Source organism: Pseudomonas sp. SJZ103, from assembly GCF_007828335.1.
Taxonomy (GTDB): Bacteria; Pseudomonadota; Gammaproteobacteria; order Pseudomonadales; family Pseudomonadaceae; genus Aquipseudomonas.
On the sequence record NZ_VIUN01000010.1, the window covers coordinates 168143 to 225813 of the forward strand.

Annotated in this window: 46 protein-coding genes and 4 tRNA genes (1 of these 50 cut by a window edge); 24 read left to right on the forward strand and 26 right to left on the reverse strand. The window is 61.0% G+C overall.

What is annotated here, in order from left to right:
- Positions 1 to 16 precede the first annotated feature (16 nt).
- Positions 17 to 916 carry a hydroxymethylglutaryl-CoA lyase gene (locus tag FBY10_RS21230; RefSeq protein ID WP_145337629.1) on the forward strand — a complete coding sequence of 300 codons (900 nt, stop codon included), beginning with the start codon at positions 17 to 19 and terminating at the stop codon, positions 914 to 916.
- Between the two features lie 549 nt (positions 917 to 1465).
- On the opposite strand, the gene FBY10_RS21235 is transcribed toward FBY10_RS21230, so the two are convergent.
- Positions 1466 to 6637: an NEL-type E3 ubiquitin ligase domain-containing protein gene (locus FBY10_RS21235; protein ID WP_145337628.1), complete on the reverse strand. Its 5172-nt coding sequence runs from the start codon at positions 6635 to 6637 to the stop codon at positions 1466 to 1468.
- A gap of 81 nt (positions 6638 to 6718) precedes the next feature.
- A complete protein-coding gene (locus FBY10_RS21240; protein WP_145337627.1) occupies positions 6719 to 8353 on the reverse strand; it encodes an AMP-binding protein in 1635 nt (544 codons plus the stop codon).
- 150 nt (positions 8354 to 8503) lie between these two features.
- On the opposite strand from FBY10_RS21240, the gene FBY10_RS21245 reads away from it, so the two are divergent.
- The 4 genes from FBY10_RS21245 to FBY10_RS21260 are packed head-to-tail and all read left to right on the forward strand — an operon-like array spanning position 8504 to position 14030.
- On the forward strand, positions 8504 to 9667 hold the full coding sequence (locus FBY10_RS21245; protein ID WP_145337626.1) for an isovaleryl-CoA dehydrogenase: 1164 nt from the start codon (positions 8504 to 8506) through the stop codon (positions 9665 to 9667).
- An 11-nt stretch (positions 9668 to 9678) separates the two neighbouring features.
- Entirely contained in the window at positions 9679 to 11286 is a 1608-nt protein-coding gene (locus FBY10_RS21250) for a carboxyl transferase domain-containing protein (RefSeq protein WP_053138385.1), read from the forward strand.
- A gap of 15 nt (positions 11287 to 11301) precedes the next feature.
- Positions 11302 to 12108, forward strand: a complete 807-nt coding sequence (locus tag FBY10_RS21255) for a gamma-carboxygeranoyl-CoA hydratase (RefSeq protein WP_145337625.1) — start codon at positions 11302 to 11304, stop codon at positions 12106 to 12108.
- The gene (locus FBY10_RS21260) at positions 12105 to 14030 is read left to right on the forward strand and encodes an acetyl/propionyl/methylcrotonyl-CoA carboxylase subunit alpha (RefSeq protein ID WP_145337624.1); all 1926 of its coding nucleotides are present in this window, start codon (positions 12105 to 12107) and stop codon (positions 14028 to 14030) included. Before FBY10_RS21255 ends, FBY10_RS21260 begins: the two co-directional genes overlap by 4 nt.
- Here the strand turns inward: FBY10_RS21260 and FBY10_RS21265 are convergent.
- Entirely contained in the window at positions 14027 to 14662 is a 636-nt protein-coding gene (locus tag FBY10_RS21265) for a LexA family transcriptional regulator (RefSeq protein WP_145337623.1), read from the reverse strand. The genes FBY10_RS21260 and FBY10_RS21265 overlap by 4 nt on opposite strands.
- Before the next feature lie 131 nt (positions 14663 to 14793).
- Here FBY10_RS21265 and FBY10_RS21270 point away from each other — a divergent pair, with 131 nt between their 5' ends.
- Positions 14794 to 15144 carry a DUF6124 family protein gene (locus tag FBY10_RS21270; protein ID WP_145337622.1) on the forward strand — a complete coding sequence of 117 codons (351 nt, stop codon included), beginning with the start codon at positions 14794 to 14796 and terminating at the stop codon, positions 15142 to 15144.
- Positions 15145 to 15608: 464 nt separating this feature from the next.
- Entirely contained in the window at positions 15609 to 16760 is a 1152-nt protein-coding gene (locus tag FBY10_RS21280; RefSeq protein WP_131698117.1) for a M14-type cytosolic carboxypeptidase, read from the forward strand.
- Positions 16761 to 16778: 18 nt separating this feature from the next.
- On the opposite strand, the gene FBY10_RS21285 is transcribed toward FBY10_RS21280, so the two are convergent.
- Both FBY10_RS21285 and FBY10_RS21290 read right to left on the reverse strand, forming a co-directional pair.
- On the reverse strand, positions 16779 to 17318 hold the full coding sequence (locus tag FBY10_RS21285; protein ID WP_065940125.1) for a cytochrome b: 540 nt from the start codon (positions 17316 to 17318) through the stop codon (positions 16779 to 16781).
- The gene (locus FBY10_RS21290) at positions 17315 to 18397 is read right to left on the reverse strand and encodes a catalase family peroxidase (RefSeq protein ID WP_145337620.1); all 1083 of its coding nucleotides are present in this window, start codon (positions 18395 to 18397) and stop codon (positions 17315 to 17317) included. Before FBY10_RS21290 ends, FBY10_RS21285 begins: the two co-directional genes overlap by 4 nt.
- 169 nt (positions 18398 to 18566) lie before the next feature.
- On the opposite strand from FBY10_RS21290, the gene FBY10_RS21295 reads away from it, so the two are divergent.
- The 4 genes from FBY10_RS21295 (at position 18567) to FBY10_RS21310 (ending at position 22309) form a co-directional block, all read left to right on the forward strand.
- Entirely contained in the window at positions 18567 to 19073 is a 507-nt protein-coding gene (locus tag FBY10_RS21295; RefSeq protein WP_027606262.1) for an RNA polymerase sigma factor, read from the forward strand.
- A complete protein-coding gene (locus tag FBY10_RS21300; RefSeq protein WP_131698119.1) occupies positions 19070 to 19807 on the forward strand; it encodes an anti-sigma factor in 738 nt (245 codons plus the stop codon). The genes FBY10_RS21295 and FBY10_RS21300 overlap by 4 nt, the downstream gene beginning before the upstream one ends.
- A gap of 62 nt (positions 19808 to 19869) precedes the next feature.
- Positions 19870 to 20964 (forward strand): cell division protein ZapE, encoded by a 1095-nt coding sequence (gene zapE / locus FBY10_RS21305; protein ID WP_145337619.1) that lies wholly within the window; start codon positions 19870 to 19872, stop codon positions 20962 to 20964.
- Between the two features lie 40 nt (positions 20965 to 21004).
- Entirely contained in the window at positions 21005 to 22309 is a 1305-nt protein-coding gene (locus tag FBY10_RS21310) for a protein kinase (RefSeq protein WP_145337618.1), read from the forward strand.
- Positions 22310 to 22385: 76 nt separating this feature from the next.
- On the opposite strand, the gene FBY10_RS21315 is transcribed toward FBY10_RS21310, so the two are convergent.
- Entirely contained in the window at positions 22386 to 23093 is a 708-nt protein-coding gene (locus tag FBY10_RS21315; RefSeq protein ID WP_131698122.1) for a YebC/PmpR family DNA-binding transcriptional regulator, read from the reverse strand.
- A gap of 99 nt (positions 23094 to 23192) precedes the next feature.
- Positions 23193 to 24050, reverse strand: coding sequence for a LysR substrate-binding domain-containing protein (locus FBY10_RS21320; RefSeq protein ID WP_145337617.1), 858 nt, complete (start codon positions 24048 to 24050; stop codon positions 23193 to 23195).
- A 113-nt stretch (positions 24051 to 24163) separates the two neighbouring features.
- Here FBY10_RS21320 and FBY10_RS21325 point away from each other — a divergent pair, with 113 nt between their 5' ends.
- The 3 genes from FBY10_RS21325 to FBY10_RS21335 all read left to right on the forward strand — a co-directional run bounded on the left by FBY10_RS21325 (position 24164) and on the right by FBY10_RS21335 (position 26799).
- Positions 24164 to 25273, forward strand: a complete 1110-nt coding sequence (locus FBY10_RS21325; protein WP_145337616.1) for a 2-aminoethylphosphonate--pyruvate transaminase — start codon at positions 24164 to 24166, stop codon at positions 25271 to 25273.
- 27 nt (positions 25274 to 25300) lie between these two features.
- Positions 25301 to 26128 (forward strand): phosphonoacetaldehyde hydrolase, encoded by an 828-nt coding sequence (phnX, locus tag FBY10_RS21330; protein ID WP_145337615.1) that lies wholly within the window; start codon positions 25301 to 25303, stop codon positions 26126 to 26128.
- A gap of 113 nt (positions 26129 to 26241) precedes the next feature.
- Positions 26242 to 26799 carry a cytochrome b gene (locus FBY10_RS21335; protein WP_131698126.1) on the forward strand — a complete coding sequence of 186 codons (558 nt, stop codon included), beginning with the start codon at positions 26242 to 26244 and terminating at the stop codon, positions 26797 to 26799.
- Here FBY10_RS21335 and FBY10_RS21340 read toward each other — a convergent pair.
- Positions 26789 to 27679 carry a 1-aminocyclopropane-1-carboxylate deaminase/D-cysteine desulfhydrase gene (locus FBY10_RS21340; RefSeq protein WP_145337614.1) on the reverse strand — a complete coding sequence of 297 codons (891 nt, stop codon included), beginning with the start codon at positions 27677 to 27679 and terminating at the stop codon, positions 26789 to 26791. The genes FBY10_RS21335 and FBY10_RS21340 overlap by 11 nt on opposite strands.
- A gap of 57 nt (positions 27680 to 27736) precedes the next feature.
- The gene (locus FBY10_RS21345) at positions 27737 to 29776 is read right to left on the reverse strand and encodes an NADPH-dependent 2,4-dienoyl-CoA reductase (RefSeq protein ID WP_131698128.1); all 2040 of its coding nucleotides are present in this window, start codon (positions 29774 to 29776) and stop codon (positions 27737 to 27739) included.
- Positions 29777 to 29987: 211 nt separating this feature from the next.
- On the opposite strand from FBY10_RS21345, the gene FBY10_RS21350 reads away from it, so the two are divergent.
- Both FBY10_RS21350 and FBY10_RS21355 read left to right on the forward strand, forming a co-directional pair.
- Positions 29988 to 31118 carry a carbon-nitrogen hydrolase family protein gene (locus tag FBY10_RS21350; protein WP_145337613.1) on the forward strand — a complete coding sequence of 377 codons (1131 nt, stop codon included), beginning with the start codon at positions 29988 to 29990 and terminating at the stop codon, positions 31116 to 31118.
- A 4-nt stretch (positions 31119 to 31122) separates the two neighbouring features.
- Positions 31123 to 32157, forward strand: coding sequence for an AraC family transcriptional regulator (locus FBY10_RS21355; protein ID WP_145337612.1), 1035 nt, complete (start codon positions 31123 to 31125; stop codon positions 32155 to 32157).
- Positions 32158 to 32165: 8 nt separating this feature from the next.
- On the opposite strand, the gene FBY10_RS21360 is transcribed toward FBY10_RS21355, so the two are convergent.
- Both FBY10_RS21360 and FBY10_RS21365 read right to left on the reverse strand, forming a co-directional pair.
- Positions 32166 to 32423 (reverse strand): hypothetical protein, encoded by a 258-nt coding sequence (locus FBY10_RS21360; protein WP_145337611.1) that lies wholly within the window; start codon positions 32421 to 32423, stop codon positions 32166 to 32168.
- Positions 32424 to 32499: 76 nt separating this feature from the next.
- Positions 32500 to 32976, reverse strand: coding sequence for a MarR family winged helix-turn-helix transcriptional regulator (locus tag FBY10_RS21365; RefSeq protein WP_131698132.1), 477 nt, complete (start codon positions 32974 to 32976; stop codon positions 32500 to 32502).
- 145 nt (positions 32977 to 33121) lie between these two features.
- Here FBY10_RS21365 and aceE point away from each other — a divergent pair, with 145 nt between their 5' ends.
- Positions 33122 to 35782: a pyruvate dehydrogenase (acetyl-transferring), homodimeric type gene (gene aceE, locus FBY10_RS21370; RefSeq protein ID WP_145337610.1), complete on the forward strand. Its 2661-nt coding sequence runs from the start codon at positions 33122 to 33124 to the stop codon at positions 35780 to 35782.
- A 1-nt stretch (position 35783) separates the two neighbouring features.
- Here aceE and FBY10_RS21375 read toward each other — a convergent pair whose 3' ends face one another.
- Together FBY10_RS21375 and FBY10_RS21380 are read right to left on the reverse strand one after the other, a co-directional pair.
- Positions 35784 to 36572 carry a DUF2242 domain-containing protein gene (locus FBY10_RS21375; protein ID WP_145337609.1) on the reverse strand — a complete coding sequence of 263 codons (789 nt, stop codon included), beginning with the start codon at positions 36570 to 36572 and terminating at the stop codon, positions 35784 to 35786.
- 89 nt (positions 36573 to 36661) lie between these two features.
- Positions 36662 to 37558, reverse strand: coding sequence for a LysR family transcriptional regulator (locus FBY10_RS21380; protein WP_145337608.1), 897 nt, complete (start codon positions 37556 to 37558; stop codon positions 36662 to 36664).
- A gap of 119 nt (positions 37559 to 37677) precedes the next feature.
- Between FBY10_RS21380 and FBY10_RS21385 the strand changes: the two genes are divergently transcribed.
- Entirely contained in the window at positions 37678 to 38883 is a 1206-nt protein-coding gene (locus FBY10_RS21385) for an MFS transporter (protein WP_145337607.1), read from the forward strand.
- Here the strand turns inward: FBY10_RS21385 and FBY10_RS21390 are convergent.
- From FBY10_RS21390 to FBY10_RS21440, 11 genes are all read right to left on the reverse strand, one after another.
- A complete protein-coding gene (locus FBY10_RS21390; protein ID WP_145337606.1) occupies positions 38830 to 39354 on the reverse strand; it encodes a GNAT family N-acetyltransferase in 525 nt (174 codons plus the stop codon). The two genes, FBY10_RS21385 and FBY10_RS21390, sit on opposite strands and share 54 nt — an antisense overlap.
- 99 nt (positions 39355 to 39453) lie before the next feature.
- The gene (locus FBY10_RS21395) at positions 39454 to 41328 is read right to left on the reverse strand and encodes a SurA N-terminal domain-containing protein (protein ID WP_131698138.1); all 1875 of its coding nucleotides are present in this window, start codon (positions 41326 to 41328) and stop codon (positions 39454 to 39456) included.
- A 230-nt stretch (positions 41329 to 41558) separates the two neighbouring features.
- On the reverse strand, positions 41559 to 41831 hold the full coding sequence (locus tag FBY10_RS21400) for an HU family DNA-binding protein (RefSeq protein ID WP_003174819.1): 273 nt from the start codon (positions 41829 to 41831) through the stop codon (positions 41559 to 41561).
- Positions 41832 to 41980: 149 nt separating this feature from the next.
- Entirely contained in the window at positions 41981 to 44377 is a 2397-nt protein-coding gene (lon, locus tag FBY10_RS21405) for an endopeptidase La (protein WP_053138469.1), read from the reverse strand.
- Between the two features lie 162 nt (positions 44378 to 44539).
- Positions 44540 to 45823, reverse strand: coding sequence for an ATP-dependent Clp protease ATP-binding subunit ClpX (gene clpX / locus FBY10_RS21410; protein WP_003238279.1), 1284 nt, complete (start codon positions 45821 to 45823; stop codon positions 44540 to 44542).
- 112 nt (positions 45824 to 45935) lie between these two features.
- The gene (gene clpP / locus FBY10_RS21415) at positions 45936 to 46571 is read right to left on the reverse strand and encodes an ATP-dependent Clp endopeptidase proteolytic subunit ClpP (RefSeq protein ID WP_003174822.1); all 636 of its coding nucleotides are present in this window, start codon (positions 46569 to 46571) and stop codon (positions 45936 to 45938) included.
- A 91-nt stretch (positions 46572 to 46662) separates the two neighbouring features.
- Positions 46663 to 47973 (reverse strand): trigger factor, encoded by a 1311-nt coding sequence (tig, locus tag FBY10_RS21420; RefSeq protein ID WP_131698139.1) that lies wholly within the window; start codon positions 47971 to 47973, stop codon positions 46663 to 46665.
- Positions 47974 to 48370: 397 nt separating this feature from the next.
- Positions 48371 to 48446 (reverse strand) — tRNA-His (locus tag FBY10_RS21425).
- A 77-nt stretch (positions 48447 to 48523) separates the two neighbouring features.
- Positions 48524 to 48608 (reverse strand) — tRNA-Leu (locus tag FBY10_RS21430).
- A 56-nt stretch (positions 48609 to 48664) separates the two neighbouring features.
- A tRNA-His gene (locus tag FBY10_RS21435) sits at positions 48665 to 48740 on the reverse strand.
- A gap of 32 nt (positions 48741 to 48772) precedes the next feature.
- Positions 48773 to 48849: transfer RNA gene (locus FBY10_RS21440), tRNA-Arg, on the reverse strand.
- A 275-nt stretch (positions 48850 to 49124) separates the two neighbouring features.
- Between FBY10_RS21440 and folD the strand changes: the two genes are divergently transcribed.
- Both folD and pbpG read left to right on the forward strand, forming a co-directional pair.
- Positions 49125 to 49979 (forward strand): bifunctional methylenetetrahydrofolate dehydrogenase/methenyltetrahydrofolate cyclohydrolase FolD, encoded by an 855-nt coding sequence (folD, locus tag FBY10_RS21445; protein ID WP_090402619.1) that lies wholly within the window; start codon positions 49125 to 49127, stop codon positions 49977 to 49979.
- A gap of 207 nt (positions 49980 to 50186) precedes the next feature.
- Positions 50187 to 51110 (forward strand): D-alanyl-D-alanine endopeptidase, encoded by a 924-nt coding sequence (gene pbpG, locus FBY10_RS21450; protein ID WP_145337605.1) that lies wholly within the window; start codon positions 50187 to 50189, stop codon positions 51108 to 51110.
- A 49-nt stretch (positions 51111 to 51159) separates the two neighbouring features.
- Here the strand turns inward: pbpG and FBY10_RS21455 are convergent, their stop codons facing one another.
- Positions 51160 to 51822 (reverse strand): C39 family peptidase, encoded by a 663-nt coding sequence (locus FBY10_RS21455; RefSeq protein WP_131698141.1) that lies wholly within the window; start codon positions 51820 to 51822, stop codon positions 51160 to 51162.
- A 211-nt stretch (positions 51823 to 52033) separates the two neighbouring features.
- Here FBY10_RS21455 and FBY10_RS31540 point away from each other — a divergent pair, with 211 nt between their 5' ends.
- Positions 52034 to 52195 carry a hypothetical protein gene (locus FBY10_RS31540; RefSeq protein ID WP_167655709.1) on the forward strand — a complete coding sequence of 54 codons (162 nt, stop codon included), beginning with the start codon at positions 52034 to 52036 and terminating at the stop codon, positions 52193 to 52195.
- On the opposite strand, the gene FBY10_RS21460 is transcribed toward FBY10_RS31540, so the two are convergent.
- Positions 52192 to 52602: a hypothetical protein gene (locus FBY10_RS21460; protein ID WP_131698142.1), complete on the reverse strand. Its 411-nt coding sequence runs from the start codon at positions 52600 to 52602 to the stop codon at positions 52192 to 52194. The genes FBY10_RS31540 and FBY10_RS21460 overlap by 4 nt on opposite strands.
- Positions 52603 to 52809: 207 nt before the next feature.
- Between FBY10_RS21460 and FBY10_RS21465 the strand changes: the two genes are divergently transcribed.
- The 3 genes in view from FBY10_RS21465 to FBY10_RS21475 are tightly spaced (at most 7 nt apart) and all read left to right on the forward strand, a layout consistent with a single transcriptional unit that may run on beyond the window.
- A complete protein-coding gene (locus FBY10_RS21465; protein ID WP_145337604.1) occupies positions 52810 to 56031 on the forward strand; it encodes an efflux RND transporter permease subunit in 3222 nt (1073 codons plus the stop codon).
- Positions 56021 to 57187, forward strand: a complete 1167-nt coding sequence (locus FBY10_RS21470) for an efflux RND transporter periplasmic adaptor subunit (protein WP_145337603.1) — start codon at positions 56021 to 56023, stop codon at positions 57185 to 57187. Before FBY10_RS21465 ends, FBY10_RS21470 begins: the two co-directional genes overlap by 11 nt.
- A gap of 7 nt (positions 57188 to 57194) precedes the next feature.
- Positions 57195 to 57671 carry the 5' portion of an efflux transporter outer membrane subunit gene (locus FBY10_RS21475; RefSeq protein WP_145337712.1) on the forward strand. The gene runs 942 nt beyond the window's last position, so 477 of the gene's 1419 nt are visible here — the first part of the coding sequence; the start codon lies at positions 57195 to 57197; the stop codon falls past the right edge of the window.

The following is a 57671-nucleotide window of genomic DNA, read 5'->3' on the forward strand; positions in this document are numbered from 1 at the left end:
TCAGAAGGTAGCTGCCATGTCCCTCCCCTCCCATGTACGCCTGGTGGAAGTCGGCCCGCGCGACGGTTTGCAGAACGAAGCCCAACCCATCAGCGTGGCCGACAAGGTCCAATTGGTGGACGCCCTCAGCGCGGCGGGCTTGAGCTATATCGAAGTCGGCAGTTTTGTCTCGCCCAAATGGGTGCCGCAAATGGCCGGCTCTGCCGAAGTGTTCGCGCAGATCCAGCGCAAGCCCGGCGTCACCTACGGTGCGCTGGCGCCAAACCTGCGTGGTTTTGAGGACGCGTTGGCGGCGGGCGTAAAGGAGGTGGCGGTGTTTGCCGCGGCCTCCGAGGCGTTTTCCCAGCGCAATATCAACTGCTCCATCAGCGAAAGCCTGGAACGTTTTGCGCCGATCATGGCCGCAGCCAGGCAGCACGGCATCAGCGTGCGCGGCTATGTGTCCTGTGTGTTGGGTTGCCCTTACGAAGGTGAAATCGCGCCCGAGCAAGTGGCGGCGGTCGCGCGGGAGTTGTATGCCATGGGCTGCTACGAGGTCTCCCTGGGGGACACCATCGGCACCGGCACGGCGGGCACCACGCGGCGGCTGTTCGAGGTGGTCGGTGCGCAGGTGCCACGGGACAAACTGGCGGGCCACTTCCATGACACCTATGGCCAGGCCATCGCCAATATCTATGCCAGCCTGCTGGAAGGCATTACGGTATTCGACAGCTCTATTGCGGGCCTCGGCGGCTGCCCTTACGCCAAGGGCGCCAGCGGTAACGTCGCCACCGAAGATGTGCTGTACCTGCTCAATGGCCTGGGGATCGACACCGGTATCGACCTGGACGCATTGATTTGCGCAGGCCTGCAAATCAGTCACGTGCTGGGCCGCCCTACGGGTTCGCGCGTGGCCAAGGCACGTAACGCCGTTTGAGTAGCGCGGCCGTGACAATGTGTTACCGCACGGCTACACGTCGAGTAACACGGGAACATATTTAGTCGCATTTGCCGCAGCAAAAATCTTACTAAAAAATTAACTTATTGATTTCAAAGAGTTTTTAAAAGTTGGCACGCCTTCTGCTATCTCTATGGCATAACAAGAATAAAAAGCACCAAACCTAATAAAAATAAGACGAAACGACTCTGACATAACAAAAACAACACGGCAGAGACGCAGCTAACAGATTTTTTTGGAGAAGATGTGCTTCGCAGGGTCCGGCATGCCGAAACCCGCAACCGGTTAGAGAAAAATAAAACTACCTCAGGTAGCTACCCACTGGTTGGATCGTTAACGAAGAAGCAGATCAGCGCTCAAAAAAATACGTTTGCTCTTGACCCCGGATGGGGGTCGCCAAAAACAGCGGTAAAGGGTAACGGTTGCCAAAAACAACAATAGACCGCCCCTCAATAATAAAAAAAGAGCACGCAACGACAAATTAAAGGGGACCTCCGGGTCCCCTTTGTGCTGTCTGCACCCTGGTATTTAAAGCGGTGTTCCTTGGGTGGCGGCGAAGTTGTTGAGCACCCTGCGGGTCAAGATTCGCAGTGATCGTTGTTCCAGCGCCTGCCGCTCCACTCCCAACTGCTTGAGTTCGCTCTCAAAAAACGCACTCTGCATCGCGCCGTTCACGAGTATTTCATCCCGGCGCCTGCCCAAGAGGCCGGCCAGCCGGTCAGTCACCTGGTCATGCATCGCCTGCCACTGGTCTTTTGTGGCCTGGTCTGCGGCGCTAACCTGCTCGCCTTGCAGATCCGAAAGCTCAAATAACGCGGTGCTTTTCTCGTCGATCAGATCAAGCTCCGGTGTCATCAATGCCTTGAGCTCCTGGGGGTATCGACTGCGAAGATGTGTTTCCCAGAACAGTCGCCCGGTCAAAAAAGTCTCTTCGGCAGCGGTATTGCGCTCGTCCCTCAGCACCTGCGCATAGGCTCCGTCGATCGCTGCCTGACTCACATTGGCCTGCTGGGGAAACAGCATCTCGCGGGACTTGACCGGCAACTCAAGCCGGTCTGCAAGCAGGGTACGGTATGCCAGGATGACTTCGACCTGTTCAGTAAACCCAGGCCCCCTGGCCTCGACATCCCGCTGAGCAATGGCGTCCACCAGGGTTAAACGAAACAGCTTCCTGCCCGTAGCGATCAGCGAGCCTTCAACGTGCTCCGTTCCCACCATTTCCAGTGCCCTGGCCCCCATCAGCTCGCTTTCAAGGTTCATGAATTCAACCGAACTGCCGTCGCCACAGGTGACTCGATCATCGGCGGTGGTAAACAGCGATTCGCGAATAGCCTGGCTTTCACTTGCGGCCTCAAGCATGTCCCACACTCGCTGCGCCAGTGAGGGGCGGGTCACTGCACTGGCGTACTCGGCACTGCGGGTGGTATCGGCCAATACGGTAAAAAAAGCCGCCGACTCAGGAATGCTCCGCAGTTCGTCCCAGATCCCACCACGCCGTGTCAGCTCTGCGGCCGATGGCTCGCCCAGCCAGAGATCACGCGCCTCATCCACGGTGACGTGCTCGCCCCATTGCATCAAGGGCTCGCCCATTTGAAGGCGCGCAAGGGTGGCCGCCGACAAGGGATTTTCGTGCACGTTGATGCGCTCCCGGTGCTGATAAGCGTATTCAGGCAACGTGGTGATCTGGTTTGCATGCAGGTCGATACGGGCGAGAGCAGGCAAACGTTCGACGCCGACGGGAAATCGGGTGGTGCCGGTGTTCGGCAGATACAACTGGTTCAACTCGCGTAAGCGGCTTACATCGGCCGACCATCCCAAACGTCGATTGTGTCCCAGATTCAAAATCTTCAACTGCTGCATGCTCTCCAGGCGCGTTCGGCTCTGCTCGGTCAGTTGGATGTCATTGCTCTTCAAGTTGAGTTTGGTCAGCCCTGCCCCGCCGTTTCGAAGCGCCGGCAGTTGGGTGAAATTGTTTTCGCTCAGGTTCAACCAGCGCAAGCCGCCAAATGCCTGCAGAAAAGGCAAAGAACGGTCTGAAAGCCCCATTCGACGTAACTTCAGATGGCCCACATGATCCATATTGGCGGTAATCGCAGGCAGCTCACCGACCGCTTCTTCGGATAGATCCAGCACATGGCCGATGGGTGTGCCATCCCCCGCGAATGCCTGCGCGCCACCTCGCTGCCAGACTTCGTTGATCGTCGCCGACACTCTGCGCCTGGCACTCGCATAGCCCGACTCCTCCTCCTGCCAGTTCACCAGCGCTTTATTCAGATCGAAAAACTCCGTTTCCAGGTGCGCCAGCCTCGCCAATAGCACAGCATCCGCCGCACCTTGAAGCCCTAGCAGGGTCTCGACTTCAGCCAGGGACTTCGAGGGGTAAAGCACCATCGCTTTCATTGTGCAAACAAACGGACGCTGTGCCGCGCCCCCCACCGGACTCAGCGGATAACCGATGCGCCCATCCGCCAGGCGCATCGGTGATTTGAATCCAGGCCTGATCGTTTGCAGGCCCAGCGCACGCCGGCTTGCCTGCTCGCTCAGTGGCAGGCGCCCCAGTTGCCCTTTCAAGGCCTGGGTGGAGGACAGTAACGCTGTCCGGTGGGTGAACTGCCCGCCGCTGGCGAACCACAGCGCGCTGAAAAATGCGTCTTTGTCACTGCGACAATAGAGTCTTTGCTGCGGCACGCTGTATAACATCCACTCCTTCATGTCGCTGCGGATCAGACGAAGCTGCCTGGGGGCGGTCGCATCGCCGACCCGGTCCAGCACAGCCCCCTCATACGTATCGGCCCGCAGCTCAATACACACCCCTTCCAGTTGCCCCGGAATGGCGGCCAGCTTGTGCAGCGCCAGGTGTACACCGTCCATTGTCAACGGGTTGTCGAACAGCAGGTCGGCATGCGCCCGCATGACACGCGCCTTTTGCGCGTAACGGCGTGCCTCTTCGGCCAACCGCAACGGCAAGCGTGATGTGGGTTCAATGCAACGTGCCAACTCTTCGGGCCTGGCGTGGGCGACTATTTCTTCGGCGGCCAATTTAGGCAGGCTGGGAAAGCTGCGCTGGAGCCACTGGACATGGACATCACTGGAGATATCACCGGCCGACATTTCCAGATTGAACAGCTCATTCCGGGTGTTTTTAGCCGCTGTCAGCAATCGATCCCGGTACCTTGCGGCCCTGGCTGCAGGTGTACGCTGCGCACGCATCAGTTGCGCCATACGTTCTTCGGCGAATGTCGGTTTACCGTCAACCGAACGCTCACCGCGCGTAATGATGCCCAGCATCACCTGTTCCGCGTGTATCTCCTGCTCGACCTCGTCTTCATCCAGCAACTGGCGTATTTCACCTTCAGTCAGTTGATTAAGCATGGCGGGGAACAGGACCCCACTGCCGAGCTGTTCAGGCTGCAACTTGACCACGTCACGTGGTCTTCTCACTTTGCCTGAAAGCCACGTCAGATTGCCCTCGGAATCAAAGGCTATCAGCACCCGCGATTCAGGCCACATACCATTGTCGATCAACAACTTGACTTGCATGAACCAGTTGACGCGACTGAACACATTGGGGTCGGGGCTGCTCAGCCGATCGATAAAAGCCTGATGCTTGGCGTCGCACTCAAATCGCCGGAGCATGTCTCTGAAGAGTGGCGGCGGCGCCCGATGCTCGATAAACACCTGACGCAACTCGTCATCCGACACTCCGCTGAATAGCCTCGCCTGCTCAAGCTGGCTATCGCTCAGGTGATCGACCGTATGGCCAATACGCCGGAGCAGTGTCTTGCGGTCCCACGTCAGGGGTTGTTCGAACTCATGGACCCAGGCGCCCATACCGTTATGGTGAATGCGTGGCGCATAACGTGAATCGCCGTCGGGGTGCAAGAGCCTGGATTCACCCTCGGCGCCGGTGACGACCTTGTAGTGACCACCGTCAGTTGCCGGCAGATAGAGGCCTCCCTCATGGGCATACAGCCCCTGCGCGTTCGGCCGCAGCCCTTCGGGCAAGGCGATCCGGTGCAGGTATTGGCCCGGATTGACACTGTGCAAACGCGTGCGCCCACCGAACTCCACATGCACCAGACGCTTGATAAATGCCGTGTCTTTGGCTGCCATCAGCACTTTGGGCACCGCCAGCCCCGCCAGATCCAGACCCACCGCCGAAAAGTGCGCCCAGGCCGTGCGAGTGTCGCCTTCGGACCACGCTTCAATACCTTCGCCTATCTCATAGACCATCTGCACGGCCGCAACGACCAGCATGGCCTCCCCCAGGAAGGGCACCACGAAAGAAGCCAGATTGAGAATATCCAGTGCCGTGCTTCCCCACGACCAGAGCCAGGCGTTATACGCCTGATCATTCTTCGATTGAGTGGAGACCACGGCGGTACTGGCGTTGTTCATGATCAGCCGGATACGCTGCGTCGCGCAGTCCATCCAGACATCAGACCATGAAACACCGTACGTCCCCTGGTCGGTGATTCGAGCTTTATTTGCCGGAACAAAATCCTGATCCTCGGCATGCGCCGCGCCTGGATCAAGCAAGACCTTGAGCCGGGTAAAAAAACTGTCCTGATGGGCGAGCGGCACGAACTGGCTGAAGAATTTGCGGTATTCATCACGGCACAGGCGGGTGGTCAAATGGTCGGTAAAGGCGGCTATGTGGTCATAGCTCTTGAGGGGATGGAGGGGGTCGCCAGGGATATACACCATGCAGGGCATCGGCAGGAGCTGGGCATTCCTTATGTTTACCCGCCACTCCACCGGACCGATGATCAGGATGTTCTCGATGTAGAGGTTACACAGCCGCAACGGCGAAAACTTCACTGTGTGTCCTGACCACTTGCCGCTCGACTGACTCACCAAAACGTCGTTGATCAACTGGTGTTGCGCAGGCTGGATATCGCCCTTCATCAAGGCGATGTCTGCCGCCAGTTCCAACTGGTTTTGATGGCTGATGATCAGGCTGCTAAACAACTTGCCCGCCGGCTGGTTCTGGGTTCCTGGCGCAAGGTGGTGGTTGATGGCGGCTCGCAGATATTCGTAGTAGGAACGCCCCAGATCCAGCTCCCTGCACAGTTGGGCAAACGCGTGGGCCTGGATGTCGAGTTTGAGCGACTGGACGTTGGCTGAGGGATGCACCTGCGCGCTTGAATGCCGGTAAAAGTCGTACCGGGTGATCAAGTGACAGTCCTTACACACCGGCTCGCTCGCCTGTTCCGGAGCAAAGTTGTTCAGCGCCGCCTCCAACAGGCTGACACCTTTATAAGAATAAAACTGCGGGCCCAATTCGCTGACGCGCGTGGTCGAAACCTCAGTGAGCTGCGCGTCGCAGGTGGTCTGTTCCAGCTTGCGGGCATAGAACACCTTTCTGGTATCCAGCCGTTGCCCGAACTTTTTTTCGATCGCGTCCGCCAACAATGGCTCGGCATACTCTGCCGGCGGTTTCAGTTCACCGAGCATCTGATCCAATTGGTTCAACGACGCCCTGCTGCGCTTGTGGACCTTACCCAGCCGGTCCCTGTCAGCCTGCGAGGCCTTTTTGTACCAATCAGGAATACGCAAATCCAATGACGCCAGTTCAGCTTTGCGGCTGCCCTGCGCCTCGGTATACCAGTCGGGGATATTGTCCCTGATGACGCTCAGGTGCGGACTTTGCGCGTCCGAAACCCTGTCTGCAGGAGGGGCCGTGATGTTGTCTGTCATGCGTATAGCCTTCGAGTGGCGAAATAATGCGCCACTCTAGGCAACACCTCCGCGCGGGGCGCGGTAGGAATGCACCCCGTTTCAGCGGTTGATGCTCAGCTCCTCAAGGCTGATCTCACGCATGCGGAATTTCTGGATCTTGCCCGTCACCGTCATCGGAAACTCCTCCACGAACTTGAAATACCGGGGCGTCTTGAAGTGTGCAATGCGGCCCTTGCACCAGGCCTGCAGTTCCAGGTCGTCGGCCACATGGCCCGGATGCAACTTGACCCAGGCCACGATCTCCTCGCCGTAGCGCTCATCCGGAATGCCGATGACCTGCACATCGGCCACCGCCGGGTGGGTGAAGAAAAACTCTTCCACCTCGCGCGGGTACACGTTCTCGCCACCGCGAATGATCATGTCCTTGTTGCGCCCGGCGATGCACACATAGCCGTGGGCATCCATGGTTGCCAGGTCGCCGGTGTGCATCCAACCCTCAGCGTCGATGGCGTCGCGGGTGCCGTCAGGGTTGTTCCAGTAGCCGAGCATCACGCTGTAGCCACGGGTGCACAGTTCGCCGACCTGGCCACGGGGCAGCGTGTTACCGGCTTCATCGATGATCTTGCTTTCCAGTTGCGGCTGGGTGCGGCCGACGGTGGTCACGCGGCGTTCCAAGTCATCATCCGCACCGGTTTGCAGGGACACAGGGCTGGTCTCGGTCATGCCGTAGGCAATCTGCACCTCACCCATGTGCAATTCGCCGATGACCCGGCGCATCACCTCGATGGGGCACGTGGCGCCGGCCATGATGCCGGTGCGCAGGGTGGACAGCTCGAACTCGCCCCGGCGCGGGTGATCGAGCAGGGCGATGAACATGGTGGGCACGCCGTACAGGCCGGTGGCGCGCTCTTCGGCCACGGCGGTGAGGGTCAGCAGCGGGTCGAAGCCATCATTCGGGTAGATCATGGTGGTGCCGTGGGTGATGCAGCCCAGGTTGCCCATCACCATGCCGAAGCAGTGGTACAGCGGCACCGGGATCACCAGGCGGTCCTGCGCGGTGAGGCCCAGGCTTTCGCCGACCATATAGCCGTTATTGAGGATGTTGTGATGACTGAGGGTGGCGCCCTTGGGGAAACCGGTGGTGCCGGAGGTGTACTGGATATTGACGGCTTGATCGAAGTACAGGCTGGCCTGGCGGCTGTGCAACTGCTCGGGCGGCAGGCCTGCACCGAGGGCCGCCAGTTCCGACCAGGGCAGGAATCCCGGGGGCGGGCTGGGGTCGAGGCTGATCATGCCGCGCAGCTCAGGCCGTAGTTCCTGCAACATCGCGTGGTAGTCAGAGGTCTTGAACGAGCCGGCGCACACCAGCCACTCGCAGCCGGACTGCTTGAGCACGTAGTCCAGTTCACTGCTGCGGTACGCCGGGTTGATATTGACCAGGATCACGCCAATCTTGGCGCTGGCGATCTGGCTGATGCACCACTCGGCGCAATTGGGCGCCCAGATGCCCAGGCGATCGCCGGTTTGCATCCCCAAGGCCAGGAACGCACGGGCGTGCATATCGACGGTCTCGGCCAGTTGCCGCCAGGTGTAGCGGCGCTGCTGATGGCGCACCACAAGGGCTTCACCATCGGGGTATTGCGCCACGGTGTGATCGAAAGCTTGGCCAATCGTCATGGCCAGCAAGCTCTTGTCCTGGGAGCCACGGCTGTAGCTCGGATGCGGTTGATCCATAACGACCCCTGTTGTCTTTTTTGTAGGTTGACGTATACGTAAACTACGATTGACAGCGCCGTAACGCAAGCTTACGTTAACGTAAAGGTGAGCGCCCTTCCCTGGCGCGCCATCCACACAACAACAAAGCTCACATTAAGGTGCCTGTCCATGAGTTACCCGTCCCTGAACTTCGCCCTCAGTGAAACCATCGACATGCTGCGCGACCAGGTGAAGTCCTTCGTGGCCAAGGAAATCGCGCCCCGTGCAGCACAGATCGACATCGACAACCTGTTCCCCGCCGACCTGTGGCGCAAGTTCGGGGATATGGGCCTGCTGGGCATCACCGTGCCGGAAGAATACGGCGGCGCCGGCCTGGGCTACCTGGCCCACGTGGTAAGCATGGAAGAAATCAGCCGTGGCTCGGCCTCGGTGGCGCTGTCCTACGGCGCTCATTCCAACCTGTGTGTGAACCAGATCAACCGCAACGGGAGTCACGAGCAGAAACTCAAGTACCTGCCCAAACTGATCAGCGGCGAACACGTCGGCGCCCTGGCCATGAGCGAGCCGAACGCCGGTTCCGATGTGGTCTCGATGAAACTGCGCGCCGACAAGCACGGCGACCACTATGTGCTCAACGGCAGCAAGACCTGGATCACCAACGGCCCCGACGCCAGCACCTATGTGATCTACGCCAAGACCGACCTGGAAAAGGGCCCGCACGGCATCACCGCGTTTATCGTCGAGCGCGACTGGAAAGGCTTCAGCCGCAGCAACAAGTTCGACAAGCTCGGCATGCGCGGCTCCAACACCTGCGAGCTGTTCTTCGATGACGTGCACGTGCCGGAGGAAAACATCCTCGGCGTGCTCAACGGCGGTGTAAAAGTGCTGATGAGCGGCCTCGATTACGAGCGCGTGGTGCTGTCCGGCGGTCCCACCGGGATCATGCAGGCGTGCATGGACCTGATCGTGCCCTACATCCACGATCGCAAGCAGTTCGGCCAAAGCATCGGCGAATTCCAACTGATCCAGGGCAAGGTCGCCGACATGTACACCCAACTCAACGCCAGCCGCGCCTACCTCTATGCGGTGGCCCAGGCCTGCGAGCGCGGCGAAACCACGCGCAAGGATGCGGCCGGGGTAATCCTCTACAGCGCCGAACGCGCCACGCAAATGGCCCTCGACGCGATCCAGATCCTCGGTGGCAATGGCTATATCAATGAATTCCCCGCCGGGCGCCTGCTGCGGGACGCCAAGCTGTATGAAATCGGCGCTGGCACCAGTGAAATTCGGCGGATGCTGATCGGTCGCGAACTCTTCAACGAAACCCGCTGAAGGAGCGCCCCATGGCCACCTTGCATACCCAGCTCAACCCACGCTCCGCGGAGTTCGCCAGCAACAGCGCAGCGATGCGCCAACAGGTCGACGCCCTGCACACCTTGCTTGCCCACGTGCAGCAAGGCGGCGGTGCCAAGGCCCAGGAGCGCCATACCTCGCGTGGCAAACTGCTGCCGCGCGAGCGCATCAATCGCCTGCTGGACCCGGGCTCGCCGTTCCTTGAACTCAGCCAACTGGCCGCTCATCAGGTGTATGGCGAAGACGTGCCGGCGGCCGGCGTGATTGCCGGGATCGGCCGCGTGGAAGGCGTCGAATGCATGATCGTCGCCAACGACGCCACCGTGAAAGGCGGTTCCTACTACCCGCTCACGGTGAAAAAACACCTGCGCGCCCAGACCATCGCCGAGCAAAACCGCCTGCCGTGCATTTACCTGGTGGACTCCGGCGGCGCCAACCTGCCGCGCCAGGATGAAGTGTTTCCCGACCGCGAACACTTCGGGCGGATCTTCTTCAACCAGGCCAACATGAGTGCCCAGGGCATCCCGCAGATCGCCGTAGTAATGGGCTCGTGCACCGCCGGAGGCGCCTACGTGCCGGCCATGGCCGACGAAGCGATCATGGTGCGCAACCAAGCCACCATCTTCCTGGCCGGCCCGCCGCTGGTGAAAGCCGCTACCGGTGAAGTGGTGAGCGCCGAAGACCTCGGCGGTGCCGATGTGCACTGCAAGATCTCCGGCGTGGCCGACCACTATGCCGACAGTGACGAACACGCCCTGGCCCTGGCCCGGCGCAGCGTGGCCAACCTCAATTGGCGCAAGCAGGGCCAATTGCTGCAACGCACGCCCGTGGCGCCGCTGTACAGCAGCGAAGAGCTCTACGGCGTAATCCCGGCCGATGCCAAGCAGCCGTTCGATGTGCGCGAAGTGATCGCACGGCTGGTGGATGGCTCGGTGTTCGATGAGTTCAAGGCGCTGTTCGGCACTACCCTGGTGTGCGGCTTTGCGCACTTGCACGGCTACCCGATTGCGATCCTGGCGAACAACGGGATTCTGTTCGCCGAGGCCGCGCAAAAAGGCGCGCACTTTATCGAACTGGCCTGCCAACGCGGGATACCCCTGCTGTTCCTGCAGAACATCACCGGGTTTATGGTCGGGCAAAAATACGAAGCCGGGGGCATTGCCAAGCACGGCGCCAAGCTGGTGACGGCGGTGGCATGTGCCAAGGTGCCGAAGTTCACGGTGATCATCGGCGGCAGCTTTGGCGCCGGCAATTACGGGATGTGCGGGCGCGCCTACGACCCGCGCTTTTTGTGGATGTGGCCCAACGCGCGGATTGGCGTGATGGGCGCCGAACAGGCTGCGGGCGTGCTGGTGCAGGTCAAGCGTGAGCAGGCTGAACGTGCAGGCGTCGGGTTCAGCGCCGAAGAGGAAGCCGCGATCAAGCAGCCGATCCTCGACCAGTATGAAACCCAGGGTCACCCTTATTACTCCAGCGCACGCCTGTGGGACGACGGCGTCATCGACCCGTTGCAGACACGCGACGTGCTGGCCCTGGCCTTGTCCGCCGCGTTGAATGCCCCCATCGAGCCGAGCCGCTTCGGTGTGTTCCGCATGTAAATGGAGTTGTCCCCCATGAGCGATTTCAACACCCTCGAACTGATCACCGACAGCCGTGGCTTTGCCACGCTGTGGCTCAGTCGTGAAGCCAAGAACAACGCGTTCAACGCCGAGATGATCCGCGAACTGATCATCGCCCTCGACCATGTGCAAGCTGATGCGTCCCTGCGTTTCCTGGTGCTGCGTGGACGCGGCAGGCACTTCAGCGCCGGCGCCGACCTGGCCTGGATGCAGCAGTCGGCCGAACTGGATTACCACACCAACCTGGACGACGCCCGCGAACTGGCCGAGCTGATGTACAACCTGGCCAAGCTGAAAATCCCCACCCTGGCGGTGGTGCAAGGCGCGGCCTACGGTGGCGCGCTGGGCCTGATCAGTTGTTGCGACATGGCCATCGGCGCCGATGATGCGCAGTTCTGCCTGTCGGAAGTGCGCATCGGCCTGGCCCCGGCCGTGATCAGCCCGTTCGTGGTGCAGGCCATCGGCGAACGTGCGGCGCGGCGCTATGCCCTGACCGCCGAGCGGTTTGGCGGCCAGCGTGCACGGGAAATCGGCCTGCTGGCGGAAAGCTACCCGAGTGGCGAACTGGACCAGCAGGTGGAACAGTGGATCTCCAACCTGCTGCAAAACAGCCCGTCGGCGATGCGCGCCAGCAAGGACCTGTTGCGCGAAGTCGGAAACGGCGCGCTCACCCCTGCCCTGCGCCGCTATTGCGAAAATGCCATTGCGCGCATCCGTGTCAGCGCCGAAGGCCAGGAGGGTTTGCGCGCGTTCCTGCAAAAACGCCCGCCCATCTGGCAGCCCCAGGAGCCACGTTCATGAGCACATTGACCACCGTGCTGGTGGCCAACCGCGGCGAGATTGCCTGCCGGGTAATGCGCACCGCCAAGGCCATGGGCCTGACCACCGTGGCGGTGCACAGCGCCGTCGACCGTGATGCGCGACACAGCCGCGAGGCGGATATTCGTGTCGACCTGGGGGGCAGCAAGGCCACCGAGAGCTACCTGCAAATCGACAAACTAATCGCCGCCGCCCAGGCCAGCGGTGCCCAGGCCATTCACCCAGGCTACGGCTTCCTGTCGGAAAACGCCGAGTTTGCCCGGGCGATCGAAGCGGCGGGCCTGATCTTTCTCGGGCCGCCCGCCTCGGCCATCGACGCCATGGGCAGTAAATCCGCGGCCAAGGCTCTGATGGAAACCGCCGGCGTGCCCCTGGTGCCGGGGTATCACGGCACAGAACAGGACCTGGACACCTTCCGCGCCGCCTGCGAGCGCATCGGCTATCCGGTGCTGCTCAAGGCCACGGCCGGTGGCGGCGGCAAGGGCATGAAGGTGGTGGAGGATGTCAGCCAACTCGCCGAAGCGCTCGCCTCGGCCCAGCGTGAGGCGCTGTCGTCCTTCGGCAATGGGCAGATGCTGGTGGAGAAATACCTGCTCAAGCCACGCCACGTAGAGATCCAGGTGTTTGCCGATCAGCATGGGCATTGCCTGTACCTCAATGAGCGGGATTGCTCGATCCAACGCCGCCATCAAAAGGTCGTCGAGGAGGCGCCGGCACCGGGGCTGAGCGTTGCACAGCGCAAGGCGATGGGCAAAGCGGCGGTGCGTGCGGCCCAGGCCATCGGTTATGTCGGCGCGGGCACCGTTGAGTTTTTGCTGGACGCCCGTGGCGAGTTTTTCTTTATGGAGATGAACACGCGGCTGCAGGTGGAACACCCCGTCACCGAAGCGATTACCGGCCTCGACCTGGTGGCCTGGCAGATTCGTGTCGCCCAGGGCGAAGCGCTGCCGATCACCCAGGAGCAGGTGCCGCTGATCGGCCATGCAATTGAAGTTCGCTTGTATGCCGAGGACCCCGCCAACGACTTCCTGCCCGCCACCGGGCACCTGGCGCTGTACCGCGAATCCGCCCCCGGCCCGGGGCGTCGCGTGGACAGTGGTGTCGAGCAAGGAGACAACGTTTCGCCGTTCTACGACCCGATGCTTGGCAAGCTGATTGCCTGGGGGGAAGACCGTGAACAGGCGCGCCTGCGGTTGCTGGGCATGCTCGATGAGTTTGCCGTGGGTGGGCTGAAGACCAACCTGGGCTTCCTGCGGCGCATCATTGACCATCCGGCATTTGCGGCGGCTGAATTGGATACCGGGTTCATTCCGCGCTATCAGGATGAGCTGCTGCCGGTGGCCGGGACGTTGAGCGACGCGTTCTGGCAGGCGGCGGGTTCAGCCTTCATGCAGAGCTTGCCTGCGGGTGATGGGCCGTGGGCGGACACCCGTGGATTCCGTGCAGGGCTGCCCGCCGAGGTCTCGCTGCACTTGAGCTGCAATGGCCAGGACCGCCTGGTGACACTGGCCGCAGACGCCGCGAAATTGCAGGGCGAACAGCTAGTGATCGAACACCAGGGCGTCCGTCGTTCACATCTGGCAGTGCGCAACGGGCACGAAGTTTTCCTGCGTTGGGACGGCGAGATGCAGGGCGTGAGCCTGTTCGATCCGATTGCGGCGGTCGAGGCCAACCAGTCGCACCAGGGCGGCCTCACGGCACCGATGAACGGCAGCATCGTACGGGTGCTGGTGGACGTCGGCCAAACGGTCGAGGCCGGCACGCAACTGGTGGTGCTCGAAGCGATGAAGATGGAGCACAGCATCCGCGCGCCCCAGGCCGGGGTAGTCAAGGCGCTGTTCTGCCAGGAAGGCGAAATGGTCGCCGAAGGGTGCGCGTTGGTGGAACTCGAAACCGCGGACTAGAACTTCGCCGTGGCCTGCACCACGACGCCCAGGATGCGGCAATCAGCGGTGAACAACAGTTTCGGGTAGGTGGGGTTGAGCGGCACCAGGTAGAGCTGGCCGCTCTCCTCCATCAACTGGCGGAAGGTCGCGTGAGGGCTGTCGGCCCGTTGGGCGACTACCAGTTTGCCGGGTTCGGCGGCGATGGCCGGATCCACCAGGATCATCATCCCCGCGGCGATGCTCGGGCCGCTGAGCGCAGTCATGGCGTCACCTGTCACCGGCAGCCAGAAGGCGTCACCCTGGGCGTGGTAATCCGTCAGCTCGAAGCGTGCGGCGCCATAGGCCGGGCGCTCTTCGCGAATTTCGCACAGGCCTTTCCACTCGCTGACCGGGTAGCGAAAGTACGACGTGTACTGTCTTGCCGGGCCACGGACCTCGTCGGCCTTCTCACGCAGCTCCTGCACCACTTCCAGGTCGCCCAGCCCCAGCGCTGCCAGCACCCGGTTCATGTCCACCAGGCTCGGCACGCGGCGCTTGTTGAGCCAATGGCCGACGCCACCCTGGGACATGCCCAAGCGTTCAGCCAACTCCCCCTGGGTGACCTTGCGGTCTTTCATGCTGGCCTTGACCAACGCTATCCATTTATCCATGGGCGCCGACAATACGTCAGGTATTTTCCAGGGCAATAAACAGTTTGTAGTAATCCATAAAACGACATAAATACGATACGTACTATCATCGAGCATAAGGTTTTCGACACCCACCCAGAGTACCGCCCCTTATGACGACGAGCCCGTATCTCCTGCCTGACCCCCCTGAAAACGATGACGTGCAAAACCTGCGCAGCAGCGGTGCTGCCCAGCGCGCGCTGGACTTTTACTTGAAAGAAAATATGTCGGCACCCGTCCCGGATATGAGCTTGTTCGCCATCAAGCCTGGCATCAGCCAGGAGGAAGCCTTGGTACACGCCTCGGACCTGTTGCGCAGTGCCGCTGCCACGGCCTACGAATCAGCGAGCAGCCATCAGGGCAATCAGCGCGACCTGGCGTTTTCAGTGGTGTATTTGATTGATATGGCGAAGGCGATGGTGGAGCGGTCGTTGCAGGCAACGGAGGTTCGGGCGAACGGATAACAGGCGCAGAAGAAAAATATTTCTATCCGATGGATAAAAACATTTGACTTGCAAATGATAATGATTATTATTGGGCTCAGCTGATCGCGAGATCAGTCGATAGACCAAGAGACCTTAGGTCGGACTCTTGGAATATCTCCTCATCAGGCTAATCACGGTTTTTGACCCGGCTCTTTGGCCGGGTCTTTTTTTTGCCAGTTTCCCTGGCATGGCTTCAGGCTAATGAAGACTGTGTGTTGCTTGATGGCGCGCATGGTAGCAAAAGACCATCGCCAAAAGAAAGCCAGTACAACGCTCTGGCGCACATCTCTGGGAAATAGCGCTTGAGAATCAATCTCATAGACTCTAAGCTGCGGCGGCGTCACGGATGACGCCCCCCCTCCCCGCAACAATTTTGCATCCAGGCTTTACCAGACTCCTGTGTAATATAGCCGCCACAACACTCATATTCAGGCAACCAGACTATGACCGTGGCCTTGACCTCCATCAAGATCAGTACCGACTTCGACAGTGGCAATATCCAGGTGCTCGACGCCAGCGATGCCTACAATTTGCTGCTTGCCATCCAGCCCGATACCCGCAGCCACCATTACCAATGGTTCCACTTCAAGGCCGAAGGCATGCACGTGGGCCACACCCATAATTTTCGCCTGAGCAACGCCGGTGGCTCTTCGTATAAGCACGCCTGGAGCGGCTACAACGCTGTCGCGTCTTATGATCACGTCAACTGGTTCCGAGTCCCTACGCGCTTTGACGGCGAGATCCTGCACATCAGCCTCGAAACCAGTGAGAAGCATGCCTGGTTGGCCTACTTTGAGCCCTACAGCCGCGAACGCCACGACTGGCTGATCGACCAGGCCCTGAAGTACGCCGGCACCCAACTGCTGGCCACCGGCAAAAGTGTCGAGGGCCGCGATATTCAACTGTTACGGCGTGGCAAAGGCGGCGAAGGCCGGCGCAATATCTGGATCATCGCCCAGCAGCACCCCGGCGAACACATGGCCGAATGGTTTATGGAAGGCATCATCGAACGCCTGCAACAGGATGGCGATGCCGAGATGAAAAAACTCCTGGCCGTTGCCGACCTGTACCTGGTGCCGAACATGAACCCCGACGGCGCCTTCCACGGTCACCTGCGTACCAACGCCATGGGCCAGGATCTCAATCGCGCCTGGCAAAGCGCCAGCCAGGAGATCAGCCCGGAAGTGCTGTTCGTGCAACAGCAAATGCACCAGTACGGCGTCGACCTGTTCCTCGACATCCACGGCGACGAAGAAATCCCCTACGTGTTCACCGCTGCCTGCGAAGGCAACCCCAGCTACACCCCGCGCATCGAAGCGCTGGAAAAACGCTTCCGCAGCCATTTGAGTTCGCTGACCCGTGACTTCCAAACCACCCACGGCTACACCCGTGACTTGCCGGGTGAAGCCAATATGACCCTGGCCTGCAACGCCGTCGGCGAGCAATACGACTGCCTGTCCCTGACCCTGGAAATGCCGTTCAAGGACAACGACAACGCGCCCAACCCGCAAACCGGTTGGTCAGGCGAACGCTCCAAACAACTGGCCAAGAACGTATTGAGCAGCGTGGCCGATATCGTCACGGTCCTGCGCTAACGCCCTTTGCCCCCGGCATCAGTCCTTGGTGCCGGTCATGCTCTGCAACACCCCATCGCGCCGAATCAACCCATGGAACAGCGCCGCCGCCAGGTGCAACAGCACCGTCAGGAACAGCAGGTAGGCCAGATACCCATGGGCCTTGCGCAATAGCGCAAACAGCGGCGCATCCGCCGCCACCAACGCCGGTAACTGCACCGAACTGCTGAGCATCACCGGGTCGCCCGCCGCCGAAATCATCGCCCAGCCCAGCAGCGGCAACACCAGCATCAACCCATACAAGACCAGATGGGACGCCTTGGCCGCCAGCACTTGCCACAGCGGTAAGTCAGACGGCAACGGCGGCTGGCGGGTGGAGAAGCGCACCGCCAAGCGCACGATCACCAGCACCAGGATCGCGATCCCCAGCGGCTTATGCAGGTGGATCAACCACTCATGCCGCTCCGACACTGACGCCGCCAAGCCTGCGCCGATAAACAACATGGCGATGACCATCAGCGCCATCAACCAGTGCAGCAGGCGCGCCAGGGGCGCAAAAAACCGAGGTTGGGCATTCATGGCTTGGACTCCGCTGGGGCACTGTGCAAGGGGCTGACTTCACCGGCACGGCGCAGGAAAGAACTGGCATATGCCGCCGAACGTGCAGCCAGCAGCGGGTCATTGGAGGCTTCGATGCCGCTGGGCAAGATCAACGGATCGAAATTGATGTCGCGACAATCACCGTCGGCCTGGGGTTGGCTGCTTTGCAACACCAGGGTGCCGGCATTCAGCACCTTGTGCTCACCGGTCCAGGGTTTGCTCGCGTCCTCCAGCGGGTCGCCGGGGTTGGCCAGGGTCATGTTCAACTGCCAACGCAAAGGCCCTGAGGCCAGGCGTTGCACCAGGTCTTTCTCAAGAAAATCGCCCCCGGCCGGTGCGGTCTCCCCCGCCGCATCCTGACGCTCGGGCACTACGCCCCAGCGCACGGCCTGGCGCTTGCCCTCGGCACTCACCAAGTAAAACGCGTTGATACCGTTATAGGTTTCGGTCGCATAACTGGCCGATGGCTTGGCCGTTTTGACCCATGCAAGGAATGGCGCCGCCTCAGGGTGTGCGGCAAAAAATGCCGGCATATTCGCCGGGTTCGGCTTGCCGGTAGCCGGGTCCGGCGCGCCGGCCTTGAGCATCTGGTAGAACGCCTCGGGCGTGCCCACCGGGAACACCGGCATGCTGTTCATGCCGGTACGCCATTGCTGGCCGTTGGCCAGGCTGAACTGCACGGCAAAGCTGCGGATCGGCACACTGCTGTCCGGCGCATAGGGGTTGCCGCTGGGCAAGGCGAAGCGGCCGATCAACGGGGTCCTGGCCTCACTGAACACTTGGGCGCTGGAGTAGGCACGGGCCTCGGCACTGCTTTCGAAGTACCCGGCCACGCACACGCCCTTGGCGTGGTTACGCCGGAATCCAGGGTGCACGCCGTTGTTGGTTTCCAGGGCATTGACCAGGGTTTTCGGGCGCAGGCGTTGTGGGTCGAGGCTGCCATTGACGTAGGCAAATGCCCCGGCCATAACCGCAACCACGGCCGCAATACCCGCAAGTCGTGCGATCAGGCTCGCCGTGCTTAGCGGGGGACGTGGCGGTGATGAGTGATCTACCATGAACAAACTCCAGGGCCTGAAGGCCTTTGGGGGTAAACATAAGGTCGGAGCATTAAGACGAACGCCGATCCGCTCTATTCCCAGGCCCTGGATTTATTTTCCACGGTCGGGAATAACCGTTCACGCCGGACGTCTCTCTAGTCCCAGCGTAGTGACCAGCCAGACACACATGCATGAACTCGACGAACCGTTACGTGAACTCATCCCCAGGCTGCGGCGTTTCGCTGTGTCCCTGACCCGTAACGCCAGCAGTGCCGACGACCTGGTGCAGGCGACCCTGGAGCGGGCGATCACCCGTTGGGCCGACAAACGCATTGAGGGCGATTTGCGCGCGTGGCTGTTCTCGATCCTCTACCGGCAGTTCCTCGATGCCCACCGCCGCACCCGGCGCTATGCACGCATGCTGGAATTCTTTACCGGCCGCGATGATGCGCAGCCGTCGGTGGAGCGCACCGTCATCGCCCAAGCGACCCTGCAAGCCTTCGACCAGCTCAACACCGAACAACGCGCGCTGCTGTTGTGGGTGTCGGTGGAGGGCTTGAGCTACAAGGAAGTCGCGCAAATACTCGAGGTGCCGATTGGCACCGTGATGTCGCGCCTGTCCCGGGCGCGCCAAGCGTTGCGTCAACTCAGCGATGGCGACATCGCCAGCCCTTCCCTGCGGATACTCAAATGATCAGCCTGCCCCCCAGCGAACGCGACCTGCATGCCTACGTCGATCACCAACTCCTGGACAGTGATCGCCGTGTGCTCGAAACCTACCTGGCCGCCCATCCCGAGCTGGCGGCCCAAGTGCAGGCCTGGCAGCAGGACGCGCAATTGCTGCGTGCGTCATTGAGCGGCGCCCTGCAACAACCGGCCAACCCGGCGCTGGACCCGACGCTGATTCGCCAGCGCCTCAAGCATCAATCGCGCCGCCACGTTGCCACGGCCGCAGTGCTGCTGATTGCCGTCAGCCTCGGCGGCCTCGGCGGCTGGCATGCCCGTGAAGCCACGCAACCGCCGCTGCTGCCGATGGCCGACGCGATGCAAGCGTTCCGCCTGTTTGCCCAGGAGGGCATCATGCCCGCTGACTACAACGGCCAGGACCGCGGCACGATGCAGGCGTGGCTCGACCGCTACTTCAATCAAGCCCATCGCCTGCCGGACTTGAGCCAAGCGGGCTACACGCCCGTCAGCGGGCGACTGCTCACCACCGATCAAGGCGCCGCCGCCATGGTGCTGTACCAGGACGCACAAGGCCGGCGCATCAGCTTCTACATCCGCCCACCGGGCCCGGACAACGGTTTCCTGCCCCGTGGCGAGCGCACGGCGGATGGGTTGCAAGCCCAATACTGGTCCGGCGGCGGCTACAACTATGCGGTGGTCAGCCCGACGGACCAGCCGACGCCGCCGTTGCAGCCGTTCTAGATTGGTCAAATCGCCACCGGCGCCCTAAAGTAAGCGACCACCGCACTACAGAGTGACTCGCATTGGCCGTGCTCCCCCTTATCCGTCGTTTGTTCGGTAAAAAAACCGACACACTGGACGACACGCCCATCCAGACGTTCTTTCAGGACAAAGCCCGGCAACTGGGTTACACCCTCAGTGCTGGCCAAACCCAGGCCATCACCGCCATGGCGCGCCAGACCCAGCACCTGCTCGCCAGCCAGCCTACCCGCAGCCTGTACCTGCACGGCCCGGTGGGGCGCGGCAAAAGCTGGCTGCTGGACGGTTTCTTCCAGGCGCTGCCCATCGCCGAAAAGCAACGCGTGCATTTCCATGAGTTTTTCGCCCAACTGCACCGCCGTATGTTCACGCACCAGGCGACGGACGATGCATTGGCCATGACCCTGGACGAACTGCTCGACGGCTGCCGCGTGCTGTGTTTCGACGAGTTCCACGTGCACGACATCGGCGATGCCATGCTGATTACCCGGCTGTTCAAGGCCCTGTTCCAGCGTGGCGTGTGGGTGCTGGTGACCTCCAACTATCCACCCGAAGGGCTGTTGCCCAACCCGCTGTACCACGAACGTTTCAAGCCGGTGATCGACTTGATTGCCGCGCGTATGGACGTGCTGGAAGTCAGTTCGCCCGAGGACTTTCGCAGCCTGCCCCAGGCCCAGGCCGTGCAGCGCTTTACCACCGGCTGTTACCTGTGGCCGGGCACGCAGGCCCAGCGTGCGGCGCTCGACCTGCCTGTCAGCGGCGGCCCGACGCAGACGCTGACGGTGGGCAACCGGAGATTGATCTGCCGCCAGCATCAAGCCCGCACCATCGTATTCACCTTCAACGACCTGTGCGAACAGCTGACGGCGGTGATGGACTACCTGTTGCTGTGCGAGGCGTTCGATCACTGGGTCATCGACGGCCTGCCCCACCTGGCAGAGTGTCCGATCGCCGTGCAGCAGCGTTTTATCAACCTGGTGGACGTGCTTTACGACAAGGACAAGCACCTGATCCTGATCGGCGAACAACCGCTGGCACAGGCAATGAGCGGCCAGGCCATCGACCTGGCGCGCACTGCCAGCCGCCTGAGCCAATTGCAACAGGCCAACCCGCAACGGGTGCGCGACCCGGTATCATGAGCGCCATTTACGCCCCCCTTGCCGAGTGACCGCGCCGTTGATGAATACCCTCGCCCAACTCAAGGCCGGCCAATTGGCCGGCATTACGCGCCTGGACCTGTCCTGCGGGCTCACCGAATTCCCTGAGGAAATCTTCGGGCTGGCCGACTCCCTGGAAATCCTCAACCTCAGCGGCAACGCCCTGAGCCGCCTGCCCGACGACCTGCACCGCCTGCCGCACCTGCGCGTGCTGTTCTGTTCGGACAACGCCTTTACCGAACTGCCGGAATGCCTGGGCCAGTGCGCCAAACTGAGCATGATCGGCTTCAAGGCCAACCAGATCAGCCACGTGCACGCCGCCGCGCTGCCACCGTTGCTACGCTGGCTGATCCTCACCGACAACCGCATCAGCCAGTTACCCCGCGAGTTGGGCGAGCGGCCGCTGCTGCAGAAACTGATGCTCGCCGGGAACCAACTGACGCAGTTGCCGGAAAGCCTGGCCAACTGCAGCAACCTGGAGCTGATCCGCATCGCCTCCAACCGCCTCACGCGCCTGCCCGAATGGCTGTTGACGCTGCCGAGCCTGACGTGGCTGGCCTATGCGGGCAACCCGGTAGAAATGGCTGTGGATGGGGGGGCGGACGACGCGACAGCGGATATTCCCTGGACGGAACTGGAACTGGCCGACGTGCTGGGCGAAGGTGCCTCGGGGGTGATTCGCAAGGCCCTGTGGGTCCCCACGGCCAAGCCCGTCGCCGTCAAGCTGTACAAAGGCACGATCACCAGCGACGGCTCGCCGCTGCACGAAATGCAGGCCTGCATCGCCGCCGGGTTGCACCCTAACCTGATCAAGGTGCAAGGCCGCGTGGTGGGTGCCCCTGAGGGTCAGGCCGCGTTGGTCATGGACCTGATCGACCCGAGCTACCGCAACCTCGCCGCCCTGCCGAGCCTGGCCTCGTGCACCCGCGACGTCTACGACCCCACCACCCGCTTCAGCGTCGTCACAGCCTTGCGCATGGCCCGGGGCATCGCCTCCGTGGCCGCGCATTTGCACCGGCACGGCATTACCCATGGCGACCTGTATGGCCACAATATCCTGTGGAATGAAGCGGGAGAGTGTTTGCTCGGGGACTTTGGCGCGGCGTCGTTTCATGCCAAGGCAGACACCTTGGAAACGCGAGCATTGCAACGCATTGAAGTGCGCGCGTTCGGGGTGTTGCTGGGGGAATTGCTGGAGCGGGTTGAGGCGGGGTTGATTGACGAGGCGCTGTTGGATTTGCAGAAAAGCTGTTGCCAGTCCGACGTGTTGGCACGGCCGAGCTTCGAAGAAATCAACGCCTTGCTGCAATCCATCCAGCACCACTAAGCAAATGTGGGAGGAGCGGTGCGACGATTCGACTTGCCCCCTCCCACATTTGGATCGCGTTTCTTCAGCGGATAAATCAGCCCGCCAGGCCGACGAACATGTCCTGCACGTCATCGTGGTTGTCCAAGCCTTCGAGGAAGGCTTCGACTTCAGCCATCTGCTCATCGGTCAGGCCGCTTACCGGGTTTTTCGAGATGTAGCCCAGCTTGGCCGACAGCACGGTGAAACCCTGTTCCGGCAACGCTTTTTGCACGGCGTCCAGGTCGGTGGTTTCGGTGATGAACAGGGTGGTGCCTTCTTCTTCACCGTCTTCAAAGTCCTGCGCACCGGCTTCAATCGCTGCCATTTCCGGATCGGCATCCGGGGTGTCCGGCGAGGCTTCGATCAGGCCGACATGGTTGAAATCCCAGGCCACGGAGCCGGAAGCACCCAACTGCCCCTTGCGGAACGCCACGCGGATTTCCGCCACGGTGCGGTTGATGTTGTCGGTCACGCACTCGACGATCAACGGTACCTGGTGCGGGGCGAACCCTTCGTAGGTCACGCGGTGGTATTGCACGGTTTCACCGAGCAGACCGGCGCCCTTCTTGATGGCACGGTCCAGGGTTTCCTTGGGCATCGAGGCCTTTTTGGCCTGTTCCACCACCAGACGCAGGTGGGCGTTGGTCGCGGTGTCGGCACCGTTGCGGGCGGCGATGGTGATTTCTTTCACCAGCTTGCCGAAGATCTTGCCCTTGGCATTGGCTGCCGCTTCTTTATGTTTGACTTTCCACTGTGCGCCCATGACTCACTCTCTTCTATACATCGCGCCGAAACGTCTGCTGGCCGGCGCTTTGGGGGCAGAGTTTATAGCGCGAGAACGCATCGTTCCACCAAAAAACCCTCAGGGCGCCAACTCGAAGAACGCCTGAATCAGGCGCAACGAACGGCGCCGCTCCATGCAACCGAGCGTATGCCGGTTGACCAGCCCATCGCCCTCAATCGCCACGGCCTGCACGCGCGGGTCGGGGCTGACTTCCATGGACGAAACCACGCCCACCCCCAACTCAGCAGCGACGGCTTCGGTCACCGCCTCGCGGCTGTCCAGTTCCAGCAGCACCTTGGGCTGCACATTCGCGGCCATGCAGGCGTCATCGAAGGTACGCCGGGTGATGGAACTGGGCTCGCGCAGCACCATGATCACGTCGTTGAGTTGCTCGAGGCGAATACCCTCGGGTTGCTGCGCCCACGGGTGGCTGGCCGGCACCAATGCGCAAATGCGCGATTCGTTCAACGGTTGCAGGTGCAGGCCATTGCGCGGCTCCACTTCGGTGAGCACCGCCACGTCCGCATGCTCGGACAACAGCGCAGCCAGGGTTTCCTGGGCATTGCCCAGGCGCAGGTTGACGGTAATCCCGGGGTAGCGCGCGCGCAGGCTGGCAATCATCGGCATCACCAGGTGCGGGCCGTCCGCCGCGACTTCCAGGCGCCCGGTCAGCAGTTGGCGGTTGGCCTCCAGCATCGTCTGGGCTTCGTCCACCAGGCCAAAGATGGCCCGTGTGATCGCTGCCAGCCGCGCGCCCTCCTCGGTCAACTCCACCCGTCGCGCGGTGCGCCGCAGCAGCGGTATCTGGTAGTGCTCCTCCAAGGCCTTGATATGCCCGGTCACCGCAGGCTGGCTGATGAACAGCCGTGCTGCGGCACGGGTAAAGCTGCCCTCGCGGGCCACGGCGTCGAATGCGCGCAGTTGGAACAGGTTCATAGTTATCGGCCTCACTGATAGCTCGCATAACAACAAACAATTTGATTGATGACAAGCCACACTGCAATTTAGGCGCCGTAGCTTCAACCCCTGATGCCTTGCGAGGACTTGAGATGCCCCCTGCCGCGCCGATTCTGCTGACCCCTGGCCCCTTGACCACATCGAACCGCACCCGTCAGGCCATGATGGTGGACTGGGGTTCATGGGATGACCGCTTCAATCAACTCACCGCCAGCGTTTGCGAGCAATTGCTGGCGATCCTCCACGGCGAAGGCAGCCACCAGTGCGTGCCGTTGCAAGGCAGCGGCACCTTTGCGGTCGAAGCCGCCATCGGCACCCTGGTCCCGCGTGACGGCAAGGTACTGGTGCTGATCAACGGCGCCTACGGTAAGCGCCTGGCCAAGATCTGCGAAGTGCTCGGCCGTGATTTCAGCACCTTTGAAACCGCCGAGGACGAGCCCACCACCGCCGCCGATGTGGACCGCCTGCTGGCGGCAGACAGCGCCATCACCCACGTTGCGTTGATCCACTGCGAAACCAGCACCGGCATCCTCAACCCGCTGCCGCAGATCGCCCAGGTCGTCAAACACCACGGCAAGCGCCTGATCATCGACGCCATGAGCTCATTCGGCGCGCTGCCGATCGATGCCCGCGAGGTGCCGTTCGACGCGCTGATCGCCGCCTCGGGCAAGTGCCTGGAAGGTGTGCCGGGCATGGGTTTCGTCTTCGCCGACAAACAGGCGCTGGCCGCCGCTCAGGGCAACTGCCATTCCCTGGCGATGGACCTGTTCGACCAGCACAACTACATGACCAAGACCGGCCAATGGCGCTTTACCCCGCCAACCCATGTAGTCGCCGCCCTGCACGAAGCGCTGCTGCAATACCAGGAAGAAGGCGGCCTGCCCGTGCGCCACCGACGCTATGCCGACAACTGCCAGGCATTACTCGACGGCATGGCCGCACTGGGCCTGCGCAGCTTCCTGCCGGCGGCGATCCAGGCACCGATCATCGTGACCTTTCATGCACCAGAAGACCCGCGCTACCAGTTCAAGGATTTCTACGAACGGGTCAAGGCCAAGGGTTTCATTCTGTACCCCGGCAAATTGACCCAGGTGGAGACGTTCCGCGTGGGCTGTATCGGCCATGTCGACGCAGCCGGCATGCGTGCTGCGGTCAAGGCGATCGGCGAGGTGCTGGAAGAAATGGAAGTGTTGGACATCTGATTGCCCCTTACCCACAGGATCTGAACCATGAACTATCAAAACCCCAACACCCTCCAGGCCGTCATCCTCGACTGGGCCGGCACCGTGGTCGACTTCGGCTCCTTTGCCCCCACGCAGATTTTTGTCGAGGCCTTCGCCGAGTTCGATGTGCAGGTTTCCATCGAAGAAGCCCGTGGCCCGATGGGCATGGGCAAATGGGACCATATCCGCACCCTGTGCGACCAGCCGCAAGTCGCCGAGCGCTACCGCCAGGCGTTCGGTCGCACGCCTACCGATGACGACGTGACGGCCATCTACCAGCGCTTCATGCCGTTGCAGATCGAGAAGATCGCCGAACACTCGGCGCTGATCCCCGGCGCCCTCGACACCATCGCCCGGTTGCGCGTGCAAGGCATCAAGATCGGCTCTTGCTCCGGCTACCCCAAGCAAGTCATGGACAAGGTCGTCGCGTTGGCCACCACAAACGGCTACGTCGCCGACCACGTGGTCGCCACCGACGAAGTGCCCAACGGCCGCCCATGGCCAGCCCAGGCACTCGCCAACGTGATCGCGCTGGGCATCGACGATGTGGCGGCGTGCGTCAAGGTCGACGACACCGTGCCGGGCATCCTCGAAGGCCGTCGCGCCGGGATGTGGACCGTGGCCCTGACCTGCTCCGGCAACGCCCTGGGCCTGACCTACGCGCAGTTCCGCGCCCTGGACAGCGCCACGTTGGCCAGCGAACGCACGCGCATCGAATCGATGTTCGCAGGCTCCCGCCCGCATTACCTGATCGACACCATTACCGACCTGCCGGCCGTCATCGCCGACATCAACCAGCGCCTGGCCCGTGGTGAAATGCCGCAAAGCTACTGATAGAGGTCAAGACAACGGCATCGCGTCGGGCAAACCGCACAAAACAGGCTTACAGTAAAAGGACTTCGTCGCCAAAGAACGAAGGTTTGCCCTGATGAGTGAGGAACCCAGCGATGCCGTGGAAAAATTCCGATACGCGCTACAGCACCATGTCGATTGCGCTGCACTGGTTGATGGTGGTGCTGCTGGCGGTGGTGTACGCCTGCATTGAGTTACGCGGCCAGTTCCCCAAAGGCAGCGGCGCACGCACGTTGATCGTCGAGATGCACTTCATGTTCGGCCTCACCGTGTTTGTACTGGTGTGGCTGCGCCTGTTTGCGCGCAGCCTGGGGGTTGCCCCCAAGATCGTACCCGCCCCGCCACAATGGCAAAGCCTGCTGGCCACGCTGATGCACTTCGCGCTGTACGCCTTGATGATCGGCATGCCGATTGCCGGTTGGCTGATCGTCAGTGCCGAGGGACATTCAGTGATGTTCTATGGGATCGAGCTGCCGCCGCTGATCGCTGAAAACAAGGCACTGGCCAAAGAGATTGAAGGCTGGCATGTGCTGTTCGGCCAGATCGGTTACTGGCTGATCGGGCTGCATGCGTTGGCGGGGATCTTTCATCACTATGTGATGCGTGATAACACGGCGCTGCGGATGATGCCGGGTAAGCGCGCTAGGCTGTAAACCCTCGGCGGCCCTGCAAGCCACCGGTATGCACGAAGATCAGGCGAGTGCCGGGCGCGAAACGCCCGGCTTCGACCTGCTGCTTCAACGCCAGCAACGCTTTGCCGGTATAGAGCGGCTCAAGCGGTATACCGCAGGCCTGTTCGGTGGTGTCGATAAACTCAAGCAACAGCGGGTCAACCTTGGCAAAGCCACCCCGACTGGCTTCCAGCAACTCATACCCGCCCTGCACGAGGGCGCTCACGTTCTGCGCCACACCATGATCATCCGGTACCGCCATGGCGCCGTACACCGGATGCGCGCCCGCCTCCGCCAGCGCCAATCCCGCCAACGTCGTACCGGTGCCTGCCGCCAACCACCAGGCGTCGTAATCGGCCCAACCCAGGGTGTTCAATTGCCTGCGTGCCTGCTCGACCAAAACCCCGCATCCCCGCGCCCCGGCCATCCCGCCGCCGCCTTCTGGCACGGGGTAAAGATCGGGATATTGCGCGCGCCACGGCAACCAGAAACCCGGCTCATGGCGCGCGCGATAGCCGCCATACCCCAACCAATGCAGGTGCATGCCAAAGGCTTTCAGGTCGAGGATGGTGGGTGTGTCCTGGGGATGGCCGCGCAACAGGCCGACAGTGGGGAAACCAAAGCGTTTGCCCGCCGCTGCCAGCGCGTGCAGATGATTGGAGTAAGCGCCGCCAAGGCTGATGATGCCGCGGGCACGGGCTTGCTGCGCCTGGGCCAGATGCTCGGTGAGCTTGAACCACTTGTTGCCGCTGATCAGCGGGTCGATGCGGTCCAGGCGCAGCACGGCCAGCTCGACGCCATTAAGCCAATCGAGCTGCATGGCTTCAAGGGGGGCGTGGGGAAGCCAGTCAAAGGGACCCATCGGGCGGCATCTGCATGGAAAAAGGGGCGGTAGTCTAACACCGCCCCTTGCGTCGCCTTACAGCTCGGCGGCGAGGCGCGAGCCTTGGTTGATGGCGCGCTTGGCATCCAGCTCGGCCGCCACATCGGCGCCGCCGATCAGGTGCACGTTCTGCCCTGCGGCGACCAGGCCATCCTGCAACTCGCGCAGCGGGTCTTGCCCGGCGCAGATGACGATGTTGTCCACGGCCAGCAGCTGCGGCTCACCCTCGGCGCCGATGCGGATATGCAGGCCGTCATCGTCGATCTTCAGGTATTCGACGCTGTTAAGCATCTGCACGCGCTTGTTCTTCAAGCCGGTACGGTGGATCCAACCGGTGGTCTTGCCCAGGCCGTCGCCGACCTTGGAAGCCTTGCGTTGCAACAGGAACACGTCACGGGCCGGGGCATGGGGTTGCGGCTTGATCCCGGCCACGCCGCCACGGGCTTGCAACTGGGTGTCGATGCCCCACTCTTTCCAGAACGCTTCACGGTCGAGGCTGGTGGATACGCCTTCATGCACGAGGAATTCCGACACGTCAAAACCAATGCCGCCGGCGCCGATCACCGCCACGCGCTTGCCCACCGGCTTGCGCTCGAGGATGACGTCCAGGTAGCTCAGCACCTTGGCGTTTTCAACGCCCGGAATCGCCGGCGTACGCGGCGCAATGCCGGTGGCCAGGATGATCTCGTCATAACCGCCCGCCACCAGGTGTGCGGTGTCGACGCGGGTGTTGAGGCACAGCTCGACGTGGGTGGTCTGCAACTTGCGATTGAAGTAGCGCAGGGTCTCGAAAAACTCTTCTTTGCCCGGTACGCGCTTGGCGATATTGAATTGGCCGCCGATCTCACTGGCCGAATCGAACAAGGTCACCTGGTGGCCACGCTCAGCCGCCACTGTGGCAGCGGCCAGGCCTGCGGGGCCGGCACCGACCACGGCGATTTTCTTGATCTGCTTGACCGGCAGGTAGTTGAGTTCGGTTTCATAGCAGGCCCGCGGGTTGACCAGGCAGGTAGTCAACTTGCCGCCAAAGGTGTGGTCCAGGCAGGCCTGGTTGCAGCCGATGCAGGTGTTGATTTCATCGGCGCGGCCGGCGGCGGCCTTGTTGACGAACTCGGGGTCGGCGAGGAACGGCCGCGCCATCGAGACCATGTCGGCATCGCCTTCGGCGAGGATCTGCTCGGCGATTTCCGGTGTGTTGATGCGGTTGGTGGTGATCAGCGGGATCTGTACCGCACCGCGCAATTTGGCCGTGACTTTGCTGAACGCGCCACGCGGCACCTTGGTGGCAATGGTCGGGATACGCGCTTCGTGCCAGCCGATGCCGGTGTTGATGATGGTCGCGCCCGCCTGCTCGATGGCCTTGGCCAACTGTACGATTTCTTCCCAGACGCTGCCGCCTTCCACCAGGTCGAGCATCGACAGGCGGAAGATAATGATGAAGTTCGGGCCCACCGCTTCACGCACGCGGCGCACGATCTCCACCGCCAGGCGCATGCGGTTTTCGTAGCTGCCGCCCCAACGGTCGGTGCGGTGGTTGGTGTGGGCGGCGAGGAACTGGTTAATGAAGTAGCCTTCGGACCCCATGATTTCCACGCCGTCGTACTCGGCGACCTGGGCCAGCAGCGAACAGGTGACAAAATCCTGGATCTGCTTCTCGATGCCTTCCTCGTCCAGCTCCTTGGGCTTGAACGGGTTGATCGGTGCCTGGATTGCACTCGGCGCGACCTGTTTGGGGCTGTAGGCATAACGGCCGGCGTGGAGGATCTGCATGCAGATCTTGCCGCCCGCCTCATGCACGGCCTTGGTGACGATCTTGTGCTTCTGCGCTTCTTCTTCGGTGGTGAGCTTGGCCGCGCCGGAATACACCCCGCCTTCATCATTTGGGCCAATGCCGCCGGTGACCATCAGCCCCACGCCGCCCCGGGCACGCTCGGCAAAGTAGGCCGCCATGCGCTCGAAACCACCGGGCTTTTCTTCCAGGCCCGTGTGCATCGAGCCCATCAGGGTACGGTTACGCAAGGTGGTAAAACCCAGGTCCAACGGGGCCAGCAGGTGCGGGTAGGCAGCAGCGGTCATGGTCAAGCTCCACAACGGATCATCACGGGGCGTGGGGGGCTCGAATGGCCCCCCATCGGGTTATGTCCCACAGACTAAGAGGCGGTGGACGACGGCTCAATGACTGAAACTGACAAGTTATTGATCCAAATGCACAGCACCCCTTGGCAAGCCGCCGCATGGGCCCTACCCTAGTCGCGAACCCTGCACCCGGTCTGTTGTCTGTTGCCCCATGCGTAAACTTCTAGCTTTTACCGTCTCCATGGCCCTGGTTGCCGCCGTCGCCGCGTATCTGGTCTGGACCCAGGAGCGCCCCGTGGCGCATTACCTGTCGGACCTGCGCATCACCCTGGCCGTGAATGAAGGCTTGCCTGCTGATCGCGGCAACCTGCTGGGCATCCAGCCAGAGCTGTTTCCGGCTGATTACCAGAGCCTGGAACGCCTGCACCTGAAGCTCTCGGCCTATCTGCAAAAGGCCCGGGACCAGGGGTTGATCAACGAAAAAACCATCGTAGTGCTGCCTGAACATATCGGCACCTGGCTGATGTTGACCGGTGAAAAAAATGAGGTGTACCAGGCGCTGCACGTGAAGGATGCGATGAACTGGCTGTCGGTCAGCAACCCACTGCTCTTTGCGCGGGCCTGGATCAGCGCCACCGGCGATAACCGCACCGATGACGCCTACCTGCGTATGAAAGCCCCCGGCATGGCGCGGGACTATCAGGTGCTGTTCGGCGGCCTGGCCAAGGAGTTTGGCGTCACGCTGGTGGCCGGTTCCATCGCCTTGCCCAACCCCAGCGTGAGCCAGGGACAACTGCAGGTCGGCCATGGCGCCTTGTACAACGCCAGCGTGGTGTTTGCGGCAGATGGTTTGCCCATCGGAGAGCCACAGCGCCAGCTCTATCCGATCTACGATGAACGCGGCTTTATCGAACCTGGTGACGAAAACGTCGTCAGCGTGGTCGACACCCCGGCCGGGCGCCTCGGCGTGTTGGTCGGCAGTGACAGCTGGTACCCGGACAACTATCGCAAGCTCAACGAGCAAGGGGCGCAACTGATCGCGGTGCCGGCCTTTGTGCTCGGTCGCGATACCTGGGATCGACCATGGCGCGGTTTCAAGAGCGTGTCCACGCCGCCGGAAATCAGCCTCAAGCCTGAAGAACTCAGCGAAGGTGAAGCCTGGCGCCGCCTTACGCTGATCAGCCAACACCCCGTCAGCCAGGCAACCGCTGGCATGAGCGTATTCCTGCGTGGGCAGTTCTGGGACCTGGGCACGGCCGGGCGCAGTTTTCTCAGCAGCAACGGGCAGATCAGCGCCGACGGCGACGCCCGTGGCGCGCGCCTGCTGAATATCTGGCTGTAACCCCGTGAAGCCGGTGCGCCTGGGTGATCTGTCGGTAGGCTTCGTGCACACCCTGGCCGACGCAATCCACAGCCACGGCCTCGACCCGCAACCGCTGCTGCTGCAATACGGCCTCGACCCCGCGCGCCTCGCCGAAGCGGGTGCACGCTTGTCGATTCCCCGTTATATGCGCCTGGGCCATGCGGCCATCCAACTCACCGGCGACCCCGGCCTGGGCCTGCGCATGGGCCAGCTCAGCCGCCTGAGCCAGGCCGGACTGGCCGGGGTCACCGCCGCCCAGGCGCCCAACGTGCGCGAGGCGGCGCGCACGCTGACCCGCTTCGAAGCGCTGTACGGTTCCAACTATCGTGGGCAATCGAGTTTTCACGAGGACGCCGAAGGTGCCTGGCTGCGGTTCTATTCCATCAGCCCCTATAACGCCTACAACCGCTTCGTGGTGGACTCGATCATCGCCGGCTGGCTGCAGCAACTGTCGAGCCTGGCCCAGCAACCGGTACAGGCGCAGCGGATTGAAATCGAATTTGAAGCGCCGGACTACAGCGAACGGTACGCGGTGCTGAGCGATGGCCCGATCCAGTTCGGCGCCGAGGTCAATCAACTGCGCCTGAGCCAGCAAACCCTCGCGCTGCGTAACCCGCAGCATTGCCCGAGCACCTGGCAGCTGTTGTTAAAGCTCTGTGAACACGAGTTGGAGCAGCTGACCCGCACCCGCAGCCTGCGGGAGCGCATTACCCGCTTGCTCGGGCCGATGCTCAATGGCGGCCGGGAACCCGACCTGGAAGAAGTGGCGGCACGCTTGAAGCTGCCGACCTGGACACTGCGCCGCAAACTGGCCGAAGAAGGCACGCAGTTTCGCGCAATTCTCAACGATACCCGTCGCGACTTGGCCATGACCTACATTCGCGATACGGAACTGGCGTTCGGCGAAATCGCCTACTTGCTCGGTTTTGCCTCGGCCCAGGCGTTTCAACGGGCGTTCAGGCGGTGGAACAACCAGACCCCAGGGGAATTTCGCCGCAGTCAGCGGCATTCCGCCTGAAGTCGGTCTTACAGCTCGGTGGCGTCATCGGCCGGATCCAGAGGATCCAGTTCAAAGGCCTGGTACTCCAGCAGTTCTTCCTGATATTCGTCCATGGTGGGCTCCTTGTTTTGAATTAAAAGCGGCTGCAGATAAATGACCTGCACAGCCAGCCTAAAGTGCCGTGATGACGAAAAAATGTCGACGTCATGACGTTCCTGCACTCCAGGATTAAACGTAGCAGCGTGATGCGGATTTAGCACCGGGGTTTTGAGGCGCGATTGCAATCAGGCATGCACCGAAATGGACGGGAATGCATTCCAATGTGGGAGGGGGCTTGCTCCCTCACACATTGGATCTGCATCAAGTTTCAGACTTGCGTCGACCACGGGTTTGAACACCCGCCTCCATCGCCATCCCGGCAGTGCGCTCCAACGCATCGGCAAACGCCTGGCGTTGCTCCGGCTCGATCTGCGACAGGAACAACTCGTCCACCGTACTTTCGTAAATCTTCCACATTTTCTTGCGCAACGCTCGGCCGGCGTCGGTGATCGACGCAAAGGCCGCGCGGCCATCGCCGTCGGAGCGGGAGCGCACCACCAGGCCGTCCTTTTCCAGTCGGTCTACCAGCCGCGTGAGGTTATAGCGCTCAATGGCCAGCACATCGGCCAATTCGTGCATGCGGCGGGTGCCTTCGGGGCCGCTTTCCAGGCCCCACAGTGCGTCGTACCAGGCGTAAGGCGGCAAGTCGGCGGCCGCCAGGCGGCGCTCGATTTCACGGATGACCGTCCTGTGGGCCCTGACAAAACGGAACCATACATCAGGCTCTTTCGACGACATGCAACACCATCCGGTGGATTTCAAGAAGGTTGCAATAGTAGCTCATCCCGCGCTAAATTCGGTCATGTAGTTGCAATTGCAATAACTTTGACGACGCTCCCACAAGGAGCCCGCCACTAGAAATCCGCCGACCCTGGAGCCTCACATGACCCCGAATAACGCAGTCAGACGCGACGTCGATCCACAGGAAACCCGCGAGTGGCTGGAGTCCATCGAATCGGTGCTGTCCACCGAAGGCCGCCCGCGCGCCCATTACCTGATCGATCAGTTGCTGGATTTCGACGTGGCGCGGCATGGCGACTTCTACGGGCGGGTGACCACGCCTTACGTCAACACCATCCCGGTGGATCGCCAGTTGCCCTACCCCGGCAATCTGGCCATCGAACGCCGCACCAATGCGTTTATCCGCTGGAACGCCATGGCCATGGTCTTGCGTGCAGGCAAGCACTCAGGCGTGGGTGGGCATATTGCGACTTATGCGTCAGCCGCGGTGCTGTACGACGTAGGTTTCGACCACTTCTTCCGTGGCCGCACCGACCACTTCGACGGCGACCTCGTGTACATCCAGGGGCACTCTTCGCCAGGCATCTACGGCCGCGCCTACCTCGAAGGCCGCATCAGCGAAGCGCAACTGGATAACTTCCGCCGCGAAGCCGGTGGTGAAGGCATTTCGTCCTACCCCCACCCACGGCTGATGCCGGACTTCTGGCAATTTCCTACGGTGTCCATGGGGCTGGGGCCGATCACTGCGGCCTATCAGGCACGTTTTATGCGCTACCTGGAGTTTCGTGACCTCAAGCAACACCAGGGCCGCAAGGTCTGGGCATTTCTGGGTGATGGTGAAATGGACCAACCGGAATCCCTGGCCGCTATTTCCCTGGCCGGGCGCGAGAAGCTCGACAACCTGATCTTCGTGGTCAACTGCAACCTGCAACGCCTGGACGGCCCGGTACGCGGCAACGCCAAGGTGATCCAAGAGTTCGAAAGCCTGTACCGTGCCGCCGGCTGGAATGTGATCAAAGTGATCTGGGGCGGTGGCTGGGATGCACTGCTGGAAAAAGATACAAGCGGCCTGCTGCGCCAACGCATGATGGAATGCGTGGACGGTGACTATCAGAACTACAAATCCCAGAACGGCGCCTACGTGCGCGAACATTTCTTCGGCAAATACCCGGAATTGCTGGCACTGGTTGCGGACCTGTCCGACGACGACATCTGGAAACTCTCACGGGGCGGCCATGACCCGGACAAGGTCTACAACGCCTATGCCGCCGCCGTGCGTCACAGTGGCCAACCGACGGTAATCCTGGCAAAAACCGTCAAGGGCTTTGGCATGGGCGAGGCCGGCGAAGGCCAGAACATCAACCACCAATTGAAGAAGATGGGCGCCGACGCCGTCAAAGCCTTCCGCGACCGCTTCGGCCTGGAAGTGCCCGATGAGCAACTCGCTGAAATTCCTTACCTCAAGCCCACAGCCGACAGCGAAGAAGCCCGTTACTTCGCCGCACGTCGCCAGGCCCTGGGCGGCTATGTGCCTGCGCGCCACACCGCGGTCGAATCGCTGCAGATCCCCGAACTGAGCGCCTTCGCCACTCAGCTCAAGGACACTGGCGAGCGCGCGATTTCCACAACCATGGCCTTCGTGCGCATCCTCGGCACCCTGCTGAAAAACCCGCACCTGGGCAAGCTGATCGTGCCCATCGTGCCGGACGAATCCCGCACCTTCGGCATGGAAAGCCTGTTCCGTCAGATCGGCATCCACTCCGCCGTCGGCCAGCTCTACACCCCACAGGACTCCGGGCAACTGAGCTATTACAAGGAGAGCAAAGACGGACAGATCATGCAGGAAGGCCTGAATGAGTCCGGCGCCATTTCCTCGTGGATCGCAGCAAGTACGTCCTACAGCAACCACGGCCTGATGACCGTGCCGTTCTATATCTTCTACTCGATGTTCGGCTTCCAGCGCGTCGGCGACCTGGCCTGGGCGGCGGGCGATGCACGAGCACGCGGCTTCCTGCTCGGCGCCACAGCCGGGCGCACCACGCTGATGGGCGAAGGCCTGCAGCATGACGATGGCCATAGCCATATCCTGTCGTCGGTGATTCCGTGCTGTGTGTCCTATGACCCGACCTTTGCCTACGAACTGGCGGTGATTATTCGCGAGGGCATGCGGCGCATGTATGTCGAGCAAGAGGACATTTACTACTACATCACCCTGCTCAACGAAAACTACCCGCACCCGGCGATGCCCGAAGGCGTGGAGGACGGGATACTCAAAGGCATGTACCGGCTCAGCACCAACCCTCAGGCACAGGTGCAACTGATGGGCAGTGGTTCGATCCTGCGAGAAGTGATCGCGGCCGCAGAGCTGCTCGCCAACGATTTCGCCGTGCAATGCGACGTATGGAGTGTGACGAGCCTGACCGAATTGCGCCGTGACGGGCACGCGGCGGAACGCTGGAACCTGCTGCACCCCGAGAGTGAGCCGCGCGTAAGTTACGTCGAGCAATGCCTGGAGGGGCAAACGGGGCCGGTGGTGGTCGCGACGGACTACATGAAGCTATTCGCTGATCAGATTCGTCCGTTCGTGCCGGGCCGGCGCTTTGTCGCGCTAGGCACTGATGGCTTCGGGCAATCAGACACCCGGGAAGCCTTGCGCGAGTTCTTTGAGGTGGATCGCCACTTCATCGCCCTGGCTGCCCTGAAGGCGCTGGCGGATGACGGCGCGATCGGTCGCGACAAGGTCAGTGAAGCGATCAACCGCTACGGGATCAACGTCGACAAGGTGAATCCCGTAGCGGTCTGAGCTACTGCGCAGGCGTCGGCAGGGGCGGAATCGCTTCTGTCGGCGCCGGCAGGTCCGGCGTGGTCGTGGCGGGCGCGGGCGCGGGCTCGGCCTGCGGCGCAATCGGTGCGGGTTCAGGCGCGGGCACAACCGGCTCCGAAGCAGCCGGTGCGGCAGGCTCTTCCTTCGGCGCCTCGACTTTCTCCGCAGCCGGAGCGGCCTTCGGCTCCGGCACACCGAGGTCGGCCTTTGGTTGCTCGGGAATATGCTCAGCCTGCTTCACTTCCTGGGGCAGGAAGACGTCCACCAACGCAAAGTAGCGATCGTAGAACTTCGGCGCGGACACCGTCTCACTGGCCACCTTCACCATCGAGTCATCGGTGGAGCCGATCGGCATCGACACCGACCCCAGCACGCCTACACCCAGGCTCGCGGAGTTGTTGACCTTCTTCAGCGCATAACGATCCTGCAGGGCGTTGGCAAACATCGTCGAGTGCTTTTTACCTTTGCCATCATCGGCACACACCACGTTGAAGCTGATCTGCAGGTGAGTTTCGCCGGTCTGCTGGAAGCTCTTGTTGCCCACGACCAGTTTCGGATCGCTGCTGGTGATGATGTAGCCCTGGCTCAGCAACGCACGCCGCGCGGCCTCGCACGCCGCTACATCACTAACCGGATAATCCCGGGAAAATGTGCCGGAGTCGTCGAAGTTCTCATGTTCATAAATAGCGGTCTTGGGTGACGAGCAGCCCGCGGCGCCCGCCAGCACCAGCGCCAGCCCGAGGCTACGCAAGTGGAATGATGTCGACATTGATAATCCTGAGGAAAACGGTCTGGGCGGTATTGTGCAACAGAACGAGGCCTTGGCGCGCGCATTCCTGTCGGTAAAACGTCACAGGGTTACGCAACGGGGCCTGCAGGGAAAAGCCCGGCGCACATATGGTCAATAAACACGCGCACCTTGGTCGAGGTATGGCGACCGGGCCACAACATCCAGAAATTGCCCCGGTGTTCCAGGTAATCATCCAACACCCGCTGCAAGCGCCCCTCGCCCACGGCCTGGTTGACCATGTAGTCCGGCAGGCAGGCAATGCCCAATCCCTCGAGCACAACATGGTTCAGAGACTCGATGGTGGTACTGACCAACGGCGTACGCAACAGCGGTTCCGCAGCACCCAAGGCAAGACGCAACGGCCAGGGCTCGAGCTTGCCCGTGGCGCAGAACTTGTGGCGCAGGCAGGCGTGGCCATTGAGGTCCTGTGGTTGCTGCGGGGTGCCGTGCTGGGCGAAGTAGCCCGGTGTGGCGACGAGCACCAGCTGGTAGTGGCCCAGGTGGCGCGCCATCAAGCGCGAATCATCCGGCTTGCCGGTGCGAATCACCGCGTCGAAACCTTCCTCGATCACGTCCACCATACGGTCAGAGAAATCCACATCCAACTCGATATCCGGGTAGGCGCGCATAAAGTCACTGAGTACTGGCATCAACAAGCCCCGCACCTGCGGCACACTGATGCGCAGCTTGCCCCGTGGCGTTGCACTGGCGTTTGTCAGCTCCTGCTCGGCCGCTTCCACCTCAGCGAGAATCCGCCGCGACCGCTCAAGGAACAGCGAGCCTTCACTGGTCAAGGTGATACTGCGCGTGCTGCGGTGAAACAGCCGCACGCCCAGGCGCTCTTCCATCCGCGCAATGCTTTTGCCCACGGCCGACGACGACACCCCCAGCACACGGCCGGCGGCGGTGAAGCTGAGCGTCTGCGCCACCTGCACAAATACCGAAAGGCTGCCCAAGCTGTCCATGACCCCGCCTTTAGCGATTGCGGACACCGGCGTCCGATAAGTTCGGAACCTTAGCCTGTTTTTCCGCCAACCACAGCCCCCTACTCTGCCTGCTTGCCCTTTTACCTGGATAAAACCTCATGAGCAGCAGCCCTTCACTCACCGCATCAGCCCAGCGGGATTCATTACCGCTGGGCGGTCTACTGGCCCTGGCCAGCGCTGGCTTTATCACCATCCTCACCGAAGCCATGCCCGCCGGGTTGCTACCACAGATAAGCGAAGGCCTCGGCGTGTCGCCCGCCCTGGTCGGTCAACTGGTCACGGTCTACGCCCTTGGCTCGTTGCTGGCGGCCATCCCCCTGACGCTGCTGACCCGCGGCTGGCGCAGACGACCGTTGCTGCTGCTGGCCATCGGCGGCTTTGCCTTGGTCAACAGCGTAACCGCGCTGTCCAGCCACTACGGACTGACGCTCGTGGCGCGGTTTTTTGCCGGGGTCTTCGCCGGGCTGCTCTGGGCGTTGCTGGCGGGTTATGCGAGCCGAATGGTGGTGCCACACCTGCAAGGTCGCGCCATTGCCGTGGCGATGCTGGGTGCACCGCTGGCGCTGTCACTGGGTGTGCCTGCGGGCACCTTCCTCGGCACTGCCGTTGGCTGGCGCCTGAGTTTTGCAATCATGACCGGGCTGACCTTGGTGCTACTGGCCTGGGCGCGCTGGCAACTGCCGGACTTTGCCGGCGAACGGACGGATAAACGCCTGGGGCTGCGCCAGGTGCTGAACCTGCCAGGCATTCGTCCAGTGCTGTGGGTAACGTTTACCTACGTACTGGCCCACAACATTCTGTACACCTACATCGCCCCGTTGCTGGTGCCCGCAGGGATCGATGCGGATGTTGACCGAGTGTTGCTGGTGTTTGGCCTCTCGGCGGTGCTGAGCATCTGGCTGACAGGCGTGTTGATTGACCGGTGGCTGCGCGTCTTGCTGCTGATCAGTTGTGCGCTGTTTGGCCTGATCGCCCTGGCGCTGGCGTTCTGGATCAATGTGCCGGCAGTCATCTATACCGCCGTGGCGCTATGGGGCCTGGCGTTCGGCGGCCTGCCGGCACTGTTGCAAACCGCACTGGCCCAATCGGCTGGCGAGTCGGCGGATGCCGCACAATCAATGCTGGTGACCGTGTGGAACCTGGGGATAGCCGGTGGCGGACTGGCAGGAGGCGTGTTGCTTCAGGGCTGGGGCGTCGCGGGCTTTCCATGGGCCGTTATGCTACTGATGCTACTGGCATGGGCCGGCGCATCACAGACAGCGCCCCAACAGCTGGCCCGGCCACCCCGCCAAGTCGAACGTTGAAATGCGCTCGTAGCCACAGGACTCATAAAAACGCACCAGATCCCCTGTCCCGCCGCCATAGCAGTCCACACGCAAACGCGTCACTCCTGCTGCACGGGCCTGGTCATCGGCAAAGGCCATCATGCGCCGGCCAAGGCCGCGAACACGGGGATCACGCGCGGCAATCAACAGGCGTACATACACCTCGGGCTCAGTCGCCGACGGTACATAAGGCATGGGATCGCCCAACACCAGCGCTCCACGGATACGGCCTGCGGGCTCTTCTACCACCCACGCCCCAGGCAATGCGCAGGCTTCAGCCACTTGCGCGACCCGCCGGGGCGACGCCGACCAGGGCTCGGTGCCCCACTGATGGGTATTGCCCATGCCAACGAACCAGGCGACCACCTCGTCGAACACCTGCAGCACGGCAGGAACGTCCGACGCACTGGCGCGGCGGATCAGCAAGCCATCCATTCCTAGAATCAACACGCTTGGAACTCCTGGGTCGACGATACCGAGCACCCAGTCTAGCCCACATAAAAAAGCCCCCGGTCTTTTCAGGCCGGGGGCTTCTTGTTCAAACCAACATCAGTATTTCTTGATATCAGCCTTGGTTTCCAACTGCTTGCGGTACGCCGCGAAGTCCTGCTGGCCAACACGGGAAGCGAGGAAGCGGCGATATTGCGCCTTTTCTTCGTCCGTTGGGGCAGCCGCTTCGTTGACGCCGTTCAAGCGCACGATCACCAGGCTGCCATCAGCCAGGGTCACGGTGGTGAAGGTCGGCTTGTCCTTGGCCGCAGGCTTGGGCATGCGGAACAGGGCTTGCAGCACGGCCGGGTCAATCGCTTCCTGGCTACGGGTAGCCGCTTCAGTGACTTTCCAGGCCTGGCCGTCGACCGGCTGGTTCAGCGGGGTCTTGCCATCACGCAGGCTGGCGATCAGCTCATCAGCGTGAGTCTTGGCAGCCGCGCTGGCGCGCTCCTTGGCCATCTGTGTGCGGATCGCCGCAGCAACGCTTTCCAGCGGCAGTTGCGCAGGTTTGCGGTGCTCTTTGGCACGCAGCACGATGATGGTTTCCGGGTCCAGCTCAATGGCGCTGCTGTTGGCCCCCTCATCCAGCACTTCCGGGCTGAATGCAGCGGTGACCACGGCACGGTTGGCCGCAACACCGTCACCACCTTCACGGCCAAACGGCGCGGAGGTGTGTACGGTCAGCTTCAGGTCAGACGCCGGTTGGGCCAGATCGGAGGCTTCGAATGCCGCATCTTCCAATTGCTTGGTTGCTTCGACAAAACGCTGCTCGACCTGTTGGGTCTTGAGCTCGCGGGTCAGCTTGTCTTTCAGGCTGGCAAACGTCGGCACTTGCGGTGCTTCAACGCCCAACAGCTTGATCAAGTGCCAACCGAAGGTGCTGCGCACCGGCGCCGAAACCTGGTCTTTGTTCAAGGCATACAAGGCGGCTTCGAAGTCCGGGTCGTAGACGCCCGGGCCGGCAAAGCCCAGATCACCGCCACTGTTGGCCGAACCTGGATCCTGGGAGAACTCCTTGGCCAGGGTTTCGAACTTCTCACCCTTGGCCAGGCGCGCCTGGATTTCTTCGATCTTGGCCTTCGCTTGCGCGTCGGTGACCTTGTCGTTGACTTCAATCAGGATGTGCGCGGCACGACGCTGTTCAGCGAGGTTGGCGGTTTCTTTCTGATAGGCAGCCTGCAGTTCATCGTCCTTCACGCTGACCTGGTCGAAGAAGGACGACTTCTTCAGTTCCAGGTAGTCGATGACCACCTGGTCCGGGGTCATGAACTCCTTGGCGTGCTGGTCATAGTAAGCCTTGACCTCGTCGTCGGTGAGTTTCACCGCCGCAGGGTTGGCCTTGATATTGACGGTGGCAAAATCGCGGGTCTGCTTTTCCAGACGGGCGAATGCCAGCACTTCGGCGTCGGTCACGAAACCGCTGCCGGCAATACCAGCGCGAACCTGGCCGATCAGCATTTCCTGGGTCAGCATCTGACGGAACTGCAGACGGCTGTAGCCCAGTTGACGGATCACCTGGTCAAAGCGTTCGGCGTTGAATTTGCCGTCCACCTGGAATTCCGGCGTCTGCAGGATTACCTGGTCCAGTGCAGCTTCAGAGAAGCCAAACTTGGAATCGGCGGCGCCTTGCAGCAGCAGCTTGCGATCGATCAGACCCTTGAGGGCCGCGTCGCGCAGCAGTTTTTCGTCCAGCAGCGAAGCATCGAAATCCTTGCCCAGCTGTTGCATCAGCTGGCGACGTTGCATGTCGACGGCCTGGCTCAGTTCAGTCTGGGTGATTTCTTCACCGTTGACCTTGGCCACGTCCTGCTTGGTGTTGGTCGAAGCCTGGAAAATGGCCTCGATACCGGTGAACGCCATCAATGCGACGATGATCCCGATAATGGTCTTGGCAATCCAGCCTTGTGAATTGTCCCTGATATTTTGCAGCATGCGTCCCCCAGAAACGGTTGAACTTCAAAAATTGGCAACCGTGGAGCGTGGGTAGAGTCCGGATAGAAGAAAGGCGCATCCGAGGATGCGCCTTCTCGTAACTGGCGGAGCGGACGGGGGGTTGAACCTACACCCCCGGCTTGGCGACCCGATGGATACCTGGGTCAGCTTTCGCTCCGCTGCCAGGCCAGACCTGCGTCCGACCCGGGTAGCAAAGGCTTGGTCGAAGCTTAGTTAACTGCTTCTTTCAGGGCTTTACCGGCTTTGAAACCTGGTTTCTTGGCAGCAGCGATTTGCAGTGCTTTGCCAGTCTGTGGGTTGCGGCCAGTGCGAGCTGGGCGGTCAGTCACAGAGAAAGTACCGAAGCCTACCAGTACCACGGAGTCGCCGGCCTTCAGAGCGCCAGTGACGGATTCGATTACTGCATCCAGCGCACGGCCAGCAGCAGCTTTCGGGATATCAGCGGATGCAGCGATAGCATCAATCAGTTCCGACTTGTTCACTCTAAGTCCCCTTATATATCTATTGAGTATGATTCTAAGTTTTTTGGTAAACAGCAAAAATCAGTGCTGAATGGCCTACAGACACTTAAGAGCCGCTTTATAACAAGGGCTCTAAAAAGCTGTCAAGGAAGCCTCCAAGCTTATTCACATTAATGCGTGCTAATTCTTTCCTTGGAATCAGACTCTCGTTTTTCGTCCTTTGCAACTATCTCCGGAGCCACATCCGGCAAGGGCTCCGGCGCGTATTGCAGCGCAATTTGCAGGACCTCGTCAATCCATTTAACCGGTTTAATCTGAAGATCCTGCTTGATGTTGTCAGGAATTTCCTTCAAGTCGCGAACATTCTCTTCAGGAATGATCACAGTCTTGATGCCACCCCGGTGTGCAGCCAGCAATTTCTCTTTCAGGCCACCGATGGCCAATACCTGGCCACGCAGGGTGATTTCCCCGGTCATCGCTACATCGGCGCGCACCGGTATGCCGGTCAATGCCGATACCAGGGCCGTGCACATGCCTACGCCGGCGCTAGGGCCATCTTTCGGTGTAGCCCCTTCCGGCATGTGGATGTGGGTGTCGTGCTTCTCGTGGAAGTCCAGGGGGATCCCCAGGCTCCTGGCGCGGCTGCGCACCACGGTCTGCGCGGCAGTAATGGATTCGACCATCACGTCACCGAGGGAGCCGGTCTTGATCAACTGGCCTTTGCCGGGGATCACCGCAGCTTCGATGGTCAGTAATTCGCCGCCCACCTGGGTCCACGCCAGACCAGTCACCTGCCCTACCTGATCCTGCTGCTCAGCCAGGCCGTAACGGAATTTACGCACGCCCAGGAAGTGCTCAAGCGCATCGGCAGTGACTTTCACCGAGAAGCGTTTTTCCAGCGCGTGCTCCTTGACCGCCTTGCGGCAAATCTTCGCGATCTGGCGCTCAAGGCCCCGTACACCGGCCTCGCGAGTGTAATAGCGCACGATGTCGCGGATCGACTCGACGTCGAATTCGATCTCGCCCTTCTTCAGGCCGTTGGCCGAAATCTGCTTGGGCGCGAGGTATTTGACGGCGATGTTGATCTTCTCGTCTTCGGTGTAACCCGGCAGACGAATCACCTCCATCCGATCCAGCAATGCCGGCGGAATGTTCATGGAGTTGGAGGTGCACAGGAACATTACGTCGGACAGGTCGTAGTCGACCTCCAGGTAATGGTCGTTGAAATTGTGGTTCTGCTCAGGATCGAGCACTTCCAGCAGGGCCGATGCCGGATCGCCACGCATGTCGCTGCCCATTTTGTCGATTTCATCGAGCAGGAACAGTGGGTTGCGTACGCCCACCTTTGTCATTTTTTGAATCAATCTTCCTGGCATCGAACCGATGTAAGTCCGGCGATGACCACGAATTTCCGCTTCATCGCGCACACCACCGAGGGCCATGCGCACGAATTTACGGTTGGTGGCATTGGCGATGGACTCGGCAAGGGAGGTTTTACCCACGCCAGGCGGGCCAACCAGGCACAACACTGGGCCACGAATCTTCTTCACACGCTTTTGCACGGCGAGGTATTCGAGGATGCGTTCCTTGACTTCTTCGAGGCCATAGTGGTCGGCATCGAGAATGTCTTCAGCACGCGCCAGGTCCAGGCGTACCTTGGTCTGGGCCTTCCACGGCACCTGCACCAGCCAGTCGATGTACGAGCGCACCACGGTGGCCTCGGCGGACATCGGCGACATCTGCTTGAGCTTGTTCAACTCGGCGGTGGCTTTGGTCAGGGCGTCTTTCGGCAGGCCGGCAGCATCGATGCGCTTTTTCAGCTCTTCGATTTCGTTGTGGCCTTCCTCGCTGTCGCCGAGTTCCTTCTGAATGGCCTTCATCTGCTCATTCAGGTAGTACTCGCGCTGGCTGCGCTCCATTTGCTTTTTGACACGACCACGGATGCGCTTCTCGACCTGGAGCAGATCAATTTCGGCATCCAGCAATGCCAGCACGTGTTCGACACGGGCCGACAGGTCAATGATTTCGAGGATGTCTTGCTTCTGCTCGATCTTCAGCGCCATGTGCGCGGCCATGGTATCGACCAGGCGGCTTGGCTCATCGATGCTATTGAGGGAAGACAGGACTTCAGCCGGGACTTTTTTGCCCAACTGCACATACTGCTCAAACTGCGAGAGCAGGCTGCGCACAAACACTTCGGACTCGCGCTCAGGGGCCTCGACTTCGTCGATCAGCACCACTTCAGCGCGCAGGTGGCCGTCCACCTCCATGAAACGCTCTACCGCACCACGCTGCTCGCCTTCCACCAACACCTTGACGGTGCCATCGGGCAGCTTGAGCAATTGCAGGACAGTGGCAATGGTACCGACGCGATACAGGGCATCTTCGCCTGGATCATCATCGGCAGGATTTCTCTGGGCCAGCAGCAGGATCTGCTTGTCGCCCGTCATCGCGGCCTCGAGGGCTTCGATAGACTTCTCGCGCCCCACGAACAGCGGGATAACCATGTGCGGATAGACGACGACATCACGCAACGGCAGGAGAGGCAATTCGATGGTTGTCTTCATGATTTCGCCTCTATGACAGTTGAAAAATAAGCTTGAAACCAAGATGGGGGCTGCGTGTAAAAAAAACAAGCTCAATGCGGGCAGTTACACGCAGTAAAAATCCTTATGAAAAACAAAGGGGCCCCTAGAGGCCCCTTCGTTTGTACCAAAACTGCGAAACGCTTACGCGTCTGGCGCAGCTTTGGCAGTCGGCTCACTGTTTTCGTAGATATACAGTGGCTTGGACTTACCTTCTATAACGCTTTCGTCGATCACCACTTTACTCACCTCGGACTGCGAGGGGATCTCGTACATGGTGTCGAGCAATACACCTTCGAGGATGGAACGCAGGCCACGTGCACCAGTCTTGCGCTCCAGTGCCCGCTTGGCCACCGATTTGAGCGCATCGGTACGGAACTCGAGGTCTACACCTTCCATCTCGAACAGCTTGGCGTATTGCTTGGTCAGGGCGTTTTTCGGCTCGGTGAGGATCTGAATCAGAGCCGCCTCATCCAACTCGTCCAACGTGGCCAGGACCGGCAGACGGCCAACGAATTCCGGGATCAGACCGAACTTGACCAGATCGTCAGGCTCGACTTCACGCAGGGACTCGCCCACTTTCTTGCCTTCTTCCTTACTGCGCACTTCCGCACTGAAACCGATGCCGCCACGGGTAGACCGTTGCTGAATAACCTTCTCCAGGCCGGAGAATGCACCGCCACAGATAAACAGGATGTTGCGCGTATCAACCTGAAGGAATTCCTGCTGCGGGTGCTTGCGGCCGCCTTGTGGCGGTACGGAAGCTACCGTGCCTTCGATCAGTTTCAACAGGGCCTGCTGCACGCCTTCACCGGAAACATCCCGAGTGATCGACGGGTTGTCGGACTTGCGCGAGATCTTGTCGATTTCGTCGATGTAGACAATACCCATCTGGGCCTTCTCTACGTCGTAGTCGCACTTCTGCAGCAGTTTCTGAATGATGTTCTCGACATCTTCGCCCACGTAGCCAGCCTCGGTGAGGGTGGTGGCGTCGGCGATGGTGAACGGAACGTTCAGCAGGCGAGCGAGGGTTTCCGCAAGCAGGGTCTTACCCGAGCCTGTAGGACCGATCAGCAAGATGTTGCTCTTACCGAGTTCGACTTCGTCGCCTTTCTTGTCACGCTGGTTCAAGCGCTTGTAGTGGTTGTATACCGCTACGGCCAGAACCTTCTTTGCACGCTCTTGACCAATCACATACTGATCAAGGATGCCGCTGATTTCTTTAGGCGAAGGCAATTTATGCGCGCTGCTTTCGGCCTGGGCTTCCTGCACCTCCTCACGGATGATGTCATTGCACAGGTCGACGCACTCGTCGCAGATAAAGACCGAGGGGCCGGCAATCAATTTGCGCACTTCATGCTGGCTTTTGCCACAGAAGGAGCAATAGAGCAGCTTGCCGTTGTCCTCGCCGTTGCGGGTGTCAGTCATTCGTTCGATCCAAATCCGATAGGCTTGCAACACAAGATGAAGGCTTATGCGGGCTTTTTCAAGCCCACAGGTGATCGGAAAACCCGACCAGCCCTATTTTGAGCGGCTTATATTAAGCGGGGCGCTTTTCGATCACTGCGTCGATCAACCCGTATTCACGTGCGGCTTCGGCGCTCATGAAGTTATCGCGGTTGGTGTCGCGCTCGATTTCTTCCAGGGTGTGCCCGCTATGCTTGGCCATCAGCGTGTTGAGACGTTCGCGGATGAAGAGGATTTCCTTGGCGTGGATTTCGATGTCCGACGCCTGGCCCTGGAAACCGCCCAGTGGCTGGTGAATCATCACGCGCGAGTTAGGCAGGCAGTAACGCTTGCCCTCGGCACCTGCGGTCAGCAGGAACGCGCCCATGCTGCAGGCCTGGCCAATGCAGGTAGTCGATACGTTCGGCTTGATGAACTGCATGGTGTCGTAGATCGACATGCCCGCGGTCACCGAACCGCCCGGTGAGTTGATATAGAGATGGATGTCCTTGTCCGGGTTTTCCGCTTCAAGGAACAGCAGTTGCGCACAGATCAGGTTGGCCATGTAGTCCTCTACCGGGCCCACCAGAAAGATCACTCGCTCCTTGAGCAGGCGCGAGTAGATGTCGTAGGCGCGCTCGCCACGGGCGGACTGCTCGACAACCATCGGGACCAGGCCGCCTGCGGCCTGGATATCAGAGTTCTGCTGAATATAGGAATTACGGAACATGCTCTGCAGTTACTCCCAAATAGTCATGTCTTGAAAACGCATAAGCCAGCGCGAGGCTGGCTTATGGTTGAATTTCCAACGAGTTGGACAATCAGTCGGCTTGTGCTGCTTCCGCCGGCTTGACTGCTTCTTCGTAAGAGACCGCTTTATCGGTCACCTTAGCCTTCTGCAGAACAGTATCCACAACTTGTTCTTCCAGCACAACCGAACGTACTTCGTTCAGTTGCTGGTCATTCTTGTAGTACCAAGCCACGACCTGCTCAGGCTCCTGGTAGGCCGAAGCCATTTCCTGAATCATTTCGCGGACGCGGTCTTCGTCAGGCTTGAGGTCGAACTGCTTGACCACTTCAGCCACGATCAGGCCCAGTACCACACGGCGCTTGGCTTGCTCTTCGAACAGCTCGGCCGGCAGTTGGTCTGGCTTGATGTTGCCGCCGAACTGCTGAACAGCCTGTACGCGCAGACGATCCACTTCGTTGGACAGCAGGGCCTTAGGCACTTCGATCGGGTTGGAGGCCAGCAGACCGTCCATGACCTGGTTCTTGACCTTGGACTTGATAGCCTGGCGCAGCTCGCGCTCCATGTTCTTGCGAACTTCGGTGCGGAAGCCTTCGATACCGGTTTCCTTGATGCCGAACTGATTGAAGAATTCTTCGTTCAGCTCTGGCAGCTTAGGCTCGGAAACGCTATTGACGGTCACGGTGAACTCGGCGGCTTTGCCGGCCAGGTCCAGATTCTGATAGTCAGCAGGGAATTCCAGGTTCAGGACCCGCTCTTCGCCAGCCTTGGCGCCAACCAGGCCGTCTTCGAAGCCAGGAATCATGCGATTGGAACCCAGCACCAGCTGAGTACCCTTGGCGGAGCCGCCAGCGAATGCTTCGCCGTCAACCTTGCCAACAAAATCGATGTTCAGCTGGTCTTCGTTCTGGGCAGCACGGTCGGCCACTTCGAAACGGGTGTTCTGCTTGCGCAGGATTTCCAGCATGTTGTCCAGGTCCGAATCAGCCACTTCGGCGCTCAGGCGCTCGATGGCGATACCGTCGAAACCGGCCACTTCGAACTCGGGGAACACTTCGAATACGGCAACGTATTCCAGGTCCTTGCCCGCTTCCAGGGACTTAGGTTCGATCGAAGGCGAACCAGCCGGGTTCAGCTTTTGCTCAACCACTGCTTCGTAGAAAGAAGCCTGGATCACGTCACCGACGGCCTCATTGCGCGCATCAGCACCAAAACGGCGCTTGATTTCGCTCATTGGCACTTTGCCCGGACGGAAACCAGCGATCTTGGCCTTTTGGGCAGTCTGCTGCAGACGCTTGTTGACCGCAGTCTCGATGCGCTCAGCCGGCACGGTGATGCTCATGCGGCGCTCGAGAGCAGTAGTATTTTCAACAGAAACTTGCATGGATATTCCTCGTTGCACAGACGTTAGCCGGCCATTTCCGACCCCAATCAAGGGCATGCATTCTAGTGGGTCAAACTCAAGAAGTCACCCTACTGGAAATACGCCCGTAAACAGCCGGCAATTTATCGGTACGAAGGCACTGTCGCGCCCCGCCCCGGTGACAAATAAAGCCAAACACGCCAGGGCTCTGCGCCGCCCCTCTATATATAGAAGGGATCGTCGCTACCTCCCTGACGCCCCACCCCGCAATAAGGGCAGATAGACAACGCAGCATCATCGAGACACATAAATACGATGAAACGCACCGCCATCGCGACCCAGAACCCGCAGCCACGAAAAACCGAACCGCCAAAACCAAAAAAGGCGCCAGACTGTTAAATCTGGCGCCTTTCGAATATGGGGTGGACGAAGGGGATCGAACCCTCGACAACGGGAGTCACAATCCCGTGCTCTACCAACTGAGCTACGCCCACCATATTGCGTTAACAAAGAAACCAAACTACTTCTTTGTCGAGCCTTACCCTGCGCATAGACCGAGTAAAGCTTTATTTGGTGCGGATGAAGAGACTCGAACTCTTACGCCTCGCGGCGCTGGAACCTAAATCCAGTGTGTCTACCAATTCCACCACATCCGCGCTTGAAGCTCTTAAAGCAAAGGCGCCAGACGATTAATCTGGCGCCTTTCAAAATATGGGGTGGACGAAGGGGATCGAACCCTCGACAACGGGAGTCACAATCCCGTGCTCTACCAACTGAGCTACGCCCACCATATAGCGCTACTTGTGCCAAAGCTGCCTAATGGCGCACCCGGCAGGACTCGAACCTGCGACCATCCGCTTAGAAGGCGGATGCTCTATCCAGCTGAGCTACGGGCGCCTTATTAATCTGTACTCTTGGAGGATTACAAACTAAGTGCTTCCAGCCTTGCAGAACAACGATTCTGCTCGACCTTCTTAACCAGTGCTAGGCTGTGCCCGACAAGTGCGACGAATAGTATAGAGGGCCTGGAAACCCGTCAAATCTTTTTTGAAAAAAATTCATTTTATTTAAGGGGTTAGGCCAATTTGCGGACCAAGCGCCTTTGCCCTCACGCCGTGGCGTGCGAGAATGCGCGCACTTTTCCTCCCCCTCTCGATGGTTAATCACGCGTAATGACTGCACAACTTATCGACGGCAAATCAATCGCCGCCAGCCTGCGCCAGCAGATCGCCAAACGAGTCACCGAGCGCAGCCAGCAAGGCTTGCGCACGCCTGGCCTCGCGGTGATCCTGGTCGGCAGCGATCCTGCCTCTCAGGTTTATGTCTCGCACAAGCGTAAAGACTGTGAAGAGGTCGGCTTTATTTCCAAGGCCTACGACCTGCCTGCCGACACCACCCAGCAGGCCCTGACCGACCTGATCGACAGCCTCAACGACGACCCGGCGATGGATGGCATCCTCCTGCAATTGCCATTACCCGCGCACCTGGACGCGTCCAAGCTGCTCGAGCGCATCCGCCCTGACAAAGACGTCGACGGTTTCCATCCTTATAACGTCGGCCGCCTGGCCCAGCGTATCCCGCTGCTGCGCCCGTGCACGCCCAAAGGCATCATGACCCTGCTGGAAAGCACCGGTGTCGACCTGTACGGCCTCGATGCCGTCATCGTCGGCGCGTCCAACATCGTGGGCCGCCCCATGGCCATGGAATTGCTGCTGGCCGGTTGCACCGTCACCGTGACCCACCGTTTCACCAAGGATCTGGCCGGCCACGTTGGCCGAGCCGACCTGGTCGTCGTGGCCGCCGGGAAGCCGGGCCTGGTCAAGGGCGAATGGATCAAGGAAGGCGCCATCGTCATTGACGTGGGCATCAACCGCCAGGAAGACGGCAAGCTGGTCGGCGACGTGGTGTACGAGACCGCCCTGCCCCGCGCCGGCTGGATCACCCCGGTGCCGGGTGGCGTTGGCCCGATGACCCGTGCCTGCCTGCTGGAAAACACCCTGTACGCCGCAGAGACCCTGCACGGTTAATAACCAGCCGTACTGAAAAAGCCCTGCCTTATCGCAGGGCTTTTTATTGCCCGGAAGAAAACCTGTTTTTTCTTAGTTTTTAAGCACTTTCGTCTGGTTTTAGAAGAACATTCGACAGTCTCTCGTCCATACTCCTAAAATGTAACGCCATTTGTCACAAAACCCGTTTCCCAACGGTATTTCTTACTTTTTAGCGAGTTCATCCGCGTGAAAATTCGTCTTTCTATTGTCAGCCTATTTTTTGCTTTCACCGGCACCTTTGCACACGCTGCCGAATCCGCCCTGGCGCCGCGGGATCCATCCAAACTCCAGATCGCTTCCGGCAGCGCCATGCTGGTGGACCTGCAAACCAACAAGATCATCTACGCCAGCAACCCCGACGTGGTGGTGCCTATCGCCTCGGTGAGCAAGCTGATGACGGGCCTGATCGTGCTTGAAGCCAAGCAGAACATGGACGAGTACATCGACATCAACATCACCGACACGCCGGAAATGAAAGGCGTGTTCTCCCGCGTGAAAATCGGCAGCCAGATGCCGCGCAAGGAGATGTTGCTGATCGCCCTGATGTCATCGGAAAACCGTGCCGCCGCGAGCCTGGCGCACCACTATCCGGGCGGCTACGCGGCCTTCATTGCTGCGATGAACGCCAAGGCCAAGGCCCTGGGCATGACCAGCACCCATTATGTCGAGCCCACCGGCCTGTCGATCCACAACGTGTCCACCGCCCGCGACTTGAGCAAGCTGCTGGCCTATGCGCACAAATTTCCGATGCTGAGCCAGTTGAGCACCACCAAGGAAAAGACCGTGGCGTTCCGCAAGCCCAACTACACCCTGGGTTTCTCCAACACCGACCACCTGATCAACCGCGCCAACTGGGATATCAAGCTGACCAAGACCGGCTTTACCAACCAGGCCGGTCATTGCCTGGTGCTGGTCACCCGCATGGGTAACCGTCCAGTATCGCTGGTAATCCTGGATGCTTTCGGCAAATTTACTCACTTTGCCGATGCCAGCCGAATCCGTAGCTGGGTCGAGACCGGCAAGGGTGGCTCGGTGCCGGACGTCGCGTTGCGCTACAAGGCTGACAAGAACCTGAAGAACCGTGCGAATGCGGCCGAAGTCCGCCGTTAAAGAACACCGAGAAACTCATGTGGGAGGCGTTTGCCTGCCCCCCACATTTTTATCTGTGCTCCGCCAACACTTTGAGCGCCTGCGCCGCCGCCCGCTCCTGCCCGGCCTGGGCCGTTGCGTTCGCCGAATCCCGCCAGCGCTGCGCATCCACATTGGCTGGCAATTGGCTCGGGCGCTGGGTGAGGATGGCCCAGTGCCCGGCGCTATTCCACTTCGACTCAAAGTCGCTGAAGCTCATCAGCAGGCGTCGGTCCATGCCTGAGCGCAACAGCACCGTGCTTTTCTGCTGGTTGAAACCCACCACGACCACGTAGTGCGCGTCAGACAACAGGCCGCCGCCAATCCGCGCCATCACCGGGTAACCCGCCGTCACCTGCGCCAGTACCGCGGTCAGCTTGGCATCCAGCGGGTACACCATCAGCCCGTACTCACGGGCCAGCACCTGCATGTTGCGCTCCAGGTCCGCTTCACCGCCCGGCAAATGCAACGGCTTATCCAGCAAGCCCGGTGTCATCACAATGCCTTGTTGCGACAGCATGCTGGCTAACGCTGTAGGACCGCTCTGATAAGCCTCGCTGCGAAAGGTCGGCACACCATTGAGTTCGACACGTTCCGGCAGGCCCGGAAGTTTCGACGGGTGCCCGGAACACGCCGCGAGCCCCAGGGCACAGGCCAGCAACAAGGATGTTTTAAGGTTCGACCGTAACCGCAATTTTTTACTCTCTTGATCAACTGCCGGTGAGGGCCCTGATCATAGGACGCTCTGCCACGCGGGTATAGCCCATAGGCTCAGTAAAGCGTCGCGGATAGAGCAAACGAGTTGGACGAACACGACCATTGGTCAATAGCAGGCAACCACCGGGTAGCTAGACTGTCCATTGAGAAGACTGTGTGTGCCCCCTGCGGGGCGAAAGGAGGCCAAAATGAGCCTTGCAACAACGATTTTCCTGTTGATCTGCGGATGGCTGGCGGTAGCCGCCGCCATGTTGTGGGGGGTGTTGCGCATTACCCGTCGGCACCACCACCCCCACGTCAAACCTGCGGCACCTGCCAAGCCCCATAGAGCGGCGGTGCACCACGCCTAGCCAGGCATGCAACTGAAATCCTGAGTCGCTGCAACTTCCTTACCGTGCCCATCCCTCAGGGATGCGCGCACGGTGGTGCCCAGGCTCGACTCCACCAGGGTGTAATGCTCACCTGCCTTGAAATCCTTGTACTCGACCCGGCCCTGGCAGTCCTGCTGGTTGTCGTCGCCCGGCTCTTCCTCGAATAACGTCACGTCCAAGCGGTGATCCCCGGGTGTCACTTCGAAAAAGCGCCCGTCATCTACCCGCTTGCCGTCCACACGTTCGGCCATCAGGTCGTTCGGCGCTTCTTCTTTCAAGCCAATCCAGGCTTCGCTGGGGTCCGCCTTGGGAATCGGGCCGGCACAGGCCGACAACAACAAAACAGCACCCAGGGCGGGGATCAACAATAAAGGTTTGAGTGACATGGCAGGGCTCCAAAGAACATCAGTTAAAGGACAAGTCGTCCGATGGGATGCAAGCTTGGGCAGCCACGCCTTGTAGAACAAATGAATCCATATGAAACGATCTTCAGCCCTCACCTAAATGTTCCTTCACCTGGCTGAAAGGCGCGTGTTAGGTGGGTCGGGCAAGACTGCCGGGGTTTGCAATCCTGCTCCCTCGGAGGTTCACGCATGCTCGGGCTGGTAAAGACCGCACTGCAAAAGCCGTACACGTTTATCGTGTTGGCCATATTCATCTGCATCATCGGGCCGATGGCGGCCCTGCGAACCCCCACTGACGTGTTTCCCGATATCGGCATCCCTGTGGTCGCCGTGGTCTGGCAGTACAACGGTCTGTCGCCGGACGCCATGGCCGGTCGGGTGATCTACACCTACGAACGCTCCCTGAGCACTACCGTCAACGACATCGAACATATCGAATCGCAATCCCTGCCCGGCATGGGCATCGTGAAGATTTTCTTCCAGCCCGGCGTCGACATCCGCACCGCCAACGCCCAAGTGACCGCCGTGTCACAAACCGTGCTCAAGCAGATGCCACCGGGCATCACGCCGCCGCTGATCCTCAACTACAGCGCCTCCACGGTGCCGATCCTGCAAATGGCGTTCTCCAGCCCGACGCTGTCGGAAGCCAGGATTCGCGACCTGGTGCAGAACAATATCCGCCTGCCTCTCAGCGCCCTGCCCGGCCTGGCCATGCCCACGCCAATGGGCGGCAAACAGCGGCAGATCACCCTCGACCTCGACCCCCAGGCGTTGGCAGCCAAAGGTTTGTCGGCCCAGGACGTGGGCAATGCCCTGGCGCTGCAGAACCAGATCATCCCGGTGGGCACCGCCAAACTCGGCCCCAACGAATACACGATCCTGCTCAACAACAGTCCCAAGGCCATCGATGAGCTCAACGACCTGCCGATCAAGACCGTCGACGGCGCGCTGATCACCATCGGCCAGGTCGCCCACGTGCGCGACGGCTCGCCGCCGCAGACCAACATCGTGCGCGTCGACGGCCATCGCGCGGTGCTGATGCCGGCGTTGAAAAACGGCAGCATTTCCACCCTGTCGATCATCGACGGTATCCGCCAGATGCTGCCGCGCATCAACGAAACCCTGCCGCCGTCACTGAAGACCTCGCTGCTGGGCGACGCCTCGGTATTCGTCAAGCAATCGGTGGGCAGCGTGGCCCAGGAAGGCATCATCGCCGCGCTGCTGACCAGTGCGATGATCCTGCTGTTCCTCGGCAGCTGGCGCTCCACGCTCATTATCGCGGCGTCAATTCCCCTGGCGGTACTATCGGCCATTGCGCTGCTGGCGGTCAGCGGGCAAACCCTCAACGTCATGACCCTCGGCGGGCTGGCGTTGGCCGTAGGGATCCTGGTGGACGACGCCACGGTGACCATCGAAAACATCAACTGGCACCTGGAGCAAGGCAAGCCGGTGAAGACCGCGATCCTCGACGGTGCCGCGCAAATTGTCGGCCCGGCGTTCGTCTCGCTGCTGTGCATCTGCATCGTGTTCGTGCCGATGTTCCTGCTGCAAGGCATCGCCGGTTATCTGTTCCGGCCGATGGCGCTGGCGGTGATCTTCGCCATGGCCAGCTCATTCATTCTTTCGCGCACCCTGGTGCCGACGCTGGCGATGTTCCTGCTCAAGCCACATATACCGGAGCCAGGTGCCGGGCATCATCCTGAAGATGCATTCATCAACCACCATGAGGGCGAGCAGCACACGAAACCGCGCAATGCCGCGCTGCAAGCCGTGCTGAATTTCCAGCAAGGTTTCGAGCGCCACTTCTCGAATATCCGCGACACCTACCATGGCTTGCTGACGTTGGCCCTGGGTCATCGCAAGCGCTTTATCGTGGGTTTTCTGGCCTGTGTGCTCGCCTCATTCCTGCTGTTGCCCAGCCTTGGCCAAGACTTCTTCCCGGCAACGGATGCCGGTGCGCTGGCCCTGCATGTGCGCCTGCCGCTGGGCACGCGCATCGAAGAAAGCGCCGCCGCCTTCGACCGCATCGAAGCGCGGATCCGTGAGGTCATCCCTGCCGAGGAACTGGACACCATCGTCGACAACATTGGCATCCCGCTCAGCGGCATCGACATGGCCTACAGCAGCAGCGGCACCATCGGCCCGCAGGATGGCGACATTCAGGTCAGCCTGAAAAAACACCACGCGCCCACCGCCGACTACGTGAAAAAACTGCGTGAAGCGCTGCCGCAAAGCTTCCCCGGCAGCCACTTCGCGTTCCTGCCGGCGAACATCAGCAGCCAGATCCTCAACTTCGGCGCGCCGGCGCCGCTGGACGTGAAAATCTCCGGGCGCAGCGAGGCAGAAAACCGCGCCTATGCCATCGAGCTGGAACGTCGCCTGCAACACGTACCCGGCATCGCCGACCTGCGCATCCAGCAGTCCACCGGCTACCCGTCGCTGCAGGTGAATGTCGACCGCATGCGCGCCAACGGCCTGGGCATTACCGAGCGCGACGTGACCAACAGCATGGTTGCCTCCCTCGCCGGCAGTTCGCAGACCGCGCCGACCTTCTGGCTCAACCCGGCCACTGGCGTGTCCTATTCCATCGTCGCCGCCACCCCGCAATACCGGCTCGACAGCCTGCCGTCACTGGAAGCGCTGCCCGTCACCGGCGCCGATGGCCAGTCGCAGATCCTCGGCGGCGTGGCAACCATCTCCCGCGTGCAAAGCCCGGCAGTGGTGACCCACTACAACATCGAACCGACCCTGGACCTGTACGCCAACGTGCAGGGCCGCGACCTCGGCGGCGTGGCCCGCGACGTGCAAAAAGTGCTGGATGACACCGCGCATATGCGCCCCAAAGGCTCGGTGATCAGCCTGCATGGGCAGATCGATGCGCTGCATGAAGCCTTCAGCGGCTTGAGCCTTGGCCTGCTCGGTGCGGTGGTGCTGATCTACCTGCTGATCGTGGTCAACTTCCAGTCGTGGGCCGACCCATTCGTAATCATCACCGCGTTGCCGGCGGCGCTCGCAGGCATCGTGTGGATGCTTTTCCTCAGCGGTACCTCATTGTCGGTGCCGGCGCTCACCGGAGCCATCTTGTGCATGGGCGTAGCCACGGCCAACTCGATCCTGGTGGTGAGCTTCTGCCGTGAGCGCCTAGCCGAACATGGTGATGCGTTGAAGGCCGCCATGGAGGCCGGTTACACGCGCTTCCGCCCGGTGTGCATGACCGCCCTGGCGATGATCATCGGCATGTTGCCCCTGGCGATTTCCGAGGAGCAGAACGCCCCGCTCGGGCGCGCCGTTATCGGCGGTTTGATCTTCGCCACTCTCGCCACGTTGTTGTTTGTTCCCGTGGTCTTCAGCCTGGTCCACGGTCGTCACCCTACTCGCGCAGTTGCAGGAGAAACCCCACATGTCGTCTGATCACAAACCCTCGCGCAAGCGTCTGATGCTCATGGGTGTCGGCGGCCTGACCCTGGCCGCCCTGCTGGTCGCCAACGGCCTGCATGCCCGTACGCTGCACGAACAATCGGTCACCGCCTGGACCGAGACCGCCGCCATTCCGCACGTGATGGTGTTCCAGCCCAAGCAGAATGTGGCCGGCGATACCTTGCGCCTGCCGGCGCACCTGGAAGCCTGGAGCAAGGCGCCGATCCACGCCCGGGTCAGCGGTTACCTGAAGGATTGGAAAGTCGATATCGGCAGCCACGTCAGCGCCGGGCAAGTCCTCGCGGAAATCGACAGCCCCGACCTTGATCAACAGCTGGCGCAGACCCATGCACGCCTGGTGCAGGAACAGGCCAACGCACGCCTGGCCGAAACCACCGCCACGCGTTGGCAAAACCTGCTGGCCAGCCATTCGGTATCGCGCCAGGAGGCGGATGAAAAAACCTCCAACGCCGCTGCCGCCAAGGCCAACGCCGAGGCCGCCGCTGCCGACTATGCAAGGCTGTCGGCACTGGAAAGCTACAAGACCCTTCGCGCCCCGTTCGCCGGTACCATCACCGCGCGCAACACCGATATCGGCCAGTTGATCAAGGCCGACACCGACAGCGATCCGGAACTGTTCAACATTGCCGACACCCACCAATTGCGCCTCTATGTGCCGGTGCCGCAGAACTACGCGGCGGTCATCCATCCCGGCCTTGAAGCCGAGCTGACCGTGCCCGAGCATCCCGGCAAGCACTTCAAGGCGCGCCTAATCGGTGACTCCACCGCCATCGACCGCCGCTCCGGCACACTGCTCGCCCAGTTCGTCGCCGACAACCCCGACGGAGAACTGCTGCCCGGTGATTATGCCGAAGCCACCCTGCCGATTCCGGCCGATACCCATGGCGTGAGCATCCCGGCCAGCGCGCTGATCTTCCGCGCCCAGGGCACGCAGGTGGCGGTGCTGGATAGGCAGAACCATGTGCACCTGCAAGCCATCCATATCGGCCTCGACCTGGGCGAACGCCTGGTGATAGACCAAGGCTTGAAACCCGCCGACCGCATCGTCGACAACCCGCCCGATGCCCTGCGCGAAGGCGACCCGGTGCAACTGGCCGACGCCGGAGGTGCGCATGCGCCCAAGGCTTAAGGTGCGCATGCGCACAGGGCTTAAACCGCTCGCCGCGTTGATGCTGCTGGCACTGCAAGGCTGCTCGATGGCGCCGACCTACAAGGTGCCGTCGATCGACCTGCCGGCCAACTACCGCGAACAGACCAGCGATGGTCCCTGGCACAGCGCGCAGCCGTCCGACCAACTGGCCCCCGAATGGTGGAAGCTCTACAACGATTCGCGCCTGAATGACCTGCAGCAGCAACTGCTCAAGGCCAACCCGGACCTGGCGGCGGCGCTGGCGCACTTCGATGCTTCCCAGGCGTATGCCAGCCAACTGCACGCAGGCCTGTTCCCGCAGATCACCGCCAGCGCGCAACCGCTGCGCCAGCGGCAATCGGATTCGCGACCGTTGCGGGGGGATACGCAACCGTCGGTGTACAACAGCAACACCGCCGGTTTTTCGTTGAGTTATGACCTGGACCTGTGGGGCAAAATCCGCAACCAGGTCGCGGCCGGTGAT

Bases quoted from the DNA above. Each gene is read 5' to 3' on its own strand.
- FBY10_RS21230 (WP_145337629.1), top strand. From the start codon at position 17: ATGTCCCTCCCCTCCCATGTACGCCTGGTGGAAGTCGGCCCGCGCGAC.
- FBY10_RS21235 (WP_145337628.1), bottom strand. From the start codon at position 6,637: ATGACAGACAACATCACGGCCCCTCCTGCAGACAGGGTTTCGGACGCG.
- FBY10_RS21240 (WP_145337627.1), bottom strand. From the start codon at position 8,353: ATGGATCAACCGCATCCGAGCTACAGCCGTGGCTCCCAGGACAAGAGC.
- FBY10_RS21245 (WP_145337626.1), top strand. From the start codon at position 8,504: ATGAGTTACCCGTCCCTGAACTTCGCCCTCAGTGAAACCATCGACATG.
- FBY10_RS21250 (WP_053138385.1), top strand. From the start codon at position 9,679: ATGGCCACCTTGCATACCCAGCTCAACCCACGCTCCGCGGAGTTCGCC.
- FBY10_RS21255 (WP_145337625.1), top strand. From the start codon at position 11,302: ATGAGCGATTTCAACACCCTCGAACTGATCACCGACAGCCGTGGCTTT.
- FBY10_RS21260 (WP_145337624.1), top strand. From the start codon at position 12,105: ATGAGCACATTGACCACCGTGCTGGTGGCCAACCGCGGCGAGATTGCC.
- FBY10_RS21265 (WP_145337623.1), bottom strand. From the start codon at position 14,662: ATGGATAAATGGATAGCGTTGGTCAAGGCCAGCATGAAAGACCGCAAG.
- FBY10_RS21270 (WP_145337622.1), top strand. From the start codon at position 14,794: ATGACGACGAGCCCGTATCTCCTGCCTGACCCCCCTGAAAACGATGAC.
- FBY10_RS21280 (WP_131698117.1), top strand. From the start codon at position 15,609: ATGACCGTGGCCTTGACCTCCATCAAGATCAGTACCGACTTCGACAGT.
- FBY10_RS21285 (WP_065940125.1), bottom strand. From the start codon at position 17,318: ATGAATGCCCAACCTCGGTTTTTTGCGCCCCTGGCGCGCCTGCTGCAC.
- FBY10_RS21290 (WP_145337620.1), bottom strand. From the start codon at position 18,397: ATGGTAGATCACTCATCACCGCCACGTCCCCCGCTAAGCACGGCGAGC.
- FBY10_RS21295 (WP_027606262.1), top strand. From the start codon at position 18,567: ATGCATGAACTCGACGAACCGTTACGTGAACTCATCCCCAGGCTGCGG.
- FBY10_RS21300 (WP_131698119.1), top strand. From the start codon at position 19,070: ATGATCAGCCTGCCCCCCAGCGAACGCGACCTGCATGCCTACGTCGAT.
- FBY10_RS21310 (WP_145337618.1), top strand. From the start codon at position 21,005: ATGAATACCCTCGCCCAACTCAAGGCCGGCCAATTGGCCGGCATTACG.
- FBY10_RS21315 (WP_131698122.1), bottom strand. From the start codon at position 23,093: ATGGGCGCACAGTGGAAAGTCAAACATAAAGAAGCGGCAGCCAATGCC.
- FBY10_RS21320 (WP_145337617.1), bottom strand. From the start codon at position 24,050: ATGAACCTGTTCCAACTGCGCGCATTCGACGCCGTGGCCCGCGAGGGC.
- FBY10_RS21325 (WP_145337616.1), top strand. From the start codon at position 24,164: ATGCCCCCTGCCGCGCCGATTCTGCTGACCCCTGGCCCCTTGACCACA.
- phnX (WP_145337615.1), top strand. From the start codon at position 25,301: ATGAACTATCAAAACCCCAACACCCTCCAGGCCGTCATCCTCGACTGG.
- FBY10_RS21335 (WP_131698126.1), top strand. From the start codon at position 26,242: ATGCCGTGGAAAAATTCCGATACGCGCTACAGCACCATGTCGATTGCG.
- FBY10_RS21340 (WP_145337614.1), bottom strand. From the start codon at position 27,679: ATGGGTCCCTTTGACTGGCTTCCCCACGCCCCCCTTGAAGCCATGCAG.
- FBY10_RS21345 (WP_131698128.1), bottom strand. From the start codon at position 29,776: ATGACCGCTGCTGCCTACCCGCACCTGCTGGCCCCGTTGGACCTGGGT.
- FBY10_RS21350 (WP_145337613.1), top strand. From the start codon at position 29,988: ATGCGTAAACTTCTAGCTTTTACCGTCTCCATGGCCCTGGTTGCCGCC.
- FBY10_RS21365 (WP_131698132.1), bottom strand. From the start codon at position 32,976: ATGTCGTCGAAAGAGCCTGATGTATGGTTCCGTTTTGTCAGGGCCCAC.
- aceE (WP_145337610.1), top strand. From the start codon at position 33,122: ATGACCCCGAATAACGCAGTCAGACGCGACGTCGATCCACAGGAAACC.
- FBY10_RS21375 (WP_145337609.1), bottom strand. From the start codon at position 36,572: ATGTCGACATCATTCCACTTGCGTAGCCTCGGGCTGGCGCTGGTGCTG.
- FBY10_RS21380 (WP_145337608.1), bottom strand. From the start codon at position 37,558: ATGGACAGCTTGGGCAGCCTTTCGGTATTTGTGCAGGTGGCGCAGACG.
- FBY10_RS21385 (WP_145337607.1), top strand. From the start codon at position 37,678: ATGAGCAGCAGCCCTTCACTCACCGCATCAGCCCAGCGGGATTCATTA.
- FBY10_RS21395 (WP_131698138.1), bottom strand. From the start codon at position 41,328: ATGCTGCAAAATATCAGGGACAATTCACAAGGCTGGATTGCCAAGACC.
- lon (WP_053138469.1), bottom strand. From the start codon at position 44,377: ATGAAGACAACCATCGAATTGCCTCTCCTGCCGTTGCGTGATGTCGTC.
- clpX (WP_003238279.1), bottom strand. From the start codon at position 45,823: ATGACTGACACCCGCAACGGCGAGGACAACGGCAAGCTGCTCTATTGC.
- clpP (WP_003174822.1), bottom strand. From the start codon at position 46,571: ATGTTCCGTAATTCCTATATTCAGCAGAACTCTGATATCCAGGCCGCA.
- tig (WP_131698139.1), bottom strand. From the start codon at position 47,973: ATGCAAGTTTCTGTTGAAAATACTACTGCTCTCGAGCGCCGCATGAGC.
- folD (WP_090402619.1), top strand. From the start codon at position 49,125: ATGACTGCACAACTTATCGACGGCAAATCAATCGCCGCCAGCCTGCGC.
- FBY10_RS31540 (WP_167655709.1), top strand. From the start codon at position 52,034: ATGAGCCTTGCAACAACGATTTTCCTGTTGATCTGCGGATGGCTGGCG.
- FBY10_RS21460 (WP_131698142.1), bottom strand. From the start codon at position 52,602: ATGTCACTCAAACCTTTATTGTTGATCCCCGCCCTGGGTGCTGTTTTG.
- FBY10_RS21465 (WP_145337604.1), top strand. From the start codon at position 52,810: ATGCTCGGGCTGGTAAAGACCGCACTGCAAAAGCCGTACACGTTTATC.
- FBY10_RS21470 (WP_145337603.1), top strand. From the start codon at position 56,021: ATGTCGTCTGATCACAAACCCTCGCGCAAGCGTCTGATGCTCATGGGT.